55 protein-coding genes (2 of these 55 cut by a window edge) are annotated in these 56,255 nt (G+C 64.5%); 36 read left to right on the top strand and 19 right to left on the bottom strand.

Annotated elements, in window-relative coordinates; genetic code table 11:
• Positions 1 to 157: the start of a ribonuclease PH gene (gene rph / locus GGR23_RS04800; protein ID WP_183364984.1), read on the bottom strand. Its footprint begins 560 nt before the window's first position; only the first 157 of its 717 coding nucleotides appear in the window; its start codon is at positions 155 to 157; its stop codon lies beyond the left edge, outside the window.
• Positions 158 to 328: 171 nt separating this feature from the next.
• On the opposite strand from rph, the gene hrcA reads away from it, so the two are divergent.
• Both hrcA and grpE read left to right on the top strand, forming a co-directional pair.
• The gene (hrcA, locus tag GGR23_RS04805; RefSeq protein ID WP_183364985.1) at positions 329 to 1,417 is read left to right on the top strand and encodes a heat-inducible transcriptional repressor HrcA; all 1,089 of its coding nucleotides are present in this window, start codon (positions 329 to 331) and stop codon (positions 1,415 to 1,417) included.
• Positions 1,418 to 1,608: 191 nt separating this feature from the next.
• The gene (gene grpE, locus GGR23_RS04810) at positions 1,609 to 2,235 is read left to right on the top strand and encodes a nucleotide exchange factor GrpE (RefSeq protein ID WP_183364986.1); all 627 of its coding nucleotides are present in this window, start codon (positions 1,609 to 1,611) and stop codon (positions 2,233 to 2,235) included.
• A 192-nt stretch (positions 2,236 to 2,427) separates the two neighbouring features.
• On the opposite strand, the gene GGR23_RS04815 is transcribed toward grpE, so the two are convergent.
• The 8 genes from GGR23_RS04815 to lptC form a co-directional block, all read right to left on the bottom strand.
• The gene (locus GGR23_RS04815; protein ID WP_183364987.1) at positions 2,428 to 2,940 is read right to left on the bottom strand and encodes a YdeI/OmpD-associated family protein; all 513 of its coding nucleotides are present in this window, start codon (positions 2,938 to 2,940) and stop codon (positions 2,428 to 2,430) included.
• Positions 2,941 to 3,046: 106 nt separating this feature from the next.
• Complete coding sequence (locus GGR23_RS04820; RefSeq protein ID WP_183364988.1) at positions 3,047 to 3,556, bottom strand: SRPBCC domain-containing protein; 510 nt, start codon at positions 3,554 to 3,556, stop codon at positions 3,047 to 3,049.
• A 267-nt stretch (positions 3,557 to 3,823) separates the two neighbouring features.
• Complete coding sequence (gene ptsN / locus GGR23_RS04825) at positions 3,824 to 4,288, bottom strand: PTS IIA-like nitrogen regulatory protein PtsN (RefSeq protein WP_183364989.1); 465 nt, start codon at positions 4,286 to 4,288, stop codon at positions 3,824 to 3,826.
• 77 nt (positions 4,289 to 4,365) lie between these two features.
• Positions 4,366 to 4,938, bottom strand: a complete 573-nt coding sequence (gene hpf / locus GGR23_RS04830) for a ribosome hibernation-promoting factor, HPF/YfiA family (RefSeq protein ID WP_183364990.1) — start codon at positions 4,936 to 4,938, stop codon at positions 4,366 to 4,368.
• A gap of 226 nt (positions 4,939 to 5,164) precedes the next feature.
• A complete protein-coding gene (gene rpoN, locus GGR23_RS04835) occupies positions 5,165 to 6,709 on the bottom strand; it encodes an RNA polymerase factor sigma-54 (RefSeq protein WP_183364991.1) in 1,545 nt (514 codons plus the stop codon).
• 180 nt (positions 6,710 to 6,889) lie between these two features.
• Positions 6,890 to 7,684 carry an LPS export ABC transporter ATP-binding protein gene (lptB, locus tag GGR23_RS04840; RefSeq protein WP_183364992.1) on the bottom strand — a complete coding sequence of 265 codons (795 nt, stop codon included), beginning with the start codon at positions 7,682 to 7,684 and terminating at the stop codon, positions 6,890 to 6,892.
• Positions 7,685 to 7,699: 15 nt separating this feature from the next.
• Complete coding sequence (locus GGR23_RS04845) at positions 7,700 to 8,254, bottom strand: LptA/OstA family protein (protein ID WP_183364993.1); 555 nt, start codon at positions 8,252 to 8,254, stop codon at positions 7,700 to 7,702.
• Positions 8,255 to 8,264: 10 nt separating this feature from the next.
• On the bottom strand, positions 8,265 to 8,858 hold the full coding sequence (gene lptC, locus GGR23_RS04850) for an LPS export ABC transporter periplasmic protein LptC (protein ID WP_183365749.1): 594 nt from the start codon (positions 8,856 to 8,858) through the stop codon (positions 8,265 to 8,267).
• A gap of 276 nt (positions 8,859 to 9,134) precedes the next feature.
• On the opposite strand from lptC, the gene sppA reads away from it, so the two are divergent.
• The 8 genes from sppA (at position 9,135) to olsB (ending at position 16,793) form a co-directional block, all read left to right on the top strand.
• Positions 9,135 to 10,082, top strand: coding sequence for a signal peptide peptidase SppA (gene sppA / locus GGR23_RS04855; RefSeq protein WP_183364994.1), 948 nt, complete (start codon positions 9,135 to 9,137; stop codon positions 10,080 to 10,082).
• A gap of 35 nt (positions 10,083 to 10,117) precedes the next feature.
• Complete coding sequence (locus GGR23_RS04860; protein ID WP_183364995.1) at positions 10,118 to 10,423, top strand: integration host factor subunit beta; 306 nt, start codon at positions 10,118 to 10,120, stop codon at positions 10,421 to 10,423.
• 130 nt (positions 10,424 to 10,553) lie between these two features.
• Entirely contained in the window at positions 10,554 to 10,877 is a 324-nt protein-coding gene (locus tag GGR23_RS04865; RefSeq protein ID WP_183364996.1) for a lipopolysaccharide assembly protein LapA domain-containing protein, read from the top strand.
• Positions 10,878 to 10,977: 100 nt separating this feature from the next.
• Positions 10,978 to 12,111, top strand: coding sequence for a class I SAM-dependent methyltransferase (locus tag GGR23_RS04870; protein ID WP_183364997.1), 1,134 nt, complete (start codon positions 10,978 to 10,980; stop codon positions 12,109 to 12,111).
• Positions 12,108 to 12,977, top strand: coding sequence for a TrmH family RNA methyltransferase (locus GGR23_RS04875; protein ID WP_183364998.1), 870 nt, complete (start codon positions 12,108 to 12,110; stop codon positions 12,975 to 12,977). The genes GGR23_RS04870 and GGR23_RS04875 overlap by 4 nt, the downstream gene beginning before the upstream one ends.
• The gene (gene lspA / locus GGR23_RS04880; protein WP_183364999.1) at positions 12,974 to 13,465 is read left to right on the top strand and encodes a signal peptidase II; all 492 of its coding nucleotides are present in this window, start codon (positions 12,974 to 12,976) and stop codon (positions 13,463 to 13,465) included. Before GGR23_RS04875 ends, lspA begins: the two co-directional genes overlap by 4 nt.
• Before the next feature lie 55 nt (positions 13,466 to 13,520).
• Complete coding sequence (locus GGR23_RS04885) at positions 13,521 to 15,821, top strand: hybrid sensor histidine kinase/response regulator (RefSeq protein WP_183365000.1); 2,301 nt, start codon at positions 13,521 to 13,523, stop codon at positions 15,819 to 15,821.
• A 90-nt stretch (positions 15,822 to 15,911) separates the two neighbouring features.
• Positions 15,912 to 16,793: a l-ornithine N(alpha)-acyltransferase gene (gene olsB, locus GGR23_RS04890; RefSeq protein WP_246364971.1), complete on the top strand. Its 882-nt coding sequence runs from the start codon at positions 15,912 to 15,914 to the stop codon at positions 16,791 to 16,793.
• Positions 16,794 to 16,806: 13 nt separating this feature from the next.
• Here the strand turns inward: olsB and GGR23_RS04895 are convergent, their stop codons facing one another.
• Positions 16,807 to 16,986: a hypothetical protein gene (locus GGR23_RS04895; RefSeq protein ID WP_183365001.1), complete on the bottom strand. Its 180-nt coding sequence runs from the start codon at positions 16,984 to 16,986 to the stop codon at positions 16,807 to 16,809.
• Between the two features lie 94 nt (positions 16,987 to 17,080).
• On the opposite strand from GGR23_RS04895, the gene GGR23_RS04900 reads away from it, so the two are divergent.
• On the top strand, positions 17,081 to 18,016 hold the full coding sequence (locus GGR23_RS04900) for a LysR substrate-binding domain-containing protein (RefSeq protein WP_183365002.1): 936 nt from the start codon (positions 17,081 to 17,083) through the stop codon (positions 18,014 to 18,016).
• On the opposite strand, the gene GGR23_RS04905 is transcribed toward GGR23_RS04900, so the two are convergent.
• Entirely contained in the window at positions 17,998 to 20,283 is a 2,286-nt protein-coding gene (locus tag GGR23_RS04905; protein ID WP_183365003.1) for an NADP-dependent malic enzyme, read from the bottom strand. The two genes, GGR23_RS04900 and GGR23_RS04905, sit on opposite strands and share 19 nt — an antisense overlap.
• 194 nt (positions 20,284 to 20,477) lie before the next feature.
• Between GGR23_RS04905 and mutS the strand changes: the two genes are divergently transcribed.
• The 19 genes from mutS (at position 20,478) to trmB (ending at position 41,735) form a co-directional block, all read left to right on the top strand.
• Entirely contained in the window at positions 20,478 to 23,219 is a 2,742-nt protein-coding gene (gene mutS, locus GGR23_RS04910) for a DNA mismatch repair protein MutS (protein WP_343066624.1), read from the top strand.
• 87 nt (positions 23,220 to 23,306) lie between these two features.
• The gene (locus GGR23_RS04915) at positions 23,307 to 26,156 is read left to right on the top strand and encodes a [protein-PII] uridylyltransferase (RefSeq protein ID WP_183365004.1); all 2,850 of its coding nucleotides are present in this window, start codon (positions 23,307 to 23,309) and stop codon (positions 26,154 to 26,156) included.
• On the top strand, positions 26,153 to 27,730 hold the full coding sequence (gene murJ / locus GGR23_RS04920; protein ID WP_183365005.1) for a murein biosynthesis integral membrane protein MurJ: 1,578 nt from the start codon (positions 26,153 to 26,155) through the stop codon (positions 27,728 to 27,730). The genes GGR23_RS04915 and murJ overlap by 4 nt, the downstream gene beginning before the upstream one ends.
• Complete coding sequence (locus GGR23_RS04925; protein ID WP_183365007.1) at positions 27,730 to 28,122, top strand: VOC family protein; 393 nt, start codon at positions 27,730 to 27,732, stop codon at positions 28,120 to 28,122. Before murJ ends, GGR23_RS04925 begins: the two co-directional genes overlap by 1 nt.
• Positions 28,123 to 28,193: 71 nt before the next feature.
• On the top strand, positions 28,194 to 29,258 hold the full coding sequence (gene trpS / locus GGR23_RS04930; protein ID WP_183365009.1) for a tryptophan--tRNA ligase: 1,065 nt from the start codon (positions 28,194 to 28,196) through the stop codon (positions 29,256 to 29,258).
• Between the two features lie 60 nt (positions 29,259 to 29,318).
• Entirely contained in the window at positions 29,319 to 29,810 is a 492-nt protein-coding gene (locus GGR23_RS04935) for a universal stress protein (protein ID WP_183365011.1), read from the top strand.
• 120 nt (positions 29,811 to 29,930) lie between these two features.
• Positions 29,931 to 30,497, top strand: a complete 567-nt coding sequence (locus GGR23_RS04940; protein WP_183365013.1) for a NifU family protein — start codon at positions 29,931 to 29,933, stop codon at positions 30,495 to 30,497.
• 33 nt (positions 30,498 to 30,530) lie between these two features.
• Positions 30,531 to 31,187, top strand: coding sequence for a tRNA (adenosine(37)-N6)-threonylcarbamoyltransferase complex dimerization subunit type 1 TsaB (tsaB, locus tag GGR23_RS04945; protein ID WP_183365015.1), 657 nt, complete (start codon positions 30,531 to 30,533; stop codon positions 31,185 to 31,187).
• Positions 31,188 to 31,192: 5 nt separating this feature from the next.
• Complete coding sequence (locus tag GGR23_RS04950) at positions 31,193 to 31,687, top strand: GNAT family N-acetyltransferase (protein WP_183365017.1); 495 nt, start codon at positions 31,193 to 31,195, stop codon at positions 31,685 to 31,687.
• A 45-nt stretch (positions 31,688 to 31,732) separates the two neighbouring features.
• Positions 31,733 to 32,161: a Fur family transcriptional regulator gene (locus GGR23_RS04955; protein ID WP_183365018.1), complete on the top strand. Its 429-nt coding sequence runs from the start codon at positions 31,733 to 31,735 to the stop codon at positions 32,159 to 32,161.
• A 28-nt stretch (positions 32,162 to 32,189) separates the two neighbouring features.
• Positions 32,190 to 32,987: a lyso-ornithine lipid O-acyltransferase gene (olsA, locus tag GGR23_RS04960; protein WP_183365752.1), complete on the top strand. Its 798-nt coding sequence runs from the start codon at positions 32,190 to 32,192 to the stop codon at positions 32,985 to 32,987.
• Between the two features lie 64 nt (positions 32,988 to 33,051).
• Positions 33,052 to 34,443: a tRNA (N6-isopentenyl adenosine(37)-C2)-methylthiotransferase MiaB gene (gene miaB / locus GGR23_RS04965; protein WP_183365019.1), complete on the top strand. Its 1,392-nt coding sequence runs from the start codon at positions 33,052 to 33,054 to the stop codon at positions 34,441 to 34,443.
• 120 nt (positions 34,444 to 34,563) lie between these two features.
• Positions 34,564 to 35,619: a PhoH family protein gene (locus GGR23_RS04970; protein WP_183365020.1), complete on the top strand. Its 1,056-nt coding sequence runs from the start codon at positions 34,564 to 34,566 to the stop codon at positions 35,617 to 35,619.
• Complete coding sequence (gene ybeY, locus GGR23_RS04975; protein WP_183365021.1) at positions 35,619 to 36,146, top strand: rRNA maturation RNase YbeY; 528 nt, start codon at positions 35,619 to 35,621, stop codon at positions 36,144 to 36,146. The genes GGR23_RS04970 and ybeY overlap by 1 nt, the downstream gene beginning before the upstream one ends.
• Before the next feature lie 12 nt (positions 36,147 to 36,158).
• Positions 36,159 to 37,301: a hemolysin family protein gene (locus tag GGR23_RS04980; RefSeq protein WP_183365022.1), complete on the top strand. Its 1,143-nt coding sequence runs from the start codon at positions 36,159 to 36,161 to the stop codon at positions 37,299 to 37,301.
• 138 nt (positions 37,302 to 37,439) lie between these two features.
• Positions 37,440 to 39,032, top strand: coding sequence for an apolipoprotein N-acyltransferase (lnt, locus tag GGR23_RS04985; RefSeq protein WP_183365023.1), 1,593 nt, complete (start codon positions 37,440 to 37,442; stop codon positions 39,030 to 39,032).
• Positions 39,033 to 39,178: 146 nt separating this feature from the next.
• Entirely contained in the window at positions 39,179 to 39,598 is a 420-nt protein-coding gene (locus GGR23_RS04990; protein ID WP_183365024.1) for a helix-turn-helix domain-containing protein, read from the top strand.
• A 179-nt stretch (positions 39,599 to 39,777) separates the two neighbouring features.
• The gene (metK, locus tag GGR23_RS04995; RefSeq protein ID WP_183365025.1) at positions 39,778 to 41,022 is read left to right on the top strand and encodes a methionine adenosyltransferase; all 1,245 of its coding nucleotides are present in this window, start codon (positions 39,778 to 39,780) and stop codon (positions 41,020 to 41,022) included.
• A gap of 11 nt (positions 41,023 to 41,033) precedes the next feature.
• Positions 41,034 to 41,735 carry a tRNA (guanosine(46)-N7)-methyltransferase TrmB gene (trmB, locus tag GGR23_RS05000; protein ID WP_183365026.1) on the top strand — a complete coding sequence of 234 codons (702 nt, stop codon included), beginning with the start codon at positions 41,034 to 41,036 and terminating at the stop codon, positions 41,733 to 41,735.
• A gap of 16 nt (positions 41,736 to 41,751) precedes the next feature.
• Here trmB and GGR23_RS05005 read toward each other — a convergent pair whose 3' ends face one another.
• Together GGR23_RS05005 and GGR23_RS05010 are read right to left on the bottom strand one after the other, a co-directional pair.
• Entirely contained in the window at positions 41,752 to 42,006 is a 255-nt protein-coding gene (locus GGR23_RS05005; protein WP_183365027.1) for a BQ00720 family protein, read from the bottom strand.
• Between the two features lie 45 nt (positions 42,007 to 42,051).
• Positions 42,052 to 42,483, bottom strand: a complete 432-nt coding sequence (locus GGR23_RS05010) for an Hsp20 family protein (protein ID WP_183365028.1) — start codon at positions 42,481 to 42,483, stop codon at positions 42,052 to 42,054.
• Between the two features lie 246 nt (positions 42,484 to 42,729).
• Between GGR23_RS05010 and GGR23_RS05015 the strand changes: the two genes are divergently transcribed.
• Positions 42,730 to 43,674 (top strand): nucleoside hydrolase, encoded by a 945-nt coding sequence (locus GGR23_RS05015; RefSeq protein WP_183365029.1) that lies wholly within the window; start codon positions 42,730 to 42,732, stop codon positions 43,672 to 43,674.
• A 73-nt stretch (positions 43,675 to 43,747) separates the two neighbouring features.
• Here the strand turns inward: GGR23_RS05015 and GGR23_RS05020 are convergent, their stop codons facing one another.
• The 3 genes from GGR23_RS05020 to GGR23_RS05030 all read right to left on the bottom strand — a co-directional run bounded on the left by GGR23_RS05020 (position 43,748) and on the right by GGR23_RS05030 (position 48,526).
• The gene (locus tag GGR23_RS05020; RefSeq protein WP_183365030.1) at positions 43,748 to 46,108 is read right to left on the bottom strand and encodes a methyl-accepting chemotaxis protein; all 2,361 of its coding nucleotides are present in this window, start codon (positions 46,106 to 46,108) and stop codon (positions 43,748 to 43,750) included.
• Between the two features lie 287 nt (positions 46,109 to 46,395).
• On the bottom strand, positions 46,396 to 47,295 hold the full coding sequence (locus GGR23_RS05025) for a ribokinase (RefSeq protein ID WP_183365031.1): 900 nt from the start codon (positions 47,293 to 47,295) through the stop codon (positions 46,396 to 46,398).
• 46 nt (positions 47,296 to 47,341) lie between these two features.
• On the bottom strand, positions 47,342 to 48,526 hold the full coding sequence (locus GGR23_RS05030; RefSeq protein WP_183365032.1) for a DNA recombination protein RmuC: 1,185 nt from the start codon (positions 48,524 to 48,526) through the stop codon (positions 47,342 to 47,344).
• Between the two features lie 243 nt (positions 48,527 to 48,769).
• Between GGR23_RS05030 and GGR23_RS05035 the strand changes: the two genes are divergently transcribed.
• From GGR23_RS05035 to truA, 4 genes are all read left to right on the top strand, one after another.
• Positions 48,770 to 50,299 carry a globin-coupled sensor protein gene (locus GGR23_RS05035; RefSeq protein WP_183365033.1) on the top strand — a complete coding sequence of 510 codons (1,530 nt, stop codon included), beginning with the start codon at positions 48,770 to 48,772 and terminating at the stop codon, positions 50,297 to 50,299.
• Between the two features lie 92 nt (positions 50,300 to 50,391).
• Entirely contained in the window at positions 50,392 to 50,904 is a 513-nt protein-coding gene (gene def / locus GGR23_RS05040) for a peptide deformylase (protein WP_183365034.1), read from the top strand.
• 37 nt (positions 50,905 to 50,941) lie between these two features.
• A complete protein-coding gene (gene fmt / locus GGR23_RS05045) occupies positions 50,942 to 51,880 on the top strand; it encodes a methionyl-tRNA formyltransferase (protein ID WP_183365035.1) in 939 nt (312 codons plus the stop codon).
• Entirely contained in the window at positions 51,880 to 52,644 is a 765-nt protein-coding gene (gene truA / locus GGR23_RS05050; protein ID WP_183365036.1) for a tRNA pseudouridine(38-40) synthase TruA, read from the top strand. Before fmt ends, truA begins: the two co-directional genes overlap by 1 nt.
• Here truA and GGR23_RS05055 read toward each other — a convergent pair.
• The 3 genes from GGR23_RS05055 to dapD form a co-directional block, all read right to left on the bottom strand.
• Positions 52,641 to 53,237, bottom strand: coding sequence for a hypothetical protein (locus tag GGR23_RS05055; RefSeq protein WP_183365037.1), 597 nt, complete (start codon positions 53,235 to 53,237; stop codon positions 52,641 to 52,643). The genes truA and GGR23_RS05055 overlap by 4 nt on opposite strands.
• The gene (gene dapE / locus GGR23_RS05060) at positions 53,224 to 54,417 is read right to left on the bottom strand and encodes a succinyl-diaminopimelate desuccinylase (RefSeq protein WP_183365038.1); all 1,194 of its coding nucleotides are present in this window, start codon (positions 54,415 to 54,417) and stop codon (positions 53,224 to 53,226) included. Before dapE ends, GGR23_RS05055 begins: the two co-directional genes overlap by 14 nt.
• Before the next feature lie 212 nt (positions 54,418 to 54,629).
• Positions 54,630 to 55,490 carry a 2,3,4,5-tetrahydropyridine-2,6-dicarboxylate N-succinyltransferase gene (gene dapD / locus GGR23_RS05065; RefSeq protein ID WP_183365039.1) on the bottom strand — a complete coding sequence of 287 codons (861 nt, stop codon included), beginning with the start codon at positions 55,488 to 55,490 and terminating at the stop codon, positions 54,630 to 54,632.
• Between the two features lie 139 nt (positions 55,491 to 55,629).
• Here dapD and GGR23_RS05070 point away from each other — a divergent pair, with 139 nt between their 5' ends.
• A protein-coding gene (locus tag GGR23_RS05070; protein ID WP_183365040.1) for an LOG family protein crosses the window boundary here: on the top strand, positions 55,630 to 56,255 show its 5' portion. The gene runs 244 nt beyond the window's last position; only the first 626 of its 870 coding nucleotides appear in the window; its start codon is at positions 55,630 to 55,632; the stop codon falls past the right edge of the window.

Here is a 56,255-nt window from a genome sequence, read left to right on the forward strand (position 1 = left end):
TGCGCAGCCACGGCGGCGTCTTGTCCTCGAGGCTCGCGGTGCAAAGGACATGCGTATCGCCGAACTTCACGAGGCACGACCCCTCCGCATGCTTGGAGAAGTTGCGCTCGAAGCTGACGGCGCGCATGGCGTCGGTTTTTCTGCCGGATGGCCGCATGGAATACTCCTGAAAATCTGGTTCCCGCGTCTTAAGGCTCCCCCTCGCATTTTGCAAAAGGAAATCATGGCAGGCGGGACGGCGGCCTGATTTCCAAGGCTTTTTCCTTTTGCCAAGCGCACTACCTTCATTATATTCAGGGGTACTGGTTGGAACTTTGCTGGAAGGGCCATGGGGCTGGCGACGCGCAAGGACATAGAGGCGGCAACGCAGCTGGACGAACGGTCGAGGGAAATCTTCCGCCGGATCGTGGAAGGCTATCTGGAAACGGGCGAACCGCTCGGCTCGCGCAGCCTCTCCCGCCTGCTGCCGATGTCGCTCTCTCCCGCCTCCGTGCGCAACGTGATGAGCGATCTCGAAGAGCTCGGCCTCATCTATTCCCCGCATGTGAGCGCCGGACGCCTGCCGACCCAGACGGGGCTGCGCTTCTTCGTCGATGCCTTCATGCAGGTGAGCGATCTCTCCGGCGAGGAGCGCGCCAACATCGACCGGCAGATCCGTTCTCCCGACCGGGACCAGCCCGTCGAGACCATGATGTCGGAGGCAAGCCGCATCCTGTCCGGCATCTCCGGCGGCGCGGGCCTCGTCATCACCTCGAAGAGCGACACGGTGCTGAAGCATGTGGAGTTCATCCGGCTGGAGCCGACCAAGGCGCTGGCCGTGCTGGTGGGCGAACATGACCAGGTGGAAAACCGCATCATCGAGCTGCCGGCCGGCACCACCTCCTCGCAGCTCATCGAGGCCGCGAACTTCATCAATGCCCATATGACGGGGCAGACGCTGCCGGCCCTGCGCCAGCAGCTGGAAAAGCTGAGGATCGCCGTGCGCCACGAACTGGACGCGCTTTCGCAAAGCCTGGTGGAGCGGGGACTTGCGGTGTGGTCCGGCGGCTTCGAGGACGACAAGCCCGCCCAGCTCATCGTCCGGGGACGGGCGAACCTGCTGGAAGGGGTGGCCGGCGCGGAGGACATCGACCGCCTGCGCATGCTTTTCGACGACCTCGAGAAGAAGGACAGCCTGATCGAGATCCTCAATCTTGCCGAAAGCGGCTCGGGCGTTCGCATCTTCATCGGCTCGGAAAACAAGCTTTTCTCGCTCTCCGGCTCGTCGCTGATCGTCGCGCCCTATCGCGACACGGAAGACCGGATCGTCGGCGCGGTCGGCGTGATCGGGCCGACGCGGCTCAACTATTCCCGGATCGTGCCCATGGTGGATTACACGGCGCAGGTTCTGGCAAAGCTGTCCCGCAAGACGATCTGAAACGGCGGGGCCCTGGCACCCGCGCTGCGCCGGGCATCGGACGAAATCGGGCTGGAAAGCCTTGATTTTTGGACAGGGAACCTCGATATCGGCGCTGACAGGGTCTGCCATCGGGAGATGACGGACCTATCCCCTTGGCGGCCGGCCCTTCGCCCGCGCCGCCCCAGCCTGAAGAGTAACCGGAGAACGGCATGACCGAAGAGACGAACAAGAACGGACCGGATGCAGCGGCCGCCGCGGCAGAAGCGCAAGCCACGGATACCGCTCAGTCGACCGAGGCACCCGCAACCGAGGCCTCCTCTGATCCCATCGAGACGCTGAAGGCCGAGAACGCCGAGCTGAAGGACCGCTTCCTGCGCCTTGCAGCGGAAATGGACAACCTGCGCCGCCGCACCGAGCGCGACGTGAAGGACGCGAAGTCCTATTCCGTCGCCGGTTTCGCCCGCGACATGCTGGCGGTTTCGGACAACCTGCGCCGTGCGCTGGAGGCCATCCCGGCAGAAGCCCGCGCCGCCGCCGACCAGGGCCTTTCCGCCCTGATCGAAGGCGTGGAGATGACCGAGCGCTCCATGCTGTCCGCGCTGGAACGTCACGGCGTGAAGAAGATCGAGGCCGAAGGCGAGAAGTTCGACCCGAACTTCCACCAGGCCATGTTCGAGGTGCCGAACCCGAACGTGCCGAACAATACGGTGGTGCAGGTGGTTCAGGCCGGCTTCACCATCGGCGAGCGGGTGCTCCGCCCCGCCATGGTGGGCGTTGCCAAGGGCGGTCCGAAGGAGGCCCCCGCCAATGCCGAGGCCAGCAGCCAGCAGGGCTGAGCGGCCTCCGCCGGCACGATCAGAAAGTTCCCGCATCGCGTGGCCGCAAGGCTGCGGGATGTTTCTTTTGCGGCAGATGCGGGCGAGAGTGGATGGCCGGAGCAAGCGAGGTTCGCCTGTCCGGCCGAGACAACCGGTGGCAGGGACGGGGGCCGTGCCCAGCGCCCCTTCAGACGCGGAAACCGCTCGCCGTCACCGCTTGCTCCGCAGGAAGTCGCGAAGGGAAGAGCCCTCGCGAAGCGCCTGCAATGCCTCGTCCACCCGCCGCCTTTCCGTGGCGGGCGTTCTTGCCGATGCCACATGGGCCGCGTACATCCGCTTCTTGCCGGGTGTCAGCTCGCTCCAGAGTGCCAGGACGACCGGCTCCGCGCCGAGAGCCCTCTCGAAAGCCTCCGGCACATCGACATGATCCTGATCGTCCACCCTGAAGCGCATCTCGACATCTTCTCCGAGATCGAAACCGGTCGCCGCCTTGATCGCCGGTGATACGATGAAGTACCGGCGGCCGTCGCCCACCGGCATCCAGGCTCCCCGAACCGGAACGCCTGCAATCTCTCCTTCGACCCGCAGTCTGGGATAATCGCCGAAGGGCAGTTCTGCCTCCAGGGCCGGAGGCAAGAAGAGCACCTTGTAGCGGATGACCCGCGCCCGGCCCACGTCGAGGCGGGAGATGGGACCCGTGAACTCATGGGTGAAGTAGCTCATCGGAGATCGTGCCGCCCGGTTGCCGCGTTCGAGGGTGTGTCACACCGAGCGGAACTGCCCAAACCATGCCCCTTATGGCCGCGATGCGGCTCCCTGGAGAAAGTCCTCATGTTCGCTTGAGTTCCGAGAGAAGTTCATCCAGCTGTTCCAGCTGTACCGGCAAGGCAGCGGCAGAGCCGGCGATGGCCTCCTCGAGCGCTTCGGCAGAGGCATGGGTCTCATGATAGGAAAGGGCTGTCTTTCCACCCGGCAGCGCGTCGAAGGTGACGGTCGTGACTGCGCCATCCTCGCCCTCGTCATTGGTCCAGACCATGCGCGCGCCATCCCTGACCTCGATGTAAGTGCCGTAGAAGACAGCCTTGTCCGAATCGCCTGCCTGGAATGCCAGACGGTAGGTGCCACCGGTGCGCGCGTCGATGTCGCAATCGACGAGGGAAACGCCCGTCATGCTCCGCGGCATCCACCACCGGCGAAAGAGCCCGGCGTCACTCCATGCTCTGAAAACCGTGCCGGGCTCGGCATCGAAAGTCCGGGTCACCCGAAGCGAGCGGTCGCCTGTCCGTTCGACCGGCGCTAGACCGGCCGACATGCCTTCATCCTTGGCCTCTTCCCCCATGGGGTTCCCCTTCTCACGTTGCGCCCGATCACAAGCGCGAACGGACGTCGTTGTGCCGGTCAGCCGTCCCGGGGGGTGTCGGGCGCCATCGGCCATCGGGCACTCAATGCCGGATGTCTCGACGCTCGGCATGCCGCAGGAGACCTCTTGCGGACCGTGGGTGCCGCAAGTGCTTCCGGTTCAGGGCATTCTGTACGGAAAGACGGAGAAAGAACAGCCCCGATCATCCCGCGCGGGACGCAGCGCGACAGGACGGGAAGGGGACCCTCACGCCGGATTGACGGTCGGCTCCTGGGTCAGGCAGGCATAAAGGGCGGAGGCGGATTCGGTGGAGCGCAGTTTCGTCACCAGGTCCTGATCGCGGAAGAGGCGTGCGATGCGCGACAGCGCCTTGAGGTGATCGGCGCCGGCACCCTCGGGCGCGAGCAGCAGGAAGACGAGGTCGACGGGCTGATCGTCCAGCGCCTCGAAGTCGACGGGCGTTTCCAGCCGGGCAAACACGCCGGCGATGGAGTGGATCTGCTTGAGCTTGCCATGCGGGATGGCGATGCCGTTGCCCACGCCCGTGGAACCCAGGCGCTCGCGCTGGAGGATGACGTCGAAGATCTCCCGCTCGGGAATGCCGGTCAGCTTGGCGGCCTTCGCCGCCAGTTCCTGCAGCACCTGTTTCTTGGAGTTGACCCGGAGGGCAGGGATGATCGCACCGTCTTGCAGCAAATCTGCCAACGTCATTCTTTTGGTCCTTCGTGCCGCCCGGCAGGGTTCAGGCGAGGGGGCGGGCCTGTGCACGCCCCCTGCCGAAAACCGCATCAGCCCTTGATGTTCGAGGCATCAATCCAGCCGATATTGCCGTCCTGGCGACGGTATACGATGTTGAGGTGCTCGCTGCCCGGCTTGCGGAACATCAGCACCGGCTCGTCCGTCATGTCGAGCGCCATCACGGCGGACGCGACAGACATGGTCTTCAGCTTCTTCGTGCTTTCCGCGACGATCGCGGGCGCGAAGTTATCCGGGATTTCCTCGTCCTCGTCGACGCCGGTATCCATCACGGTATAGGCGACTTCCACCTGACCGTTGCCGGTGCCCAGATGGTGGTCCTTCAGCTTGCGCTTGTAACGGCGAAGCCGCTTCTCGATGCGGTCGAACGCCATGTCGAAGGCCAGCTGCGGATCGTTTGCCTCGCCTGCGGCATGCAGGTTGGCACCCGAATCCAGATGCAGGCGGCAATCGGCGGCGAAACGGGAACCCGACTTGTCGACGATCACCTGGCCGGAGTAGCCGCCATCGAAATACTTGTTGATGGCATCGGCAATCTGGCTCTCGATACGGACACGGAAGGCATCGCCAATATCCATATGCTTGCCGGCTATACGAACGCTCATGGAACTCCCCTTCTACCTGGTGATTTGCAAGGGTCAGTCTACGCCAACCCTGAAGACCATCCAAGCATTTCGCGCGACGATGTCAATTTTGGGTAATGGTCCCCCTGTCGCCCGCGGTCCGTGTATCGATGTGAACGTCGTAACCCGATGGGCGGGGCTTCTACTCTTCACAGGGAGTGATTGTCAATCCTTTGTTAACGGGTGCACACCGGCTCCCGCCCGGTCGTCAGGCCGTTGCGCCGGCCCTCGCCTTCGCCTGCTTCTCGCGCCGGCGCTGGACGGAGGAGGGGATGTTCATCGCTTCCCGGTACTTCGCGACCGTGCGGCGGGCGAGCTGGATTCCCGCCTTTCCGAGGGCCTCCACGATGTCGTCGTCGGAAAGCACCGCCGCCGGGCTTTCCTCGGCAATCAGCGAACGGATGCGGTTTCGCACGGCCTCCGCCGAATGGGCATCGCCGCCTTCCACCGCCGCAATCGAGACCGTGAAGAAGTATTTCAGCTCGAACACGCCCCGTGGCGTTTCCATGTACTTGTTCGAGGTCACGCGGCTGACAGTCGATTCATGCACGCCGATGGCATCCGCCACCGCCTTCAGCGTCAGCGGGCGCAGGTGGTCGATTCCCTTGAGGAGGAAGGCGTCCTGCTGGCGCACGATCTCTTCCGCCACCTTCAGGATGGTCCGGGCGCGCTGGTCCAGGCTGCGCACCAGCCAGTTGGCCGATTGCAGGCAGTTGCCGAGGAAGTTCTGGTCCTCGTCGGGCCGAAGCCGCCCGGCGGTCACGCGGCGATGATAGGTCTGGTTGATCAGAACCCTGGGCTGGGTCGCCGGGTTGAGGTCCACGAGCCAGCTCGCATGCGGGCCCGGCCGCACGATCACGTCCGCGACGACGCTTTCGGCCGCGCCGCCGCCAAAGCCGCTGCCGGGCTTGGGGTTCAGCCGGCGGATATCCGCCAGCATGGCCAGCAGGTCCTCCTCCGTGGCCTTGCACAGGCGCTTCAGGCTCTGGAAATCCCTCTTGGCGAGCAGGTCGAGATGGTCGAGCAGGGTTTCCATCATCGGGTCGAGCCGGTCGAGCTGCCTGAGCTGGATCGCGAGGCACTCCTTCAGCGAGCGCGCGAAGACGCCCGGCGGTTCGAGCGTCTGCAGCCCGGCAAGAATGCGGGCGCGGTCCGCTGCGGAAAGCCCCAGCCGTGCGCCGAGCTCTTCCACGGCCGCCCCGTCCACGTAACCGCTGTCTTCCAGCAGCCCGGCCATGGCCTCCGCTGCAAGCCGGTCTCGCGCATTGTCGAACAGGAAGGGGATCTGGGCCTGAATGTGGTCGAGAAGCGACGGCGGCCCGCCGCCGAGATCGTCGGGCTCGAAGCCCTCGCCGCCGGCGCCGGTCGAGGTCCAGCCCTCGCCGAGCGGGGCTGTCGCGGCATCCGGCCCGGAGCCTTCGCCGCCCGCATAGCTGTCGTCGAAATTGGCATCCATTTCCCGGCTGAGGCCAGCGGCGGCGCCGGTGTTCTCGCTCTCGTACCATTCGGAGGACAGGTCGCCCGCTTCGTTGAGGACGGTGCGCTCGGAGGCATCCTCCCGGGCCTCGGGGGCGTCGTCCTCGCCATCGTCGCCGGAGGCGAGTTCGAGCAACGGGTTCTTCTCCACCTCCAGCCCGATGAACTGCAACAGCTCCGCATGCGGCATCTGCAGCAACTGGATCGACTGCATGAGCTGCGGTGTCATGACCAGCGACTGGCTCTGGCGCTGGAAAAGGCTGGCAGAGAGAGCCATGATGGGCGCCGTCACTCCTTGCCGCAAGGCGTGGCATCGCCCTTCCGGCCTACGAAAAACCTGAACTGGCCCGAAAATTGCTTGTTTTTCTCTTCCGGTCAATCCGTCCCGGAAGAAATGGTAAAAAAGCGAAACCTTCTTGAGCCGGAGGGCGTCGGCCGGACGGGGTCGCGCCTGGCTTCAGAGGCTGAAATTGTCACCGAGATAGAGGCGGCGCACATCCGGATTGTTGATGATCTCGTCCGCCCGGCCGTGGGTCAGCACCTCACCCGCATGGATGATGTAGGCTCGGTCGATGAGGCCGAGGGTCTCGCGCACATTGTGATCGGTGATGAGCACGCCGATGCCGCGCGCGGTCAGGTGGCGCACGAGGTTCTGGATGTCGGCGACCGAAATCGGGTCGACGCCCGCGAAGGGCTCGTCGAGCAGCATGAAGGCCGGATCGCTGGCAAGCGCCCGGGCAATTTCGAGGCGCCGGCGTTCGCCGCCCGACAGCGCGACCGCGGGCGACTTGCGCAGCCGCTCGATGTGGAACTCCTCGAGGAGTTCGGACAGCTTGCGCTCCCGCTCCTTGCGGTTCGAGACATGCACCTCGAGCACCGCATTGATGTTCTGCTCCACCGTGAGGCCGCGGAAAATCGAGGCTTCCTGCGGAAGATAGCCGACGCCGAGGCGTGCGCGGCGGTACATCGGCATCTTCGTGACGTCGCGACCGTTGAGATGGATCGTGCCCTGATCCACCGGCACCAGGCCGGTGATCATGTAGAAGCAGGTGGTCTTGCCCGCACCGTTCGGGCCGAGCAGGCCGACAGCCTCGCCCCGGCGCACCACGAGCGAGGCGCCGTTCACCACGCGCCGGGCGCGGTAGGTCTTCGTCAGGCCGCGCGCGATCAGCGTGCCGTCGTAACGGGCAAGATCGGCGGGCGTCGCAGGCTGGGCCTGTGTCTGCGGGTTACCGGACGGGGATGCGTTCACGAGGACAAGATACCCTTACTGCTTCGGCTTCTGGCTCTTGGGGTCGAGCTGGATACGGACACGGCCGCCGCAGGCTTCCAGATGGGCCTCCCCGGTATTGGCATGCACCGTCAGCTTGCAGCCCACGAACACGTTCTGCTGGTCGCTCAGCACCACCTGCTTGCCTTCCAGAATGAACACCTGGCTCGCCATCTCGAAGGAACCGGTGTCGCCGGTGGCCTGCTGCGTGCCGGAATTCAGGAGCACGCCGCCCGCAAGATCGATCTTCTCGATGTCGGTATTGCCGGCCGTCATCGACTTGCCGCCGCTCTTGTAATGGACGACCATATGGCCCGCCTTCAGCGAGGTCGTGCCCTGGATGACGCTGACATTGCCCTTGAAGATGGCGGTCTTCTCCTGCTCCTTGATCTCGAGCTGATCGCTCTCGATCTGGATCGGCTGGTCATTGGAGAGCTTCAGACCCTCCATCTGGCTGCTCGTCGACTGCGCCATGGCCGTAAGCGGCATCATCAGGCAGGAGGCCACCAGCAGTGCAGACAGGGATCGGGCGCGCGGCATTTTAACCAGCATGGGTGAACCTTTAATTTTGCAACTTGTGCACGGCAGCGGCTTCGATGGAAACCTTGACCTTGCCCTTGAACAGAATGGTTCGCCCCTTATCCGTCATCTTCATGCTTTCGGCAAGAATCGAAGCGGATTTTGTCGTGATGGCCACGGGCTTGGCGGTTTCCATCCGCCCGGCCTTGACGTCGAGCTGCGCCGCCTGAAACTCGGCCTGGATGCCCGAGCTGAGATTGATCGAGAAGGGTGCCGTCATCGCCAGGTCGTCCTTGGCCCTGTTGTAAAGGGCTTCGATGGCGGTCACGCTGGCCAGCACGTCCTTCGTCACGGGCACGGACGCCTTGATCGTCTGCAGCGTGATGAGATCCGGGTTCTTTATGTCCTGAAGGGCGCGCTCCGCCAGCATGGTGTAGCTGATGCCCTCGCTGTTGCGGCCGGATACGGCGGGCTTCTCCATCACGATCTTGCCGTCCTCGATCTTCACCCCGCCCACCGAGATGTCCTCGGGCAGATAGGTGCGGACGACGGAAACGGCGATGAAGGCGAGCGAGATCAGCAGCGCTGCCAGAGGCAGCAGCACCTTCAGGCGCTTCACGCGGCGCGAATGGGCCATCGCGTTGGCATAGCTTTGTGCAAAGGGCGTTTTGCGGTCTGCCCCCTGGACAGGCGTCAAGACATTCACAGACACTTCCTTAGGTTGTTCCTCCCCCGGAAAGGAGAGGCCGGCATCGCCGTTCTTCCGGCTGCGTGCCGTTCATGACGCCCCAATATGGAAAAATTAAAGCAACAGGTCGTCGAATGACTATGCTACCAGAACGATGCGCTCTAAGAAACGGCTGACCGCAAAATTGATGGGTCGCGTTTGCGAGGCCAACGGAGTTTCGAATTCATGGACGCTATGATGCTTGCCGACCGGCGCAGACTGAGGCGCAAGGTGACGTTCTGGAGAGTGGTGGCGGTGCTGCTGGTGGCAGCGATCGGCTTTTCCCTCTTCCGGTTCGCGGGATCGGAGATGGACTACGCCCGTCCCCATATCGCCCGGATCACGATCGAAGGCATCATCCAGGACGATACCGAGCTTCTCGAGCGGCTGAAGACGATCGAGGAATCGGATGCGGCCAAGGGTCTCGTGGTCTCGATCTCCTCTCCCGGGGGCACGACCTATGGCGGGGAGCGCCTGTTCAAGGCGATCCGCGCCGTGGCGGCGAAGAAACCCGTCGTCTCCGACGTGCGCACGCTTGCCGCTTCCGCCGGCTACATGGTGGCGACTGCCGGCGACGTCATCGTTGCCGGCGAAACCTCGATCACCGGCTCCATCGGCGTGATCTTCGAATATCCGCAGGCAAAGCCGCTTCTGGACAAGATCGGCGTCTCGCTGGAGGAGATCAAGTCCTCGCCGCTGAAGGCCGAGCCCTCGCCCTTCCATACTCCGCCGGAGGAGGCCAAGACCATGATCCGGTCGATGGTTGCCGACAGCTATGACTGGTTCGTCAACCTGGTTGCCGAGCGGCGCAAGCTGCCGAAGGAAGAGGCGCTGCGCCTGGCGGACGGCCGTATACTTACCGGGCGGCAGGCGCTCAAGGAGAAGCTGGTCGACAAGCTCGGCGGCGATCGCGAGATCCTCGATTACTTCAAGAGCCGCGGGGTTTCCGGCGACCTCGAGATCGAGGAATGGAAGGCAACCTCGGACAGCGGGCTGTTCGGAATGCAGGGTCTTGCCCGCGCCGTGCTCGGCGCGCTTGGCGTGGATGCCGCCGCCATGCCTGCCGATCTGGCCGGTTTCCTGCGGGGCAAGTTGTTCCTTGACGGTCTGGTCTCCGTTTGGCAGGTTGACTGAGAAATGACCACAACCTGTTTCCTTGGGGGGAAAACGTGATCAAATCGGAACTGGTGCAGATCGTTGCAGCCCGTAACCCGCATCTCTATCACCGCGACGTGGAAAACATCGTCAATGCGGTGCTGGATGAAATCACCGACGCGCTGGCGGCCGGTAACCGGGTGGAGCTGCGCGGTTTCGGCGCCTTCTCGGTCAAGAACCGTCCGTCCCGGTCGGGCCGCAACCCCCGCACCGGCGACAGCGTCTTCGTCGAGGAAAAGTGGGTTCCCTTCTTCAAGACCGGCAAGGAGCTGCGCGAGCGGCTCAATCCCGGCCAGCCGGATCTCGGCGATTCCGACTGACCCGGTCGCTCGCGGGATACGAAACGGGCCGGCAAAGGCTTGAGGCTCCCGCGGCCGGCATTATATCAAGGGCGGCATCGGGGTGCGCGCGGCGCTTGCCCCTTCCGACGCCCCTTCGAGGAGAATTGCGATGGTCCGCAAGGCTTTGAACGTCCTGATCCTGCTTCCCCTTGCAATCGTCCTCATCGTGCTGTCCGTGGCAAATCGCCAGACGGTCGCCATGGCCCTCAACCCCTTCCGCCCGGAAGACACGGTCCTGCGCTTCGAGGCGCCGTTCTTCGTCTTCCTGTTCGCTGCGCTCATCCTCGGCATGATCGTCGGCTCGCTGGCAACCTGGTTTGCCCAGGGCAAGTACCGCAAGCGGGCCCGGCTGCTGCGGGAAGAAAGCCTGAAATGGCAGCAGACGGCGTCCGCATCGAGGACCCAGCCCGCGCCGCGCCAGATCGGCGCCTGAAGCCGCATCCCCTCCGGCGCGTCTGCGGCCGGGGGCTTTGCCAAGGCCTTCCCGCAATGCTATGCCGCCCGGCAGTACAGCTGAAAGAGAAGACCCGCCCGTGAAGAACAAGGAACGCAGGCCCGGTGCCACGCGGAAAGCGCCCGCCTCCGGCAACAATCGCAGCTCCTCCCGGCCCGCCGCCGGGCAGCGCCGTTTCGAGGACGCGCCCGCCCGGGCGGAATCCGCGAAGGGCAGGGAGCGTCCTGCCGCCGAGGCCCCCCGCGCCGCCGCACAGGCCGAAGCGCAGCCCGCCCGTGCGCTGATCGAGCGCAGCGGCGAGCGGCCGGCGGAGCGGGTGCCCGTCATCCTCGAAACCCCCGGCGCCGGCGATTTTCATCTCATCGACAGCGGCAACCAGCTGAAGCTCGAGCAATACGGCCCCTACCGCATCGTGCGGCCGGAGGGACAGGCGCTCTGGAAACCCTCTCTTCCCGCCCATGTCTGGGAAAAGGTGGATGCCGTCTTCACCGGCGACATCGACGAGGAAGGGGCCGGGCGTTGGCGCTTCCCCCGGGAGGCCCTCGGGGAAACCTGGCCGCTGCAATTGCTGGACGTGGATTTCCACGGGCGCTTCACGTCCTTCCGCCATGTCGGCGTGTTCCCGGAACAGATCGTCCACTGGACCTGGATGAAGAACGAGATCGAGGCCGCGAAGCGTCCGCTCAAGGTGCTCAATCTCTTCGGCTATACCGGCGTCGCCTCGCTCGTTGCCGCCCGCGCCGGTGCGGAGGTCACCCATGTGGATGCATCCAAGAAGGCGATCGGCTGGGGCCGCGAGAACCAGTCGCTGAGCCGGCTCGACCGCGCGCCGATCCGCTGGATCTGCGAGGACGCGATGAAGTTCATCCAGCGCGAGGAGCGCCGCGGGAACCGCTACGACATCATCCTGACCGACCCGCCCAAATTCGGGCGGGGACCGAACGGGGAGGTCTGGCAGCTCTTCGATCACCTGCCGCTGATGCTCGACATCTGCCGCGAGCTTCTCAGCCGGGATGCACGCGGCCTCGTCCTGACGGCCTATTCCATCCGGGCCAGTTTCTATTCCATCCACGAGCTGATGCGCGAAACCATGCGCGGCCGCGGCGGCGTGGTGGAATCGGGCGAACTGGTCATCCGCGAGAGCGGCCTTTCCGGCAAGGAAACCGGCCGCGCGCTTTCCACCTCCCTCTTCAGCCGCTGGGTACCGAAATGAGCGACAACAGGCGTCACGATCAGGAAGCGGGTCCGCGCCGCGTGGGGCAGGTGAAGGAAGTCACCAGCCTTTCCAATCCCATCATCAAGGACATCAAGGCGCTTTCGCTCAAGAAGCACCGCGACGAAACCCGCACCTTCCTGGCGGAAGGCCTCAAGCTCGTCATCGACGCGCAGGAACTGGGCTGGAAGATCCGCACACTCATCTATTCCAAGGCCGGCCGTGGCAAGCCGGCGGTGGAGCAGGCCGCCGCCCGCACCGTCGCCTCGGGCGGGCTGGTGCTCGAGGTCAGCGAAAAGGTGATGGGCTCCATCACCCGCCGCGAAAACCCGCAGATGGTCTCCGCCGTCTTCGAGCAGCGCTGGGCGCCGCTTGCGAGCCTGAAGCCGAAGGACGGCGAAACCTATGTCGCGCTCGACCGGGTGCGCGATCCCGGCAATCTCGGCACCATCATCCGCACGGCGGATGCGGCAGGCGCATCCGGCGTGATCCTCGTCGGCGATACCACCGATCCCTTTTCTCTCGAAACGGTGCGGGCCACCATGGGCTCCCTGTTCGCCGTGCCGCTTGCGCGGGCAAGCGTCGCGGAATTCCTGGAGTGGAAGAAGAGGTCCGGTGCAAGGGTGGTCGCAACCCATCTCGCCGGAGCCGTCGACTACCGCATGATCGACTACCGGGCCAAGCCGACCGTCCTGCTGATGGGCAACGAACAGTCCGGCCTTCCCGATGAGCTCGCCGCGCAGGCGGATGCGCTGGCGCGCATTCCGCAGCAGGGAAGGGCGGATTCGCTGAACCTCGCCGTGGCAACCGCCGTCATGCTCTTCGAGGCGCGGCGCCATCTCCTCACGCTGGATCAGCGCGGATGAGCGAACGCACGTCACCCTTTGCCCGGCCGCTGCCGATCCTTGTTCTGGTGGCTGCCGCCATCCTTCTCGATCAGGCGTCGAAAATCGCCGTCGAACAGCTGCTGCCGCAAGAGGTGGGCGTACCCGTCCTACCCTTCCTGGCCTTCTACCGGACCTATAATCTCGGCGTCGCCTTCTCCATGCTGTCGGATGCGGACGGGTGGTTCATCGTCGGGATGCGGCTTGCCATCGTCGGCTTCGTGCTCTGGCTCTGGCGACGCACGCCGCCCGACCGGCTCTTTGCCCATCCGGGCTATGCGTTGATCATTGCCGGAGCGGCCGGCAACCTGATCGACCGGTTCCTCTACGGTCACGTTGTGGATTTCATCCTGTTTCACACGCCGGCCTGGTCCTTCGCGGTCTTCAATCTCGCAGACAGCTTCATAACCATCGGCGCCGGTCTGGTGATCCTGGACGAGCTCGTGGGCAAGAAAAGCACCGATCGTTAAAATGCGAGCCATTTCCTGAAGCGAAGAAGAACGGCTCCCGGCCTAGTCTCGGGGCATGAGCGATCTTCAACAGCTGAGAAAGCGACTGTCCGCAGCCTTCGAGGTGCCCGATCATAGGAGCAAGGCCCCTCACGACACCCTGCGCGATCCGTTCAGCCTCCTGCACGATGCCGAGGAGCCCGAGCCGCAGATACGGGAAAGCGAAGCGGAAGCCGATCCCGCATCGCTTTCGCTGTGGATGGCGGGGGCCGGGCTTCTGCTTGCTGCCGGCGTGCTGTCCTTCGGTACGCTCGAGACCCATGTGGCCTTCGCGCTCGCATTTTTCGCCATGGCGCTTCTTTTTGCGGTCTACCACATTGCCGAACGCCTTCGTCGCAGCCGTCACGTGCATGCGGTCAAGCAGATCGCCGAGGCAGCCGCCGACCGGGAATGGGCTGCGGAGGAGCGCAAGGCGCTCGTCTCCTCCATCCACGAGAGCTTCGGCGATCTTGCCGTCGTGCGCGACCTCAAGGGCACCATCCGCGTCGCGAACCGGATCTTCTCGGAGGTGACCGGGGAGATGGAGCCTGCCGGGTCTCGTTGCGAGGAGCTGGGCTTCCGGTTCGAGCCGGGCTCGCGGCCGGGGCGTCTCGTTGCCCGGATCGCCACCCCTGCCGGTGAGCGGATCTTCGCCTGGGGCGACACGATCATCCGGCATCCCGACACGGGCGAGCTGCTGACCGAAAGCGTGGCGCGCGACATCACCGAGGAAACCCGATCGACCGCGGACGCCGATGCGGCGCGGCGCAAGGCCGAGCAGGTGAGCGCGGCGAAATCCCGTCTCCTTGCCACCGTCGCCCACGATATCCGCACCCCGCTGACCGGCCTTCTCGGCATGGCAGACCTTCTGGAGCGGTCGAAACTCGGTCCGGACCAGCGCAATTATGTGGCCGGCCTGCGGCAGTCGGGTCAGGTTCTGGCCTATCTCGTCGAGGATCTCCTCGACTTCGCCACCATGGAGGCGGGGCGTTTCGAGCTGCGCCCCGTTCCGGAATCGCCCCGCAACCTGATCGAAGGCATCGTCGAGATGCTCGCCCCCCGCGCCCATTTCAAGGGGCTGGAGATCGCCTCCTTCGTCGCGCCCGACGTGCCGGAATATCTGGAGCTCGATCCGGGTCGCCTGCGCCAGGTGCTTTTCAACGTCGTCGGCAATGCGGTGAAGTTTACCCGCCGCGGTGGCGTCAGCGTCTCGGCCGAGATCGAGCGCGATGATCTGGTCATTCGCGTGGGCGATACCGGGCCGGGCATGACGGCGGCGGAGAAGGCCCGCATCTTCGAGGAGTTCATCCAGGTCGGCCCGTCGCGCTCGCGCAGCGCCGGCAAGGGCCTCGGCCTTTCCATTTCCGCCCGCATCGTCGATGCCTTCGGCGGCTCCATGACGGTGGACAGCGAGAAGGGGGTCGGCAGTACCTTCACGATCCGCATTCCCGTCACATCGGATATCCGGCCCGAAACGCGCCAGAGCCGCAGCGGGCTGGTTCGCAATTCCGTGGCCCTCGTCCTCGTGCCCGACGGACCGGCCGGTGCGGCCATCGACCGGACGATCCGGGCGCTGGGTGGCGAATGCAGGCTTTGCCGCAGCGGCATCGACGTGCTGGAGGCGCTGGACAAGGGCGAGATCAATGGCCGCCGGATCACCGACATCATCGTCGATCACCGGCTCGAGGACGACTTCATCGGACCCTGTTCCGAAAGGGCGGAAAAGCTGCGCCTGCGCCGCATCTTCCTCGTCAATCCCGAGCAGCGCCAGGCGCGCATCGCCGGGCCCTACGATGCCTGGCTGATCCGCCCGATCCGCGAGCAGTCGCTGATCGACGTGCTGGGCGGCCGCCTTCGCGGTCTGGAGAAGCGCGGCGCCACCAACGACAACCGTCCGGCCCGCCTGCCGGCGCCGACCCCCGCCGGAAACAGCCGTGGCCGCATTTTCCTCGGCGAGGACGACCCGGTCAATGCCCTGATGATCCGCACCGCGCTGGAGCGGGCCGGCTTCAGCGTGCATCACGCGGGCGATTTCGACGCCCTGATGGACATGCTTTCGGGCAGCGACGGATGGCGTCCGGATGCCGTGCTGACAGACCTCGGCATGCCGGGCGTGGCGGACCGCGACGTGGTGGCGGAGCTGCGCGCGCAGCTCGATGCCACCGGCCACCAGCATGTTCCGGTCATCGTGCTTTCGGGCGAGAGCGCCGAGGAGATCCGGCAGAATGCGCTGCGGCGCGGCGCGGACCGCTTCCTCACCAAGCCCGTCCCGCCGCTCGATCTCGTCAACGAAATCAACGCCGCGCTGGAAGGATGCCGCAAGCGCCGCGAGGGCTGAGGGGCGGATTCCGCTACCCCGATCTTCGTCACTATCCTGTCGCAGTGCCATGTTTTAAAATCTCCCATCGACAGACGGGGGAGAATCGCCATGACCATGGAACAGGCGCCGAATGGCCAGTTTGAAGAGGTCGAGGTTTCCGCGCACCTGCCCGCATTCCAGGCAGACGACCAGCCGGTGCTCGGCCGGATCGGATCGCTGGAGACGCGCCTCGCCCGCAACGGCTTCGAGATCGATGCGGCACAGCGGGTGCGCTATCAGGTTTTCGTGGAGGAGATGAAGGCGACGCTCTCGCCGGACTCCATGCGGCGCAAGCGCGATACCGATGCCTGGGACGCCATCTGCGACCATCTCCTGGTTCTCGACCGCTCGATCGAGGGCGACACCGAAGACCAGATCGTCGGCACCTATCGCATTCTGCGCCAGGATGTGGCGATGAAGCGGGGCGGCTTCTATTCGGCCTCCGAGTTCGAGATCGATGCGCTCGTGGCCCGTCATCCCGACAAGCGGTTCATGGAGCTCGGCCGCTCCTGCGTGCTGCCCGCCTATCGCACCAAGCGCACCGTGGAGCTTCTCTGGCAGGGCAACTGGGCCTATGCGCTCCGGCATGGCATGCACACCATGTTCGGCTGCGCCTCCTTCCCCGGAACGTCTCCCGACGACCATGCGCTGGCGCTGGGCTTCCTGCATCATTCCGTGCTGGCCCGCGACGAGTGGGCGGTGAGCGCCCGGCCAGAGCTTTTCCAGCCGATGGACCGCAAGCCCTTCGATCCCGCCGACACCCGCAAGGCGCTCGCCACGATGCCGCCGCTCATCAAGGGCTATCTGCGCCTCGGCGCCATGGTGGGCAACGGCGCCGTTGTCGATCAGGCCTTCAACACCACCGATGTGCTGATCGTCCTGCCGATCTCCAGCATTTCGGACCGCTACATCAGCCACTACGGTGCCGATGCGGGGCGCTTTTCGGCCTGACGCAGGCTTCCGGTCAGCAGGTGCAGCCGCAGCGGGCGTGATCCGCCTGCCGGGGCATCGGCAGGTCCGCAATTTCCCGCAGCGAAAGCGCCCGGAGCTCCGGATGCTGAAGGGGATCGCCTTCAGCCCGGCCTGCCCAAGGGCAATCCCGTTCCTGGAGCCAGACGAGAATCCGTTTCATCAGCGCGATCATGGCCGTTCTCCCGATCATCGATCCGATGAAGTATTTCTTCACGCCATGTTCGAAATCAATTGAGTGTTTCGGCCGATGGGTTTAGCTTTTCTGAATGCGAAACCTCAATCTCGTCCATCTGAACGGCCTGCGCGCGGTGGAAGCGGCTGCTCGTCTGGGAACGCTCCAGGCGGTCGCCGAGGAATTCGGCGTGTCGCCGGGCGCGGTCAGCCAGCAGATAACCAAGGCCGAGGCGCAGCTGGGCATGGTGCTCTTCGACCGTCAGCCGCGCGGGCTGGTGCCGACCGAACAGGCAGCCCCCGTGCTCTTTCGCCTGGCGGATGCCTTCCGGTCCCTTTCCGAGGCCGTCCGTCTGGCCGGGCAGCGCGATCCCTCTATCCTCACCATTTCGGTTGCGCCCGTCTTCGCCGCGCGATGGCTGGTCCACCGTCTCGACCGCTTCACCGCCACCCATCCCGAGCTGCATCTGAGGATCGATGCCACGACGCGCCTGATCGACCTCGGGGCATCGGACGTGGACCTCGGCATCCGTGTCGGTCGGGGTGAGTGGCCGCATGTGAAAAGCGAGCTCCTGCTTCAACAGGAGATCTTTCCCGTGGCTTCGCCGGCGCTTGCCGAACGCTTGCACCATCCGGCCGATCTCGCGGCCATTCCCCTGGTGATCGACGATCGTTCGATGTTTTCCTGGGATCTCTGGCTCCGCGCGGCCGGGGTGCCGGACCTTGCCTGTCGCATCGGCCATCGCCTCAACGAGGCGTCGCTTTGCCTCGATGCCGTCATGGCCGGTCAGGGCGTGATGCTTGCCTGGCAGACGCTGGCGGGCGACGCCATCCGGCAGGGTCGGCTGGTGGCGCCCTTCGGCCTGCGCGTCAGGACCGGTTTCGGCCACTATCTCGTCACCGCTCCGGGCCAGCGCCAGCGGCCGGCGGTCGCCGCCTTCGTCCGCTGGCTGAAGGACGAGCTTGCGGACAGCATGGCCAGCCTGGACCGGCACATGCCGCCCGCTGGGCCTCAGCCGCCGGCATTGTAGGCTGCAATCGCCGCCATGTTGACGATGTCGCTGTCCTTGGCGCCCATCTGGGTGATCTGGACGGACTTGTCGAGACCGACCAGCAGGGGGCCGACGACGGTGGAGCCGCCGAGTTCCTGCAGCATCTTGGTCGAAATAGACGCGGAGTGGATCGCCGGCATGACGAGCACGTTCGCCGTTCCGGACAGGCGGCAGAAGGGATACTGTTCCATCCGCTCGTGGTTGAGCGCCACATCCGCCCCCATCTCTCCGTCATATTCGAAATCCACGTGCCGGCGGTCGAGGATCTTGACCGCCTCGCGCACCCGCTCGGAACGTTCGCCGGTGGGATGACCGAAGGTGGAGTAGGCCAGCATGGCGACGCGCGGCTCGTAGCCCATGCGGCGAGCGGTGCGGGCGGCCTCCTCGGCGATATCCGCCAGTTCCTCGGCGGTCGGCATGTCGTGCACCGCCGTATCGGCCACGAAGACCGTGCGGCCGCGGGCAAGGGCCAGCGACACGCCGATCACCCGGCGGCCCGGCTTCGGGTCGATGCAGCGGCGGATGTCCTCGAAGGCGGTCGAGTAGTTGCGCGTCGTGCCTGTTACCATCGCATCCGCATCGCCGAGCGCCACCATGCAGGCGGCGAAGTGGTTGCGGTCCGTCTTCACCAGGCGCTGGCAGTCCCGGTAGAGATAGCCCTTCCGCTGGAGGCGCGAGTAGAGGAAATCCGTATAGGCGTCGACCCGATCCGAAATGCGGGCATTGACCACCTCGATCCCCGGACGGTTGAGGTCGATGCCGTGCTTCTCCGCGGTCGCATGCATCGGCTCGTCTCGCCCGAGAAGAATGGCGGTGCCGAGGCCCTGGTTGGCATAGGAGATCGCGGCGCGCATGACCTGCTCTTCCTCCGCCTCGGCGAAGACGACGCGCTTCGGATTGGCGCGCACCCGTTCGTAGAGCCGCTGAAGCGTGGAGGCGATCGGGTCCCGTCTTGCGGACAGCTCGCGCGCATAGGCGTCGAGGTCGGCAATGTCGCGGCGTGCGACACCCGTTTCCATGGCGGCCCGCGCAACGGCGACCGGTATCGCGGAGATCAGCCGGGGATCGAACGGCACGGGGATGATGTAGCGCGGCCCGAAGCGGGGCCTGTTGCCCTGATAGGCCGCGGCCACATCGTCCGGCACGTCCTCGCGGGCGAGCTCCGCGAGCGCCCGCACGGCGGCAATCTTCATGGCGTCGTTGATGGTCGAGGCCCGCACGTCGAGCGCCCCGCGGAAGATGTAGGGAAAGCCCAGGACGTTGTTGACCTGGTTCGGGTAGTCCGAGCGGCCCGTGGCCATGATCGCGTCGCTGCGGATCTCGGCCACCGCCTCCGGCGTGATTTCCGGATCGGGATTGGCCATGGCGAAGATGATCGGCTTCGGCGCCATGGAGCGGATCATGTCGTCGGTGAAGGCGCCCTTCTGGGAAAGGCCGAAAACCACGTCCGCGCCCTTCATGGCTTCGGCAAGCGTCCGGTTGTCGGTCTTTACCGCATGGGCGGATTTCCACTGGTTCATGCCCTCGGTGCGGCCCTGCCAGATCACGCCCTTCGTATCGCAGAGGGTGATGTTCTCAGGCGCGAAGCCCATCGCCTTGATCAGCTCGATGCAGGCAATCGCCGCCGCACCCGCGCCGTTGCAGACGAGCTTCGTGGTCTTGAAGTCGCGACCGGTCAGTTCGAGCGCGTTGATGAGGCCCGCCGCCGCAATGATCGCGGTGCCGTGCTGGTCGTCGTGGAAGACCGGTATGTCCATGATCTCCCGGAGCTTCTGCTCGATGATGAAGCAGTCCGGCGCCTTGATGTCCTCCAGGTTGATGCCGCCGAAGGAAGGGCCGAGGAAGCGAACGCAATTGATGAATTCGTCCACATCCTCGGTCGCGACCTCGAGATCGATGGAATCGACGTCGGCGAAGCGCTTGAAGAGCACGGCCTTGCCCTCCATGACCGGCTTCGAGGCCAGCGCGCCGAGATTGCCGAGGCCGAGGATGGCGGTCCCGTTCGAGATGACGGCGACCATGTTGCCGCGTGCGGTGTAATCATAGGCGGTTGCGGGATCGGCGGCGATGGCCTTTACCGGAACGGCCACGCCCGGCGAATAGGCAAGCGAGAGATCGCGCTGCGTCGCCATGGGCTTGGTCGGATTGATCTCCAGCTTGCCGGGTCGTCCCCGCGCATGGAAGTCCAGCGCCTCCTGCTCCGTCACGCTCGCCTTGATGCGGCCGGTCTTGTCGTTCACCTGCAATCCTCCCGGTACTGCTGCGCCGGTCTTCGCCCCTCGCGCGCCGGCTTGTCGTTTGAATGGCCCGTTCCCGGGGTCCGATGGCCGCTTCGCCTGTGGGCAGTCGCCCTCGTGGCGGCCTTTCGGGTTGTGCCGGGGGCCGGGGGAGGGCTACTGTTGCACGACTTTTCGATCCTGCAAATATAAAAGCCGTGACAATCAGCCTCTCGCCCACAGCCGAAGCCCTGACCAAAGACGTGCTCGTCTCGGACGCCAGCCGCCAGTCGGCGACGCCGATGATGGAGCAGTACATCGAGATCAAGGCCAGCAATCCGGATTCGCTCCTGTTTTACCGCATGGGCGATTTCTACGAGCTGTTCTTCGACGATGCGGTGGAGGCGTCCCGCGCGCTTGGCATCACGCTGACGAAACGCGGCCAGCATATGGGCCACGACATTCCCATGTGCGGCGTGCCGGTTCATGCCGCCGACGATTACCTGCAGAAGCTGATCGGTCTCGATTACCGCGTGGCGGTCTGCGAACAGGTGGAAGATCCGGCGGAAGCCAAGAAGCGCGGCTCCAAGTCCGTCGTCCGGCGCGACGTGGTGCGCCTCGTCACGCCCGGCACCATCACCGAGGAAAAGCTGCTTTCGCCGGGCGAGGCGAATTACCTGATGGCGCTTGCCCGCATCAAGGGCGGGTCCGAGCCGCAGCTTGCGCTCGCCTGGATCGACATTTCGACCGGCATCTTCCGTCTCGCCGAAACCGAGGCAAGCCGCCTGCTCGCCGATGTCATGCGCATCGAGCCGCGCGAACTCATCCTGCCCGACACGCTCTTTGCCGACCCGGAGCTGAAGCCCGCGCTCGACGTGCTCGGCCGGATCGTCATGCCCCAGCCGGCCGTGCTGTTCGACAGCGCCACGGCGGAGCGGCGCATCGCGCAGTATTACGGGGTCACCACGCTCGATGGCTTCGGCACCTATTCGCGCGCGGAACTCGCGGCCGCCTCCGCCGCCGTTGCCTATGTGGAAAAGACCCAGATCGCCGAGCGTCCGCCTCTCGGACGCCCCGAGCGGGAAAGCAGTGCCTCCACGCTCTTCATCGATCCCGCGACGCGGGCCAATCTGGAGCTGACCAAGACGCTTTCGGGCGACCGCAACGGGTCGCTCCTGAAGGCCCTCGACCGCACCGTGACCGGCGGCGGCGCACGGCTTCTCGCAGAACGGCTGATGTCGCCGCTGACCGACCCGCAGGCAATCCACGACCGGCTGGATTCGCTGGAGGCCCTTCTCGCCGAACCCTCGCTCCGCCAGGCGCTGAAGGAAGGGCTTAAGCAGATGCCGGACATGCCGAGGGCCTTGTCCCGTCTCGCGCTCGACCGCGGCGGCCCGCGCGATCTCGGCGCCATCCGGCAGGGGCTCGAAACCGCAGCCCTCATTGCCGGCCTGCTGGAGAACCGGCATCTGCCGCGCGAGCTCGGTGAGGCCCTCGGGGACCTGAAGGCCCTGCCGTCCACGCTCGCGCTCCAGCTTGGCCACTGGCTGGGCGAGGACCTGCCTCTCCTGAAGCGGGACGGCGGATTCGTGCGCGAGGGAGCAAGCAGCGAGCTGGACGAACTCAGGGCCCTGCGCGACCAGTCGCGCCGGGTGATCGCCGGCCTGCAGCTGCAATATGCCGAGGAAACCGGCATCAAGTCGCTGAAGATCAAGCACAACAACGTGCTCGGCTATTTCATCGAGGTAACGGCCGGCAATGCCGGCACCATGACCGACAGCGACGAGGCGAAAAGCCGCTTCATCCATCGCCAGACCATGGCCAATGCCATGCGCTTCACCACGCCGGAACTTGCCGATCTGGAAAGCCGGATCGCCAATGCGGCCGGGCAGGCGCTGGAGCTGGAACTCGAGGCCTTCGAGGCCATGCGCGCCGATGTGGTCGATGCGGCGGAAGCCCTCAAGCGGGGCGCGCGGGCGCTTGCCGTTCTCGACGTGGCGCAGGGGCTTGCCCATCTCGCCGAGGAGCAGAATTACTGCCGTCCGACGGTCGATGCGTCTGTGACCTTCGCCATATCGGGCGGGCGCCATCCGGTCGTGGAGCAGGCGCTCCGCCGCCAGGCGGGAACCGCCTTCGTTGCGAACAGCTGCGATCTCTCGCCGCCATCGGGGGCGAAACTCGGGGCCATCTGGCTGCTGACAGGTCCCAACATGGGGGGTAAATCCACCTTCCTGCGCCAGAATGCGCTGATCGCCATCATGGCCCAGATGGGCTCCTATGTGCCGGCGGAAAGCGCCCATATCGGCGTCGTCGACCGGCTGTTTTCCCGTGTCGGCGCATCGGACGATCTCGCCCGCGGCCGGTCCACCTTCATGGTGGAAATGGTGGAAACGGCGGCGATCCTCAATCAGGCGACGGACCGTTCGCTGGTGATCCTCGATGAAATCGGCCGCGGTACGGCAACCTTCGACGGTCTCTCGATCGCCTGGGCGGCCGTCGAGCACCTTCACGAGGTAAACTGCTGCCGCGGGCTCTTTGCCACCCATTTCCACGAGCTGACGGTGCTCTCGGAGAAGCTTCCCCGGCTGTCCAATGCCACGATGCGGGTGAAGGAATGGGATGGCGACGTGATCTTCTTGCACGAGGTGGGGCCCGGAGCGGCAGACCGCTCCTATGGCATCCAGGTCGCCCGGCTGGCCGGCCTGCCGTCCTCCGTGGTCGAGCGCGCGCGGGACGTTCTGGCCAAGCTCGAGGATGCGGACCGCAAGAACCCGGCAAGCCAGCTGATCGACGATCTGCCGCTCTTTCAGGTTGCCATTCGCCGCGAGGAGGCAAGGCGCGCGGGACCGTCGAAGGTCGAGGCGGAGCTTGCCGCCCTCAATCCCGATGACATGACGCCGCGGGAGGCGCTTGAGGCGCTGTATGCGCTGAAGAAGAAGCTCGGCTCTTCCGGCCCCTCTTCCTGAGACGAAAGGGCTCTGGCGCGGTGCGGGCCGAGGGGCTAAACAGGGTGCCGTCCTTTGAACCGATTTGGCCGGGAGCACCCCGCGACGATGAGCGCAGCCCTTAACGACATCCGTTCCACCGATCCGGAGAGGCTCATCGACGGCGAGGCGCTGCGCAAGGCCCTTTCGCTGATCGCAAGCACCCAGGCCGAGAGTGCGGCAGGCATGCGCACCGCCGTGCTGCAGCTTCTCAAGAAGGTGAAGGCCGAAGGGCTTGCCGAGGCACGTGCCCGGCTCGATGCGGACCGGCTGGGGATCGTCTGCGCCAGGCGCATTTCCCGGATGATGGACGACATGATCGCGGCCCTGCACGATTTTGCCGTCAACCACGTTTTCGGGGCGGCGAATGCCGCAGCCGATGCCCGCATTGCGGTGATGGCCGTCGGCGGCTACGGGCGCGGCACGCTGGCGCCCGGCTCTGACATCGACCTTCTCTTCCTGCTGCCGCAGAAGCCCGCGGCCTGGAACGCCCCGGTCATCGAATACATCCTGCTGCTTCTCTGGGATCTCGGCTTCAAGGTGGGGCACGCCACCCGCACCGTCGAGCAATGCCTGGTGAGCGCCAAGGGCGACATGACGATCCGCACCGCGCTGCTGGAGGCGCGTCTCGTCAGCGGTTCGGAACCGCTGGCGGAATCGCTTGCCAACCGTTTCGACTGGGAGGTGGTGCTGAACACCGGCGCGGAATTCGTGGCTGCCAAGCTCGAAGAACGCGACGAGCGCCATCGCAAGTCGGGCGATACCCGCTATCTGGTCGAACCGAACGTGAAGGAAGGCAAGGGCGGGCTTCGCGACCTCCACACGCTCTTCTGGATCTCGAAATATTACTACCGCGTCAAGGAGCCGGGCGACCTCGTCAAGCTCGGCGTGCTCTCCCGCCACGAATGGCAGCTCTTCCAGAAGGCCGAGGATTTCCTCTGGGCCGTGCGCTGCTTCCTGCATTTCCTGACAGGCAAGGCGGAGGAGCGGCTCTCCTTCGACGTGCAGCGCGATATCGCCCAGAGCCTCGGCTACCAGTCGCGTCCCGGCCTTTCGGATGTCGAGCGCTTCATGAAGCACTACTTCCTCGTCGCCAAGGACGTGGGCGATCTCACCCGCATCTTCTGCGCCGCCCTCGAGGACCAGCAGGCCAAGGAAGCGCCGGGGATCACCGGCATGTTCCGCCGCTTCTCCAACCGCAAGCGGAAGATCGCCGGCACCCTCGATTTCGTCGTCGACCGGGGCCGCATCGCGCTTGCCCATCCCGACGTCTTCAAGCGGGATCCGGTCAACATCATCCGCTTCTTCCACATGGCGGACATCAACAAGCTGGAGTTTCACCCGGATGCGCTGAAGCGCGTCACCCGGTCGCTTTCGCTGATCAACCAGGATCTCCGGGAAAACGAGGAGGCGAACCGGCTTTTCCTCTCGATCGTCACCTCCAAGCGTGACCCGGCCCTCATTCTCCGGCGCATGAACGAGGCGGGCGTGCTCGGGCGGTTCATTCCCGATTTCGGCAAGATCGTCTCGATGATGCAGTTCAACATGTATCACCACTATACGGTGGACGAGCATCTGATCCGCTCGCTCGATGTTCTCGCGGAAATCGACCAGGGCAGGGCAGGCGAGGTCCATCCGCTGGCCGCCACTGTCATGCCGGGCATCGCCGACCGCGAGGCCCTCTATGTGGCGGTGCTGCTTCACGACATCGCCAAGGGGCGGCAGGAGGATCACTCGATCGCCGGCGCCAAGGTCGCGCGCAAGCTCTGCCCCCGTCTCGGTCTTTCGCCGCGCCAGACCGATCTCGTCGCCTGGCTGATCGAGGAACATCTGCTGATGTCGATGGTCGCCCAGACCCGCGACCTCAACGACCGCAAGACGATCACCGATTTTGCCGAACGGGTACAGTCGCTCGAGCGGCTCAAGCTGCTGCTGATCCTCACCGTCTGCGACATCCGCGCCGTGGGTCCGGGCGTCTGGAACGGCTGGAAGGGGCAGCTGCTGCGCACGCTCTATTACGAAACCGAGCTGCTGCTCTCCGGCGGCTTCTCGGAGGTTTCGCGCAAGGAGCGCGCCGAGCAGGCGGAGCATGCACTGGCCGACGCCCTTTCCGAGTGGTCGCAGAAGGACCGCCGGCATTACTCCCGGCTGCACTACCAGCCCTATCTTCTGTCGGTGCCGCTCGAGGACCAGGTGCGCCACGCCCAGTTCATCCGCCAGGCGGACAAGGCCGGCCAGGCGCTCGCCACCATGGTGCGCACCCACTCCTTCCACGCGATCACCGAAATCACCGTGCTCTCGCCCGACCACCCGCGCCTGCTCGCCGTCATCACGGGCGCCTGCGCGGCGGCGGGCGCGAATATCGCGGATGCGGAAATCTTCACGACGACGGACGGCCGGGCGCTCGATACGATCCACATCAACCGCGCCTTCGAGAAGGACGAGGACGAGCTTCGCCGTGCCGGCACCATCGGAAAGATGATCGAGGACGTGCTCTCGGGCAAGAAGCGCCTGCCGGAGGTGATCGCGACACGAACCAAAGGCAAGAAGAAGAGCCGCGCCTTCGTCATCCCGCCGGGCGTCACCATTTCCAATTCGCTCTCCAACAAGTTCACCGTCATCGAGATCGAGTGCCTGGACCGGACCGGCCTTCTGTCGGAGATCACGGGCGCGCTTGCCGACCTCTCGCTCGACATCGCCTCCGCCCGCATCACCACCTTCGGCGAGAAGGTCATCGATACCTTCTACGTCACCGATCTCGTCGGGCAGAAGATCACCAACGAGAACCGCAGTTCCGCCATCATTCAGCGCTTGAAAGCGGTCATGAGCGAGGGGGAAACGGAGAAGGATGCGGGAGGGGCCCGCGTCCCGGAAAGCCCGCGCCAGGAAATCCAGAAGAAGGCGCGGAGCGAAGCATGAGCCTGGTCAAGAAGTTTGCGACGGTCGGCGGGGCAACGCTGGGCAGCCGCCTTTTCGGTTTTGCCCGCGAGACGCTGATGGCGGCAGCACTCGGCACCGGCCCCATGGCGGACGTGTTCTATGCCGCCTTCCGCTTCCCGAACCTCTTCCGCCGTCTCTTTGCCGAGGGTGCGTTCAACGCCGCCTTCGTGCCGCTTTTCTCCAAGGAGATCGAGGCAAACGGCATCGATGGCGCCAAGCGCTTCTCGGAAGAAGTCTTCGGCGTGCTGTTCACCGTGCTCTTGCTGCTGACCATCGCCATGGAACTGGCGATGCCGCTCATCGTGCAGTTCATCATCGCTCCCGGCTTTTCCGACGATGCCGACAAATACTGGACGACGGTAAAGCTTGCGGCGATCATGTTCCCCTATCTCATGTGCATGTCTCTGACAGCCATGCTGTCGGGCATGCTCAACTCGCTGCATCACTTCTTTGCCGCGGCGGTCGCGCCGATCTTTCTGAACGCCGTGATGATTGCCGCCCTCGGCTATGCCCTGTGGACCGGCGCAGAACCGCGCGATACCGCCTGGTATCTCTCCTATGGCGTGCTGATCGCCGGCCTGTTGCAGATGGCGGTCGTCTATGCGGGCGTGCGTCATGCGGGCATTGCCCTCACCTTCAAGCGCCCGCGCATCACGCCCAACGTCAAGCGCCTCCTGTGGCTCGCCGTTCCCGCAGCCGTGACAGGCGGCATTACCCAGATCAACCAGATCATCGGCCAGGCCATTGCCTCGGGCAAGGAAGGGGCGATTGCCGCGCTCCAGTATGCAGACCGGATCTACCAGCTGCCGCTCGGCGTTGTCGGCATTGCGGTGGGCGTCGTTCTCCTTCCCGAGCTCGCCCGCGCGCTCAAGGCAGGCCACATGAAGGAGGCCGGGAATACCCAGAACCGGTCGATCGAGTTCGTGCTGTTCCTGACCCTGCCGGCGGCGGCGGCGCTGTGGGTGCTTTCCGACGAAATCATCCGCGTGCTTTACGAGCGCGGCGCCTTCTCGGAGCAGAACACCGCGGTCGTCGCCTCGATCCTGGCAATCTACGGGGTGGGTCTGCCGGGTTTCGTGCTCATCAAGGCACTGCAGCCCGGCTTCTACGCCCGCGAGGATACGAAGACCCCGATGCGCTTCACCATCGTTTCGGTCGTCGTGAACTGCACCCTTGCCGTCACCCTCTTTCCGCTGATCGCCGAGCGTGGCATCGCCACGGCGGAAGTCGCCTCCGGCTGGATCAACACGCTGCTCCTCGGCTCGACCCTCATCTGGCGCAAGCATCTGGTGCCGGAAGTGGCGCTGATCCGGCGCGCGGTCATGATGGTGGTTGCCGCGCTGGTGATGGCGGGCGTGCTTGTCTACGCCAAGACCTATCTGGGCGCCTGGTTGCAGCCGCATACGCCGCTCCTGTATCAGGCAGGCGCGCTCGGCGTTCTGATCGCGCTCGCCATGGTCGTCTATTTCGTTCTCGTCTTCCTGATCGGCGGGGCGAACCTCTCGATGATCCGCCGAAACCTGAAGCGCGGCGCTTCGAAGGATGCCGCCTGATGCGCCTGTCCCTCTTTCTGGTCACGCTGGTGGTGGACGATTACGACCGGGCAAAGCGGTTCTATTGCGATGCGCTCGGCTTTGAATGCCTGCGGGACGAGATTCTGGACGCTGGAAAGCGCTGGGTGGTGGTGAAGCCGCCGGGCGGAACGGGTGCCGCGCTGCTGCTCGCCAAGGCCGATGGCGAGGAACAGCAGGCCGCGATCGGCAACCAGACGGGCGGGCGCGTCGGGTTCTTTCTCGAAACCGACGATTTCGACCGGGACCACAGGCGGATGCAGGAGGCCGGGGTGGAATTCCGGGAGGCACCCCGCACGGAGATCTACGGCAAGGTGGCGGTTTTTGCCGATCCCTTCGGCAACACCTGGGATCTGATCGAGCACGCCGCGTGAAATCCCTTGATTGGCAAGGGGTGGCATTGCATAAGCGCTCAAATTGACCGACTTCCTATCCGGGGATTGCCATGAACCAGTTCCAGCCGCTCGTGTTTTCCGGTGTGCAGCCGACGGGCAACCTGCATCTCGGAAACTATCTCGGCGCCATCAGAAAGTTCGTGGCGCTGCAGGAAAACAACGACTGCATCTATTGCGTCGTCGATCTCCATGCCATCACCGCCCAGCTGGTGCATGAGGACCTGAAGGGTCAGATCCGCTCGATCGCCGCCGCCTTCATTGCATCAGGCATCGATCCGGTGAAGCACATCGTCTTCAACCAGTCGGCCGTGCCGCAGCATGCGGAACTGGCCTGGGTGTTCAACTGCGTCGCCCGCATCGGCTGGATGAACCGGATGACCCAGTTCAAGGACAAGGCCGGCAAGGATCGCGAGAATGCCTCGCTCGGCCTGCTCGCCTATCCGAGCCTGATGGCGGCCGATATCCTCGTCTACCGCGCCACCCATGTGCCTGTCGGCGACGACCAGAAGCAGCATCTGGAGCTGGCCCGCGACATCGCCCAGAAGTTCAACATCGACTATCAGGACAAGATCCGCGCCACCGGCCAGGGCGTCGACATGGTGGTCGGCGAGGAGCCGATCCATGGCTATTTCCCGCTGGTCGAGCCGCTGATCGACGGGCCGGCGCCGCGGGTCATGAGCCTGCGCGACGGCACGAAGAAGATGTCGAAGTCCGATCCCTCCGATCTCTCGCGCATCAACCTGATGGACGATCAGGACACCATCCTGAAGAAGATCCGCAAGGCCAAGACCGATCCCGATGCGCTGCCGTCCGAGACCGAAGGTCTTGCCGGCCGTCCCGAGGCGGACAATCTCGTCGGCATCTTCGCCGCGCTCTCGGACAAGTCCAAGGCCGATGTGCTGAAGGAGTTCGGCGGTCGCCAGTTTTCCGAGTTCAAGCCGGCGCTGGCCGATCTTGCCGTGGAGGTGCTTGCGCCCATCAACGGCGAGATGCGCCGCCTGATGGACGACACCAGCCATATCGACGCGATCCTGCGCGATGGCGGCGAGCGTGCCGGTGCGCGCGCGGAAAAAGTGATGAATGACGTGCGCGACATTATCGGTTTCCTGCGTTAAGAGTGTCCGGGACGACAAGCTCGTCCCTGTACTTTCAAGCGAGGAGGCGAAAGGCGCGGCATGGTTTCAAAACGTCTGTCCAGGCTCGAAGGGCATCGCCGCAAGTTTCTGGCCGTCATCGATGGAACGCCCGAATGCCAGCGCGCGGTCTATTATGCGGGCCGCCGCGCCAAGAATTCCAACGGCGGGCTCGTTCTGCTCTACGTCATACCGGACGGCGATTTCTCCCAGTGGATCGGCGTCGAGGCCATCATGCGGGCCGAGGCGCGCGAGGAAGCGGAAGCGGTTCTTGCCCGCACCGCCCAGACCGTCCGCGAGATGATCGGGCTCGAGCCGGAAGTGGCGATTCGCGAAGGCAGCGTGACCGAGCAGATCCACGCCCTCATCGAGGAGGACCGGGACATAGCCATCCTGGTGCTGGCCGCCGGATCGGCAAAGGACGGTCCCGGCCCCCTGATCGCATCGATTGCAGGGCGCAGCGCCGCCTTCCCGATCCCCGTCACGGTGCTGCCGGACAATCTCAGCAACGAGGATATCGACGCGCTCTGCTGAACGGGGCGCTGTCGGAACCTGACTTTCCTTCACCGGTTTATGACTTGTAAGCGGTGATGAAAGCGCCTATCTCTTTTGAAGAATTCTAAAGTCACGTCGCACTCCCCGGAGGAGAAGCCCATGTTCATCCAGACCGAAGCCACCCCCAATCCCGCCACGCTGAAGTTCCTGCCGGGCAAGGTCGTCCTGGGTCAGGGGACGGCGGATTTCCGCAGCGCCGACGATGCCGAGGCCTCGCCGCTTGCCTCCGCGCTGTTTTCGGTTCCCGGCGTCACCGGCGTTTTCTTCGGCTACGACTTCATCACGGTGACCAAGAACGATGCCGAATGGCAGCATCTGAAGCCGGCCATCCTCGGCACCATCATGGAGCACTTCATGTCCGGCGCTCCTGTCATGGGCGGTGCGGGTACCCGCCAGGGTGACGCTGCCGACGAGGGCGAGTTCTTCGAACCCGGCGACGAATCGATCGTCGCGACCATCAAGGAGCTCCTGGAAACCCGTGTCCGCCCGGCCGTTGCCCAGGATGGTGGCGACATCACCTTCAAGGGTTTCCGCGGCGGCAAGGTCTTCCTCAACATGAAGGGCGCCTGTGCCGGTTGCCCGTCCTCGACCGCGACCCTGAAGCACGGCGTGCAGAACCTGCTGCGCCACTTCATTCCGGAAGTTCAGGAAGTCGAAGCCGTCTGATTGTTTTGAAGGCCGGGGGGCACGCGCTGAGCCATGATCGTTCTGGCACTGGATACGGCCGGGGTGGATTGTTCCGCAGCCCTTTATGACGGCGCGAAGAACCGCATCCTTGCCGAGCGCACGGAGCGGCTGGGCAAGGGGCACGCCGAACGCCTGACCGACATGGTGCAGGAGGTGCTTTCCGAAGCGGGCCTTGCCCTCGATGCCGTCGAACGGATCGGCGTGACCGTCGGCCCCGGGTCCTTTACCGGCATCCGCACCGGCGTCGCCGCGGCAAGGGGCTTTGCCCTGGCCCTTGGCGTGCCGGCTGTCGGCATCACCACTCTCGAGGTTCTCGCCGCCGACTGGGCCTCGCGCCATCCCGGAAAGCCTGTGGTGGCCGCCATCGACGCCAAGCGCGGCGAGGTCTATGCCCAGGCCTTTGCCGGCGACGGCAGCCCGGTCGATGCGCCGGTCGCGCTGGACGTGGAAGCGTTTCGCCAGCTTGCCGCACGCCATGGCGGAGCCGTTGCCGGTTCTGCCGCTTCCCTTCTCGCCGCGGCCGGTCCCGAGGCCGAGCCCGATCGCTTTCCCCCGTCCGTGCTGGCGCGGCTGGCGCATGCAGCCCCCGTTGCCCACAAGCCGAAACCCCTTTATCTCCGCGCGCCCGATGCCAAGCCACAGGCCGGGTTCGCCCTTTCCCGGACCTGATCGCCGTGCTCGACAACTATCTCACTCGCAAGCATGAATTCGAGATAATGCCGATGCGGGCGGATGATTGCCCGGCCGTGTCGCGCCTTCATGGCGAGCGCTTTTCGCAGCGCTGGGGGGACGGGGAGTTTCACAGCCTTCTGTCCCAGCCGAGCGTCTTCGGCTTCGTGGCCCGCCAGACGACGGGTCTCTTCAAGACGCCGCTCGCCGGCTTCGTGCTCTCGCGGGAGGCGGCGGGCGAAGCGGAGATCCTCACCATCGCGGTCAGCCACAAGCTGCAGCGCTCCGGCCTCGGATGGCGGCTCATGCAGGCGGTGATGCGCGAGGCGGGCAGCCGGGGTGGCTCCACCCTCTTTCTGGAGGTCGACGACGGCAACCACGCCGCGCTTGGCCTCTACCGGAAGCTGGGCTTCGAGAAGGTCGGTGAACGGCCGGCCTACTACACGGCTGCGGACGGCCGCCGTTCGACGGCGCTTGTCATGCGCCGCGTTCTTGGCTAGGTCCTTATCGGAAGCGATGTCGTTGACCGGGGTATGGCTTGAGCGATGGGCAATCTGTCCAAGACATTGGAGGAGCTTTGCGCGGCGCGTGGCATGCGGATGACCGGCCAGCGACGCGTGATCGCGCGCATCCTCGACGAGTCCGAGGATCACCCGGATGTGGACGAGCTCTATCGCCGCGCGTCGAGCGTCGATCCGCGCATTTCCATCTCCACCGTCTACCGCACGGTCAAGCTGCTCGAGGATACGGGTGTCATCGCCCGCCACGCCTTCCGTGATGGCCGCTCCCGCTATGAAACCGTGCCTGCCGAGCATCACGATCATCTGATCGATCTCAAGTCGGGCCGTGTCATCGAATTCCGTTCCCCCGAAATCGAGGCGCTTCAGGAGCGCATCGCCCGGGAGCACGGCTTCCGCCTCGTGGATCATCGCCTCGAACTTTATGGCGTTCCGCTCAAAAAAGACGAGCGCTGAAATGCTGGCAAACGAACGCGGACCGGGGATCGTCAGCCGCGTGCGGATCGTCGGTGTCTTCATCGGCATCAGCCTGGTGACGCTGGTGCTGCTGCCGCCGCATCTGCTCTGCCTGGCGCTCAACATCCCGCTCTGGCGCCGCATCCCGCGCCTCTGGCATCGTGCCGCCTGTGCCCTTCTCGGAATCCGCGTGCGCATCCACGGGCGTGTCGAGAAAAGCCGGCCGCTGATGATCGCCTCCAACCACATCTCGTGGAAGGATATTCTGGTGCTCGGCTCGATCATGGATGTCGTCTTCATCGCCAAGGCGGAAGTGCGCGACTGGCCGGTCTTCGGCACTTTGGCCAGGCTTCAGCGGTCGATCTTCGTCAAGCGCGAGGAAACCCGCAAGGTCGGCAAGCAGGCCAACGAGATCGCCGCCCGTCTCGCCGGCGGCGAGGTCGTGGTGCTCTTTCCGGAGGGCACGACGTCTGATGGCAACCGGCTGATGGACATCAAGTCGTCTCTCTTCGGGGCGGCCGCCTCCGCGGTGCCCTACAGCCCGAACGGCCATGTGTATGTCCAGCCCGTCACCATTGCCTATACCGGCGTTCACGGCATGCCCATGGGCCGGTTCCACCGGCCGATCGCCGCCTGGCCCGGAGACATCGAGCTTGTGCCCCATCTCGGCGGCATCCTGAAGACGGGCGCCATCGAGGTGGACGTGAGCTTCGGAGAAACCGTCACCTTCGACGCCGAGAGCAACCGCAAGCGCCAGAGCGCGCTGATCCAGGATCGCATCCGCAAGATGCTGGAAGACAGCCTTCGCGGCCGGCTGCCGCACTGAAACGCCCGCAATTCGCGCATTTAGCGATTTTCAAAGGCCGCAAAAGTCACTACATAGCCCTGCCATGAGCAACGATATCGCCCTTCCAGCCGAAACCGACGCAACGACCACCGGCGCCCAGCGCAAGGTCTTCGTGAAGACCTATGGCTGCCAGATGAACGTCTATGACAGCGACCGGATGACGGATGCCCTGTCGCGGGACGGCTATGTCGCGACCGACGACATGCAGGAGGCGGATCTCGTTCTCATCAACACGTGTCATATCCGCGAGAAGGCAGCCGAAAAGGTCTATTCCCAGCTTGGCCGCCTGCGGGAGATGAAGAAGGCGCGGGCAGCCAGGGGGCGGGAGCTGATGATCGGCGTCACCGGATGCGTCGCCCAGGCGGAGGGCGAGGAAATCCTTCGCCGGGCGCCGGCGGTCGATGTGGTCATCGGCCCGCAGACCTATCACCGCCTTCCCGAAGCGCTGAAGCGCGCCAAGGCCGGCGAGCGCGTCGTCGACACCGAATATGCCCTGGAAGACAAGTTCTCCCACCTGCCGCAGGCCGAAAAGGCAAAGACCCGCAGCCGCGGCGTGACCGCCTTCCTGACGGTGCAGGAAGGCTGCGACAAGTTCTGCACCTTCTGCGTGGTTCCCTATACCCGTGGCTCCGAGGTCTCGCGCCCGCTGGCGCAGGTCATGGAGGAGGCGCGCAACCTCGTATCCGCCGGCGTGCGCGAGCTGACCCTGCTCGGCCAGAACGTCAATGCCTGGCACGGCAAGGATGCGGATGGCCGCGAGCTGACGCTCGGTGACCTGCTGAACCGCCTTTCGGAAATCCCCGGCCTGCTGCGGCTGCGCTACACGACCAGCCACCCGCGTGACATGGACGAGCGGCTGATCGACGCCCATCGGAACCTGCGGATGCTCATGCCCTATCTGCATCTGCCCGTGCAGTCGGGATCCGACCGGATCCTCAAGGCCATGAACCGGCGCCATACGGCGAAGGATTATGTGGCGCTGATCGAAAGAATTCGCAGCGCGCGGCCCGATATTGCCCTCTCCGGCGATTTCATCGTCGGTTTCCCCGGCGAGACCGAGGAAGACTTCGCCGAGACGATGCGTCTCATCGAGACGGTCGGCTATGCCCAGGCCTTTTCCTTCAAGTATTCCATCCGGCCCGGCACGCCGGGTGCCGAGCTCGGCGGGCAGGTGGACGAGGCGGTGAAGACCGAGCGGCTCGAGAAGCTGCAGGCCCTGCTTTTCAGCCAGCAGCAGCAGTTCAACGAGAGCCGCGTCGGCCTGGAATTCGACATCCTTCTGGAGAAGCCGGGCCGCCTCGACGGCCAGCTCATCGGCCGTTCGCCCTGGCTTCAGTCGGTCAATGTGGCCGGTCATCCGGATGAAATCGGCTCGCTGGTCAGGGTCAGGATCACCGATACGGGGGTGAACAGCCTCTTCGGGGAGCGGGTCTAGGGCCGGCCGGTTGCGCCCGAAGATTGCGCGAAGCCTGTTGAGGGATTTTTCTCTCCCTTCACAAATCGGTCGTTCCGCACTAGCTTGTGTCATGGACACCAAGCACAGGAGCCCGATCGCTTGAACGGCCACGAACTGGTTACATCCTCGCCGCGCCAGTCCCGCACCTCCGAGACCGACGTCAATCACTTCGTCCTTACGTTCGAGAACAACCGGCTTGCAAGCGAGCTCTTCGGTCAGTTCGATCAGAATCTGAAGCTTCTCGAGAAGCACCTTCGCATCGATGCCACGGCCCGCGGAAATTCCGTGTCGATCACGGGCGAGCTCATGGCAACGAACCAGGCGCGGCGCGCGTTGGATTTCCTCTACGAGCGACTGCAGCGCGGCGGCTCCGTCGAAGCCTCCGACGTGGAGGGTGCAATCCGCATGGCGGTTGCCTCCGACGACCAGCTGACGCTGCCGACGATGGAGCGAAAGGCAAAACTGTCCATGGCGCAGATCTCCACGCGCAAGAAGACGATAGCAGCCCGCACGCCGACGCAGGACGCCTACATGCGGGCGCTGGAGCGCAGCGAGCTGGTCTTCGGTGTCGGTCCGGCCGGTACGGGCAAGACCTATCTGGCGGTCGCGCATGCGGCGCAGCTGCTCGAGCGCGGTGCCGTTGACCGCATCATCCTGTCGCGCCCCGCTGTCGAGGCGGGAGAGCGGCTCGGCTTCCTTCCGGGGGACATGAAGGAGAAGGTCGATCCCTACCTGCGGCCTCTCTATGATGCCCTCTACGACATGATGCCGGGCGACAAGGTCGAACGGGCGATTACCGCAGGCGTGATCGAGATCGCGCCGCTTGCCTTCATGCGCGGACGCACCCTTGCCAATGCGGCCGTCATTCTCGACGAGGCGCAAAACACCACGTCCATGCAGATGAAGATGTTCCTGACCCGTCTCGGCGAAAACTCGCGGATGATCATCACCGGCGATCCAAGTCAGGTCGACCTCCCGCGCGGTGTCAAATCCGGTCTGGTGGAGGCCCTGCAGATCCTGCCGGGCATCGAGGGGATTTCCATCGTGCGCTTCAAGGATGTCGATGTCGTGCGCCATCCGCTTGTGGCCCGCATCGTGCGGGCCTATGACGCCGATACCGCGATCGTGGACGAGAGCGAGCAGATCGACCGCTGATGGCACGCCCGGAGAAGAATGGCCCGCGTCTCGACATCCAGGCGAGCGTGGAGGAAGGCAACTGGCAGGACGAGGCGGCGCTCGAAGCCTTCTCGACCCGTATCCTCGAACATGCCGCAGGCTACCTGGCGACCCGGGAAGGCCAGCCCTTCGGACCTGCGCCCATCGAAGTCTCGCTTGTCTTCACGGACGACGCCTCGATCCGCGAGATAAACAGCGAATGGCGCGCGCAGGACAAGCCGACGAACGTGCTGTCCTTCCCCGCCTTTCCGCTGGAGCCCGGCGGCAAGCCCGGGCCGATGCTCGGGGACATCGTGCTCGCCCGCGAGACGATCGAGCGGGAAGCGGCGGACCTCGGAAAGCCGGTCGAGGAACATTTGACCCATCTGCTGGTTCATGGTTTCCTGCATCTCTTCGGCTATGATCACATGGATGCCGAGGAGGCCGAGGAAATGGAAGGCCTCGAGACTCGCATTTTGGCAGAACTTGGGATATCTGATCCTTACGCCGGGCAGGAACCGGTCTGACATATTGGTACGATGAACGATTTGACACCCAATCCGGCCCCCGCGGCCAAAGAATCGGCGAACACGGACGATCCTTCGAGTACGCCCAGGGCCGAGGCAGGCGCAAAATCCTCCTTCTGGTCCCGCGCAGCCCGCATCTGGCGGCCCGTCCCCGGCTCCAGGATCCGGCAGGATCTTGCCGATGCCCTCCTGACCGGCGAAACCTTCGGCAATGCCTTCTCCCCGGAAGAACGGGCCATGCTGCACAACATCCTGCGCTTCCGCGAGGTGCGGGTAGAGGATGTGATGGTTCCGCGCGCCGACATCGAGGCCGTCGACATCAACACGACCATCGGCGAGCTGATGGTCATTTTCGAGGAGTCCGGCCGCTCGCGCATGCCCGTCTACAGCGAGACGCTGGACGATCCCCGCGGCATGGTCCACATCCGCGACCTGCTGTCCTACGTGACGAAACAGGCCCGCAACAAGCGGCGCAACGGCTCTTCCAAAACCCAGGCCGCCGGCCAGAACGGCGAAAGAAGCGAAACGAAATCCGCCCCGAAGCCCGCCATGGATCTCGGCCGCGTGGATCTCAACAAGACCATCGGCGAGGCCGGCATCCTGCGCAAGGTGCTCTTCGTGCCGCCGTCGATGCTCGCCTCCGACCTTCTGGAGCGCATGCAGGCGAACCGCACGCAGATGGCGCTCGTGATCGACGAATATGGCGGGACCGACGGCCTTGCCTCGCACGAGGACATTGTCGAGATGGTCGTCGGCGACATCGAGGACGAGCATGACGACGAGGAAGCCATGTTCACGCAGACATCCGAGGATGTCTTCGTGGCCGATGCGCGCGTCGAGCTGGAGGAGCTTGCGGAAGCCATCGGGCCCGATTTCGAGGTGGCCGACCGGCTCGACGACATCGACACCCTGGGTGGCCTGATCTTCTCCGCGCTCGGCCGCATTCCGGTGCGCGGGGAGGTGGTGCAGGCACTGCCGGGCTTCGAATGCCACATCCTCGATGCGGATCCCCGGCGCATCAAGCGTGTGCGCATCACCCGCCGCAAGGCCGCCGTTCGCCGCCGTGCCGTCCGGGGCGAGGGCGAGGGGGCGGCCAACGAGAACGGTGCGCCCGCCGGCACGGGCGAGCCATCCGCCGAAGGCGCCGAGCATTAGGCGGAGCAACGCCAGCCTCGGGGCAGACAGCGCAAGCCGCATCTGCCTCAGGCGGGCCCCCTCCATGACTAGGGACAAATCCCCCGGTTTTTGAAACACTGTTCCCCGATTGATTCGCGGATGCAGGCGGGGGATGGCGTGGAAAGACTGGCGAGCTGGGTGATGCTTCAATGGGGCTGGAAGCGTGCGCTGATCGGCCTTCTCGCCGGTGCCGCCGGAAATCTGGCAATGGCGCCGGTCAGTGTTCCCCTTGCCCTCTTCTTCTCCTTCACGCTGCTGGTCTGGCTGATGGATGGGCTGGCAGGCGCGCCCGGAACGGGTATCTTCGCAAAGCTTCGGGCCGCCTTCTTCCTCGGCTGGCTGTTCGGGCTCGGCTATTTCGTCGGCGGGCTCTGGTGGATCGGCAATGCGCTGATGGTGGAGGCCGACGAATTTGCCTGGGCGCTGCCTTTCGCCATCCTCGGACTGCCGGCCTTCCTTGCCCTTTACTATGGGCTTGCCGCTGCACTTGCGCGGCTCTTCTGGTCCGACGGCGCGGGGCGGATCGCCTCCCTTGCCGCCTCCTTTGCCTTTGCGGAGTGGCTGAGGGGCTGGCTGGCAACCGGCTTTCCCTGGAATGCGATCGGCTATGGCGCCATGCCGATGCCGCTTCTCATGCAGTCGGCCCATTTTGCCGGCATCTTCGGCGTCACCGCCGCTGCCGTCTTCGTCTTCGCGGCGCCGTCCCTGTTCGGAACCCGCAAGGGTGCGGTTCCCGGCGTCGGGCTTGCACTGCTTCTGATTGCGGCGCATGCCGGCTATGGACTGTACCGGATGAACCTGCCCCCGGATCCGCAGGCCTCCTCCTCGCCGGTGATCCGCCTCGTTCAGCCCGTGATCGACCAGGCCAAGAAGATGGACGACCGGGAGAAGTCGGCCGTCTTCGAGGAGCACCTGAAGCTCACCGCCGAACCGGTCAGGGGTAACGAGGCGAAGCCGGACATCGTCGTTTGGCCCGAGACCTCGATTCCCTTCATCCTGACCGACAACAGGGATGCCCTGACGCGGATCGCCGATGTGCTGGATGACGACCAGATCCTCATCGCGGGTGCCGTTCGGGAGGAGGAAGGCGCGGCAGGCTCGGTGCCGCGCTATTACAACTCGATGCTCGTCATAGACGGGCGCGGCAACATCATCGGCGCCGCCGACAAGGTGCATCTGGTGCCATTCGGCGAATACGTGCCCTTCGAGGAGTTCCTGCTCGGAATGGGTGTAAAGGCGGTTGCGGAAATGCCCGGCGGCTTTTCGGCGGCGCCGGCGCCGCAGCTTCTGGCGTTGCCGGGCGGCCTGAAGCTCTATCCGCTCATCTGCTATGAGGCCATCTTCCCCGACGAGATCGGCGCATCGGTCGATGGCGCTACAGCGCTGATCAACCTCACGAATGATGGATGGTTCGGCAATTCGCCGGGCCCCTATCAGCACTTCCACCAGGCCCGGATTCGCGCCGTGGAAACCGGCCTGCCCATGATTCGAGATGCGAATAACGGTATATCCGCACTTATTAACAATCGCGGAGAAATTATTTCTGGACTTGCTTTGAATGCCAAGGGGGTCATTCAGGCGACCTTGGGTAGTTCGGTTCAAAAAAACTGGTCCCATGAAGACAGAAATCTTCACTTCTGGTTGATTGAACTTTCTCTGACATTATGGGCAGCTTTCTCACGCGCTGGTTTTAAAAGCAGAACGAATTGACCGAAAACCCCCAAAATTGCATAGTGTCGCGCTTGGGGGCAATGGCCATCAGCTGCGGCTGAAGGCGCTGTGTTGAGTGAACTCGGCGTGAGGGTCGTTGGCGGTACCCGCAGGGGACTTTTCGAACCGATAATTAGGACCGCGAAATGATTGAGAACAAGAAGAAACCGAATCCGATCGACATTCATGTCGGCAGCCGGATCCGGTTGCGCCGGACGATGCTGGGAATGAGTCAGGAAAAGCTGGGCGAAAGTCTTGGCATTACCTTCCAGCAGATCCAGAAATACGAGAAGGGCACCAATCGGGTCGGTGCCAGCCGTCTGCAGAATATTTCGAACATACTGAACGTGCCGGTGTCGTTCTTCTTCGAAGATGCGCCGGGTGAGGCCCATTCCGCCGCCGGCGGCATGAGTGAATCCTCCAGTTCGAACTATGTCGTCGACTTCCTTTCCTCTTCCGAGGGGCTGCAACTCAACCGCGCATTCGTGAAAATCACGGATCCGAAGGTTCGCCGCCGTCTCGTCGATCTCGTCAAGGCGCTGGCCGCCGAAGCGGACATGGAGTGAAACCTCTGGCAGGTGAATGAGAGAGGCGGCCTCCGGGCCGCTTTTTTTATGCCGCAAGGGCGGCGCAAGTGCGCTGTGATAACGGGCACATAAAGATATATGTATATCCTTCTGTGCTTGTCATTTCGGCCCGATCTGACTAACACAGTCATCGTCTTTTTCTTTGAGGGGAATCCCGCATGCGCAGCAACTACCTCTTCACCAGCGAATCCGTCGCCGAAGGCCATCCGGACAAGGTCTGCGACCGCATCTCTGACGAAATCGTCGATCTCGTCTATCGCGAAGCAGCCAAGACCGGTGTCGATCCCTGGAGCGTCCGCATCGCATGTGAAACCCTGGCGACGACGAACCGTGTGGTGATCGCGGGCGAGGTACGCCTGCCGCCGAGCCTGCTCAAGAAGGACAAGAACGGTCACGACGTGATCAACCCGTCGAAGTTCAAGGCCGCCGCCCGGCGCGCGATCCGCGACATCGGCTACGAGCAGGACGGTTTCCACTGGAAGACGGCGAAGATCGACGTGCTCCTGCACTCCCAGTCGGCGGACATCGCCCAGGGCGTGGACAATGCAGCCGACCGCCAGGGCGACGAGGGTGCCGGCGACCAGGGCATCATGTTCGGCTATGCCTGCCGCGAGACGCCCGACCTGATGCCGGCCCCGCTCTATTATTCCCACCGGATCCTGCAGCTGCTGGCTGCGGCCCGGAAGAAGGGCGAAGGCGATGCCGGCAAGCTCGGCCCCGATGCCAAGAGCCAGGTGACCGTGCGCTACGTCGATGGAAAGCCCTCCGATGTGGTTTCGATCGTGCTCTCCACCCAGCATCTCGACGAAAGCTGGGATTCCGCCAAGGTTCGTTCCGTGGTCGAGCCCTATATCCGCGAAGCCCTTGGCGACCTGAAGATTGCCGACGACTGCAAGTGGTACATCAACCCCACGGGCAAGTTCGTGATCGGCGGACCGGATGGCGACGCGGGCCTGACCGGCCGGAAGATCATCGTCGATACCTATGGCGGTGCCGCGCCCCATGGTGGCGGCGCCTTCTCCGGCAAGGACACCACCAAGGTGGATCGCTCCGCAGCCTATGCCGCGCGCTATCTCGCGAAGAACGTGGTTGCCGCCGGTCTCGCCGACCGCTGCACCATCCAGCTTTCCTATGCCATCGGCGTCGCCCAGCCGCTGTCGGTCTATGTCGATCTGCATGGCACCGGCAAAGTATCCGACGAGCAGGTGGAACACGCGATCCGCAAGGTCATGGATCTCTCGCCGTCGGGTATCCGCCGGCATCTCGACCTCAACCGCCCCATCTATGCCAAGACGGCGGCCTATGGCCATTTCGGACGCAAGGCGGGCCGTGACGGATCCTTCTCCTGGGAGAAGCTGGATCTGGTCAAGGCCCTCAAGGATGCCGTCAAGGCTGCGGCATAAGGGCCGGTCTGATGAGTGAGAGCGAACGCCGCCAGCGCGCCACGGAAGCCTTCTTCGGCCGGCGCAAGGGAAAGCCCTTGCGCGAGGCGCAGGCGGAAGCCATGGCAACGGCCCTGCCGGAGCTGAAGATCCATCTGAAGGCGGCTGCGCCCGCCGATCTGGCAACGCTCTTTCCGGTGCCGGTAACCCGTATCCGCCTGGAAATCGGCTTCGGTGGGGGAGAACATCTCGCCCACCGCGCCGGAGAACAGCCGGAAACCGGCTTCATCGGCGTCGAGCCTTTCGTCAATTCCATGGCGAAGATGCTGGCCAAGGTAGAGGAGCGGGGGCTGAAGAACCTCCGTCTTTACGACGATGACGCCACGCAGCTCCTCGACTGGCTGCCCGAGGCGAGCATCGACCAGATCGATCTGCTCTATCCCGACCCGTGGCCGAAGAAGAAGCACTGGAAGCGGCGTTTCGTCTCGCAGGTCAACCTGTCACGCTTTCACCGCGTGCTGAAGCCGGGCGGGCATTTCTGCTTTGCCTCGGACATCGATACCTATGTGAACTGGACGCTGATCCATTGCCGGGATCATGGCGGCTTTGCCTGGACGGCGCGCAATGCCAGCGACTGGCTGCAGCCTTTCCCCACCTGGCCGGGTACGCGATACGAGGCCAAGGCGCGGCGCGAGGGGCGTTCTTCCGCCTATCTCACATTCCGGCGCGTCTGAACGCGCCGGCCTTTCGTCAGTGCAGGCTGACCGTCTTCAGGTCATCCTCGGCAGCCTTGAAAAAGGTGCTCGAGCGATTGTCCGTGAGCAGGATGGGCGTGCCATCCGCACCGAACAGGGCCCACAGATCGAGCGACGGATCGATCTCCGGTGCTTCCGGGAAGCAACGGGAAACCTCTTCCGAGCGCATCTTCCTGATATAGCCGACTTCACCCGCCCCGAGATGGGCGAGCTCGGACTGAGTCAGGCGTGCGTGGACATCTTTCAACATTCCGGTCCCTCCTGAATAAGGGTTTCGGCAATTCTCGCCGTTGGTTCAGTTTGAAACCGAAATGTTAATTTTCCTCACCATGCGCTCGGGTTCCGGGCGAATGAGATCGACCGAAAGCAGGCCGTTGCGAAGGCTTGCGCCCAGCACCTGCATGCCGTCCGCCAGCACGAACATCCGCTGGAACTGCCGGGCGGCGATCCCGCGGTAGAGATAGTCCCGCTCCGCCTGTTCCTGCTGCCGTCCGCGGATGACCAGCTGGTTCTCTTCCGTCGTCACCTCGAGCTCGTCTTCGGAAAAGCCGGCCACCGCCAGCGTGATCCTCAGCCGCTCGGGAATGTTGCGGTCGCGGTCGCCGCAGAGGCGTTCGATATTGTAGGGGGGATAGCCATCGCTCGCCTTGGCAATGCGTTCGAGCGTTTTTTCCATGGCATCGAAGCCCAGCAGCAGCGGGCTGGCAAAGGGGGGCATGCGGCTCATCGTCTTCAAGTCCTTGCGTTCAAGCGACCCATCCGGACCCCTCTGCGCGGGCATCCGGCCGAACTCAATATGGGGAGAGCCGCGGATGCTTGCAAGCCGCTTCCCGGCCAGCGCAGCGCACAGCTGCCGGGGCCGGTTCCGGAAATTTTACTGATTGGTAAATGGTGCTTCTTGACAACGCCACCGGCCCGGCGTCAGGTGCTGGCCCGACCAGCAAAGACCGCTTGAGAAAACGAGTGTGAGAGCATGACCGAGAAACGAAAGATCATCATCGATACCGATCCTGGCCAGGACGATGCGGCCGCCATTTTCCTCGCCTTCGGCAGTCCTGATGAACTGGAACTTCTCGGCATCACCACCGTCGCCGGCAATGTTCCGCTCAGCTACACCGCGCGCAACGCGCTCATCCTGTGCGAGCTGTGCAATCGCCGTGACGTGAAGGTCTTCGCCGGCGCCGACCGCCCGCTGAAGCGCCCGCTGGTGACGGCCGAACATGTCCATGGCAAGACCGGCCTCGATGGTCCGGAGCTTTCGGAGCCGACGCTCGCGCTGCAGCCGCAGCATGCGGTGGATTTCATCATCGAGACACTGCGCAACGAGCCGTCCTGCACCGTGACGCTCTGCACGCTCGGTCCGCTCACCAACATTGCAACCGCCCTGACCCGCGCGCCCGATATCGCTCCGAAGATCCGGGAACTGGTGATGATGGGTGGCGGCTTCTCGGAAGGCGGCAACATCACGCCTGCCGCCGAGTTCAACATCTATGTGGATCCGGAAGCGGCAAAGATCGTCTTCGAGGCCGGAATTCCGATGGTGATGATGCCGCTGGATGTCACCCATCAGCTTCTCACCCGCAAGGACCGCGTCAACAGGATGCGGGCCATCGGCACCCCGCCGGCGATCGCCATGGTGGAGATGCTGGAGTTCTTCGAGCGGTTCGACGTGGAGAAATACGGTTCGGACGGCGGGCCGCTGCATGATCCGACCGTTGTGGCTTACCTTCTCAAGCCCGAGCTCTTCAATGGACGGCTTTGCAATGTCGAGATCGAGACGGAGTCTGAACTGACGGCAGGCATGACGGTGGTCGACTGGTGGCACGTGACGGACCGGAAGCGTAACGTGAAGGTGATGCGTTCGGTGGATGCCGATGGCTTCTTCGACCTGCTGATCGAGCGCTTCGCCCGCATCTGAACGGGCCCTGTCCCGGGAAAACGAAAGCCCCGCAACGCGGTTGCGGGGCTTTTGTCGTGTGAGGGGCTGGCGATCAGAACTCTTCCCAGTCGGCCGCAGGCGCGAGCGCATTGGCGCCACCCGTGCGGGGCAGGGAGGGTGCGGCACGGCGCGGCGGCGGCGCGGCCGGTGCGGAGGCCTGCGGCTGGCGCGGCGCAGGGGCCGGGCGCTGGGCCGCAACCGGCTGGGCGTTCGGCACGGGCGCGGCCTGACGCGGTGCCCCTGAGACGGTGAAACGGCTCACCACCTGTTTCAGCGTGTTGGCCTCGTCGTTCAGGACCAGGCTCGCCGCCGTGGTTTCCTCGACCATGGCCGCATTCTGCTGGGTGACCTGATCCATCTGGTTCACGGCCGCGTTGATCTCCTTCAGGCCGACGGCCTGCTCGCTTGCGGAGGAGGAGATCTGGCGGATGAGGCTGTTGATCTGCATCACCTGATCCGAAATCCGGCCGAGCGCCGTCCCCGCCTGGGCTACCAGATCGACGCCCTCCTTCACCTGCTCGCCGGAAGCATTGATGAGGCCCTTGATCTCCTTCGCGGCACTGGCGGAGCGCTGGGCAAGCTCGCGCACTTCCTGCGCCACGACCGCAAAGCCCTTGCCGGCTTCGCCTGCACGCGCTGCTTCGACCCCGGCATTGAGTGCCAGAAGGTTGGTCTGGAAGGCGATCTCGTCGATGACGCCGATGATGCGCGATACCTGAAGGGAGGACTCTTCGATGCCGCGCATCGAGTCGATCGCCTTCTGGACGATTTCACCGGAACGCTCCGCATCGGAGCAGGCAGTGTTGACGGTGGTTGCAGCCACGCGGGCGTTGTCGGCGCTCGAATTCACCTGCTCGGTGATTTCGTTGAGGGCCGCCGCGGTTTCTTCCAGGCTTGCCGCCTGCTGCTCCGTGCGGTGCGAGAGATCGTTGGTGCTGCGGCTGATCTCGTTCGTTCCGCTGTTGATGTTGTGAACGGTGCCGTGCAGCGTCAGGATGGTTTCCTCGAGGCTGACCAGCGCGCTGTTGAAGTCCTGCTTCAGGGCCGCATAGTTGCCCGGGAAGTTGTCTTCGATGCGATAGGCGAGATTGCCGCGGGAAAGTTCCGCGAGCGCCCTGCCGAGCGACTGCACCACATGACGCTGCAGGTTGGCCGATTCCGTGCGTTCGCTGTCATTGCGCGAGCGCTCTTCCTCGGCGGCGGCGCGCTGGGTCGCGCTGTCCAGCTCCAGCTGCCTTGCGTCGGCAAGGGCGTGGCGGAAGCTTTCGAGCGCTGTCGCGACCGATCCGATCTCGTCGGTGCGGTCCTGGCCGGAGACCGGGCGGTCGTAATGGCCCGCAGACAGGGTGCCGACATCGGCCACGAGCGCGTCGAGCGGCTTCTTCACGAAGGCCCGCACCGCAAAATAGAGGGCAGCCATCACCGCAAGCAGCATGATCAGGCCGCCGGCCGCCATCAGCCAGGTCTGGGAATCGACGGCGGCGGAAATTGCGCTGACGGGCACATCGACGATCACCACCCAGCGGGCGTTCAGATCGGGCAGGTCGAAGGGATAGAGAACGCGATAGATGCTGCGGCCTTCGTTATCGGTCAGGTCGCTCAGGACCGACGGCGTGCCCGTTTTCAGGGCTGCATCCACGGATGCCTTGCCTTCACCCTCGAACGGCTTCACCAGCTGCTTTTCGGTCGGGGGGACGATCCACTTGCTGCTCTGGGACAGCAGAAGGACGCGGCCGGTTTCCAGGGGGCGCAGCGCCTGCAGGCGCTTGGCAATCGAGGAAAGCGAGATGTCGATCCCGGAAACGCCGATGAGCTTTCCGTTGGACTGCACCGGATAGGCGATGGAGGTGATGACCTCCTTCACCTCCTGCGTGGTGTAGGGATCCGTCATGGCGCCCTTGAGCGATTTCGCCGCAAGTGCATGCCAGGCGTCGTTATAGGCTTCCTCGAAGGTGGAGAGCTTGATGCTGCCGTCCCTGGATTTGGTCCAGTAGGGCGTGAAGACGCCATTCTTGTTGCCGCCGAGCGCGAGCTGGCCCTTTGCCGCCTCCTGCTGCCCGTCGAGCGCATTCGGCTCTTCCTGCATCCAGCTGCCGAAAGCGAAGTCGTATTCCTCGACATTGGCCTTCAGGATGTCGATCAGCCCCTTGCGGTCGATCAGCTTTCCCTGATGCGAACGGCCGATGACGCCGGACATCGAATGCGCCGCCCCGGCAAGCTGCGAGACATCGGCCGCGATGCCGTTGGCAATGGCCTTGGCCTCGGCCTGCGCCTGGTCCAGCGTCATGGTTTCCACCCGGGAGCGGGTTTCGGCGATCATCACGGCATTTGTCGTCAGAAGAACCGCGGCAATGGCCACGCCGCTGACGGCAATGAGTTTGATCGCAATGGTCTTGAAACGGGATTTGAGCATGGTGCCTCTGCTGTTTCGCAGTTCGTCCTCCACAAACTGCAAAGCGGGGTCCGCTCTTTCATGGAGCTTTCGAACGCTGGCGGCCAGAACCGCACCCATCGCGCCATCCGTCCCCTGAGGTAACATGATCGTTATTAATCAACCATAAATGTTACAAATGAACACAAGCCACACGCGGGCCGGCTCCTCCCGAAAAATCGGGAGGGTTCGAGAGGCCGATAAAGGCGTGCAATGGCGACCCCGGGGCGAGTGAAAAGCGGCCCGGCGTGAACGCCGGCAGGCGGGCCTCAGACGGCCCTGTCGACGTCTTCTGCCATGGGGATGGATGGCTGTGCGCCATGCTTCAGGCAGGCGAGGGAACCCGCGACGGCTGCGCGCCGCAGTGCCTTCTCGAAAGGCATGCCGCTTTCGAGGGAGGCGGCAAAGTAGCCGCAGAAGGTGTCTCCGGCCCCGACGGTGTCGACGGGTTCGATCTTCAGGCCGTTCGCCTTGTGGAGCTTCCCGTCGCGGATGGCGATCACGCCTTCGGCGCCGAGCGTGACGATGATGGTCTGCCCGTTTTCCGCATGAAGACGCTTCAGGGCGGCAATCCGGTCATCGGGCGACAGCCTGTCCTGCCCTGCCAGGCGTTCGAACTCGGTCTCGTTGGCAATCACGATATGCGCCTTGCGGCCGAGCTCTGCCGCCCGGTCCGTCAGCGGCGCGATGTTGATCACCGTGACCACGCCCTTGGCATGGGCTGCGTCGAGCGCAGCGTCCACCGCTTCCGGGGGAACTTCCAGCTGGACGAGCAGGTAATCGCCGCGCTTCATGGAGGACACCGCCGCCCGCGCGTCCTCGGCAGAGACGGTGCCATTGGCACCGGGAACGACCGCGATCATGTTCTCGCCGTCGCCCCCGACGAGAATGACCGCCGTGCCGGTGGGATGCGGGGAGGTCTTGACACCCTGCATGTCCACGGCAGCCACGTGCATCATGGCCGTTGCCTGCGCCGCGAAGGGATCATCGCCGACGGCCCCCACCATCCGCACCTTGGCCCCGGCACGCTGGGCGGCCAGCGCCTGGTTCGCGCCCTTGCCGCCCGCGGCGGTGGAAAAGCTGTTGCCGGATACGGTTTCGCCGGGCTTCGGCAGCCGGGCGGTGGTGGCGACGAGGTCCATGTTGATGGAGCCGAGGACTGTGATCATCGTATCATTCCGGAATGGTTGTTCGGCCTGACACTGCCCGACCGTTTCACTCCTCGTCAACCACTCTGAGCCGCAATTTGCCCGTCACGCTTTCCGCAAAGCGCTGGCCCGCGCGGTTATCCCCGTCATTCGCCGCCTCCCCACCCGGTGCGGAGAGTTCGAGCCCCGCGATGCGCTCGCCTCTCCGGCTGATCTTCGAGGTGGAGGTGAGGATGGCCTCCACATCCTTCTGGCTCTGGGCAAAGTGGCTCTGGAGCTTGAGCACGCGGTCATCGAGCCGGCCGAGATCCTGCATGAGGGCCGCGACCTCCGCCTGGATCAGATGGGCCTGCTCGCGCATGCGCTGATCCTTCAGAAGCGCCTGCATGAGCTGCACCGACAGCATCAGCAGGGAGGGAGAAACGATCATGATGCGCAGTTTCTGCGCGCGCTGGATCACCGCCTCGAAACTCTCGTGAAGATCGGCGAAGATCGATTCCGACGGCACGAAGAGAAAGGCCGTTTCCTGCGTTTCGCCGGGGATCAGGTATTTCTCCGCAATGGCCCGGATATGCACGTCCATGTCCCGGCGGAAAGCCTGTGCGGCCGCATGCCGGCGCTCCGCATCGGGTGCCTGCCGATAGGCGTTCCAGCCCTCCAGCGGAAATTTTGCATCGACGACCAGGCCGGGCGCGCCATTCGGCATGGCAATCAGGCAATCGGGCCGGTTGCCGTTGGACAGCGTCGCCTGGAAGGAATAGGCCCCAATCGGCATTCCGTCGGCGATGATCGCCTCCATGCGCCCCTGGCCGAAGGCACCGCGCGTCTGCTTGTTGGAGAGGATGGCCTGCAGCCCGGCCATGTCCCGAGCCAGGGTCTGGATATTGGCCTGCGCCGCGTCGATGACCGCAAGCCGCTCCTGCAGGTGCTTGAGGTTGACATGCGTCGCCTCGGCCTGGGCCTGCAGGGTGGAACCGATCCGGCCCGTCATGCCGTCGATTCGCTCGCCGACGATGCGGTTGAGCTCCGACTGCCGATGGCCAAGGATTTCAGCCATAGACTGTACTCTTCCTTGAAGTTCCGCCTGCGCGCGAAGAATCGCAGCCATGGCCTGCTCCTGTTCCGCGGGCTGTCGAGGGCGGCGAAAGATGATCGCGAGAAGGAGGATCAACAGGGCAAGTAACAAAACGGCCCCGAGCAGAAGTGCTGGGTTGGTACCGGTCAGGCCGGTCTGAGAAAAAAATTCGCGCATCGTGCGATGTCCGCCCTGCCATTCTGCCGGATGCGGATCAAACCATGAACAAGCCTTGAATTGCAAGCCCTTCAAGGCACGTTTTTGCGCCGTCGGTGCGGCCCGTTCGGACCCTAACGGGTCAACTATCAAACCTTTGCTGAAAAGTTGCAGTATGAACTTAAATCAATTTTTACCAGAAGGTTTTGATAATTATATGCAAATACTTTCATGTTGCGAGACTATCCCGCAATGCAGCAGGAGATGACCATGAGCGAAACTGATGCGCGGCGCGATCTCGAAACCCGTCTCGGATTCATAGGCCTCGATGACAATGCCCGCGGAATCCTCCGGGAGCTGAGCCCCGTGATCCGCGAGGCCATGGATGCCGGCCTGGACGCCTTCTATGCCAAGGTCGCCTCGGTCCCGGAGACCGCTGCCTTCTTCCGCAATGATGCCCACATGAAGAGCGCCAAGTCGCGCCAGATGGAGCATTGGGGCGTGGTTTCCAGTGGCGAGTACAACACCCGTTATGTGCAGGGCGTTCAGAAGATCGGCGCGACCCATGCGCGCATCGGTCTCGAGCCCCGCTGGTATATCGGCGGCTACGGCCTGCTGCTGGAGCAGATGATCCACGCCGTCGTTGCCAAGCGCTGGCCCTCCCGCTTCGGCCGCGGAAAATCCGGCCGGCTTGCCACGGAAATCTCGGCGATCGTCAAGGCCGCCATCCTGGACATGGACTATTCGATCTCGGTCTATCTCGAGATCCTCGAGGCGCAGCGCAAGGAGGCCGAACACGCCCGCAAGACCGTCGAGGACCAGCAGAACGAGGCGCTTGCCGCTCTGACATCGGTTCTGGAGGCCCTCTCCAAGGGCGATCTGGAGCGCCGCATGCCCGACGACCTGCCGGAGAGCTTCCAGAGCATGGTTCACGATTACAACGGTGCTGCGGAAAACCTGCGCGAGGCCCTGTCGACCGTCCGTCACGCGGCGGAGAAGATCCTCGGCAGCACCTCCTCGATCGCGGAGGCAACCGACGATCTCGCCCGCCGGACCGAACAGCAGGCGGCAGGTCTGGAGGAAAGCACGGCGGCGTTGCAGGAACTGACGAACAACGTGACTGCCACGGCGAGCGGTGCGAAGAAGGCCTCCGATGTCGTCGGGCAGGCACTCTCGGAAGCACAGGTATCCGGTGCCGTGGTGACCAAGGCGGTCGGCGCCATGGGCGCGATCGAGAAATCCTCGGACGAAATTTCCAAGATCATCGGCGTCATCGATGAAATCGCCTTCCAGACCAACCTTCTCGCGCTGAACGCGGGTGTCGAGGCCGCCCGCGCCGGCGAGGCCGGGCGCGGTTTCGCGGTGGTGGCCCAGGAGGTGCGGGAACTGGCGCAGCGCTGCGCGAGTGCCGCACGGGAAATCAAGTCGCTCATCTCGCAGAGTTCGGATCAGGTGCAGACCGGTGTCAGCCTGGTCAATGAGGCGGGCGGTGCACTGGACAAGATCATCCAGCGCATCGTGGAGATCAACAGCATCGTTTCGGGCATCGCATCGGCGGCGGAGAGCCAGTCCGGCGGACTGCGCGAAGTCAGCGCCGCGATCATCAACATGGACCAGATCACCCAGCAGAATGCCGGGATGGTGGAGCACAGCTCGCACCAGACGACGACGCTGCGCCAGGAAGTCGAGCGGCTGGTATCCGCCCTGCGCGGGTTCCGCACCCGCAGCGAGAACCGCCTCAAGGGCGGTGCCTTCAGCGGCGCTGCCGCCGAGGAGCTGCGCCGCTCCGCCTGAGCGCCATCCGGAAGCACCGCAGGCGAAGAAAAAACCGCCTGCGGCATCCCGCGATAATTCCCTCCGGCGGAAAGATCGGTTATGGGAGTGCCATGACGATCAAGCCCCTTATCATCCTTCCCGATCCCCTCCTGCGCCAGGTGTCCGCTCCGGTCGAGCGCATCGATGCCGAAAGCCTGCGCCTTGCCGACGACATGCTGGAAACCATGTATGACGCTCCAGGCATCGGCCTTGCCGCGATCCAGATCGGCGTTCCGCGCCGGCTTGTGGTCATCGATGTGTCGAAGGACGGCGAGGAGAAGAAGCCGCTGGTCTTCTTCAATCCGGAGATCGTCGCCTCTGCCGAGGAGCGCAGCGCCTACGAGGAGGGCTGCCTGTCCATTCCCGACTACTATGCCGAAGTCGAACGGCCGGCGGCCGTCACGGTGAAGTTCGTCGACCGCGATGGCAAGCAGCAGGAAATGCAGGCAGACGGACTGCTCGCCACCTGCCTCCAGCACGAGATCGATCACCTCAACGGCACGCTGTTCATCGATCATATCTCGCGCCTGAAGCGGGACATGGTCATTCGCAGGTTCACCAAGGCCGCCAAGGGCCGCATCTGAGCGCCCTGGAAAGCCTCCGCAAGGGGAAGAGCCTTTCATGGCATTGCGCATCGTCTTCATGGGAACGCCCGATTTCGCCGTCGCGACGCTGAAGGCGCTGCACGCTGCCGGCCACGAGATCGTTGCCGTCTATTCCCAGCCGCCCCGGCCGGCGGGCCGGCGCGGTCTGGAGCTGGTGAAGTCGCCGGTGCATCAGGCCGCCGAGGCGCTTTCCCTGCCGGTCTTCACGCCGCTGAATTTCAGGAACGAGGAGGACCGCGCCCGCTTCGCCAGCCATGAAGCCGACGTGGCTGTGGTGGTCGCCTACGGGCTGCTCCTGCCGCAGGCCATTCTCGATGCACCGAAGTTCGGGTGCTACAACGGCCATGCCTCGCTTCTGCCGCGCTGGCGCGGTGCCGCACCCATCCAGCGGGCGATCATGGCCGGAGACACCGAGACCGGGGTCATGGTCATGAAGATGGACAAGGGGCTGGACACCGGGCCCGTTGCCCTGACGGTCCGGGTGCCAATCGGTGCCGACATGACCGCCGGCGAACTGCACGATGCGCTGATGCAGGCGGGCGCCGCGCTGATGGCGGACGCCATGGACCGCCTCGAAGCCGGCGACCTCCCTCTCGTGCCGCAGCCCGAAGACGGCGTGCTCTATGCCGCCAAGATCGACAAGGCCGAAGCCCGCATCGACTTTGCCCAGCCGGCAAGGGACGTGCACAATCGCATTCGCGGCCTTTCCCCGTTCCCCGGTGCATGGTTCGAGCTTCCGGCAGTAGACCGGGCCGAGCGCGTGAAGGTGCTGAAGTCCGAGCTGCGGGAAACGGGTGCCGGTGCGCCCGGAACCCTGCTCGACGACGAGGGCACCATTGCCTGCGGCACCGGGGCCATCCGCCTGAAGCGCCTTCAGAAGGCAGGCGGCAAGCCGCTCGACATCGCGGAATTCCTGCGCGGCACACCACTTCCCAAGGGCACGAGGCTTTTCTGATGCCCCGCTACCGCCTCCTCGTGGAATATGACGGGACGCCCTATGTCGGCTGGCAGCGACAGGAGAACGGCCAGTCCGTCCAGGGCGCACTCGAACAGGCGGTTCTGTCGCTGACGGGGGAGACGGTCTCGATCCGCGGCGCCGGACGCACGGATTCCGGCGTGCATGCGATGGGACAGGTCGCCCATGTCGATCTCGGCCGGGACTGGCCGGATCACAAGCTGCGCAATGCACTCAATGCGCATCTCACCATGGCCGGCGAGCGGGTTGCGGTCCTCGATGCACGCCAGGTGCCCGACAGTTTCGACGCCCGCTTTTCCGCCATCCGCCGCCACTATCTCTATCGCATCATCTCGCGTCCCGCGCCGCTCGCCATAGAGGCGGGGCGGGCGTGGTGGGTGCCGAAGGCGCTCGACGCTGAGGCCATGCATGCGGCCGCGCAACGGCTTGTCGGTCACCACGATTTCACGAGCTTCCGGTCCGCCCACTGCCAAGCCACGAGCCCCGTGCGCACGCTCGACCGGCTGGATGTGAGCCGCGCGGGCGATCTCATCGAGATCCGCGCCACCGCGCAGAGCTTCCTGCACAACCAGATCCGCTCCTTTGCCGGAACCCTCAAGCTTGCCGGCGAGGGAAAATGGACGCCCGACGACGTGCAGGCCGTCCTGGAAGCGCGCGATCGCAAGGCCTGCGGTCCGGTTGCGCCGCCGGAAGGGCTCTATTTCCTGCAGGTCGATTACAGGGATGCCGAGGCCGCCGGCTAAGGCACGGCGACGCCAAGGAAGCCGTTGATCCAGTCCGAGAGAAACAGCACCGGCACGATCTGCATCAGCACCAGCGCCACGATGAGGGGCGTGTTGCCGCCGCACAGCATGCGGTAGATGCGCTCCAGCGATATCAGGAACATCGAGACCAGGATCAGCCAGAGAAAGGCGATCAGTCCGGGAAGGCCCGGAACGAGAAGGATCAGCAGGATCAGGAAGCCGTTGGCATAGGCAAAGGGGATCGACAGCCAGTTGGTGGCAGCCACCACACCGTTGAACCGGTCACCGAAGCCGGCAATGGCGAGCAGCACCCCGGCCAGCAGCACCGGGACGATCCAGCCGAAGAACTCGGAGAGCGCCAGCCGGAAGAAGAACAGGCCGCCCGCTTCCGTTCCCGGCGGCATGGCGGCGATGAAGGCCATGCGCGTGGATATCCAGGACAGCAGGATCGGGGGCAGGCACCACAGGATGGCCCAGAAGGAACGCAGGCTTCCGCGCGGGCTGGTATCCAGCCGCGTCACCCCGGCCGGATTGCCCAGGATCATCAGCCAGAGGCCTTGAAGATAGAACTTGACCTCCTCAAACCCCGGCATTGCCGAACCACTGCTCCAGGAAGGTGAAATAGATGCGGGTCAGTTCCTCCAGCTCCTGCACCGGAACACGCTCGTCGACCATGTGCATGGTCTGCCCGACAAGGCCGAATTCGACGACCGGGCAATAATCCTTGATGAAGCGCGCGTCGGAGGTGCCGCCTGTCGTCGACAGCTTGGGCTCCCGGCCCGTTACCGTCTGGATGGCTCCCGACAGCGCGGCGATGAGGCCGTTGTTGCGGGTGAGGAAAACGTGGCTTGGCCGTTCCGACCAGGCGATGTCGTAGCGCACCGGATTGCGGCCCGGACGGAGAGAGCCCTCGGCGGCGGCCGCATCCAGCCGGCGGATGATCTCCGCCTGCAACGTCTCGGCGCTCCAGGTGTCGTTGAAGCGGATGTTGAAGCTGGCGGTCGCCCTGGCCGGAATGACATTGGTGGCCGCGTTGCCGACGTCGATGGTCGTGACCTCGAGGTTCGAAGGCTGGAACTCGTCCGTGCCGTGGTCGAAGGGCGGGTCCATGAGCGCGGCTGTGAGCTGCAGGATGCCCCGGACCGGATTGTCGGCCAGGTGCGGATAGGCCGCATGTCCCTGCACGCCATGCACGGTGATCCTGCCGGACAGCGAGCCGCGCCGGCCGATCTTGATCATGTCGCCCAGCCGTTCCGGATTGGTGGGTTCTCCGACGAGGCATGCATCCCAGCGCTCGCCCCGCGCTGCAGCCCATTCGAGCAGCTTGATGGTGCCGTTTACCGCCGGCCCCTCCTCGTCACCGGTGATGAGGTAGGAAACCGAGCCGGGGAATTCGCCGTGCTTTTCGATGTAGCGGGCTGTGGCCGCCACGAAACAGGCAATGCCGCCCTTCATGTCCACTGCGCCGCGACCGTAGAGAATGCCGTCCGCGATCTCCCCGGAGAAGGGCGGATGCGTCCAGGCCTTCTCGTCCCCAACAGGCACGACATCCGTGTGGCCGGCAAACATCAGGTGCGGGCCGGCGGTGCCGATCCGCGCATAGAGGTTCTCGATGTCGGGGGTTCCCTCTTCCGTTGCCGTCATGCGCTCCACCTTGAAGCCCAGAGGCGCAAGCATGACGGAGAGCGCCGTCAAGGCGCCGCCTTCCGCAGGCGTCACGGAGGGGCAGCGCACGAGCGCCTGAAGGTTGGCTACGGGGTCTTTGGAAATCATGTCGGGCGCGGTCCACGGGTTCTGGCGCTCCGGCCGGAGATGCCGGGGCTTGCTCTGGAGGGGCGCTGCCCGCCTCGCATTGCGGCGAGAGCACCCAATGCCCGCGAAAATGCAACGGCGGGCGGCTTTCCACAAGCCCCCGCCGTCCACACTTCATTGAATTTCATTGATGAATCGCCGCACCCCGGAAGCCGTGCGGCGTTTCGGGCCGATCAGTCGCGCAGAAGCTCGTTGATCCCGGTCTTGGAACGGGTCTTTTCGTCCACGCGCTTGACGATCACGGCGCAGTAGAGGTTCGGCGCCGGCTGGCCGTTGGCCATGAGCGCGTTGCCCGACGGCATCGAGCCCGCAACGACGACGGAGTAGGGCGGCACTTCGCCATACATCACTTCGCCGGTGGCGCGGTCGACGATCTTGGTGGACTTGCCGATGAAGACGCCCATGCCCAGCACCGAGCCCTCGCGCACGATGCAGCCTTCGACCACCTCCGAGCGGGCGCCGATGAAGCAGTTGTCCTCGATGATGGTCGGTCCGGCCTGCATCGGCTCCAGCACGCCACCGATGCCGACGCCGCCGGACAGGTGGACGTTCTTGCCGATCTGGGCGCAGGAACCGACGGTCGCCCAGGTGTCGACCATGGTGTTTTCGCCGACATAGGCGCCGAGGTTGACGAAGGACGGCATCAGCACCGCGCCGGGGGCGATGTAGGCGGAGCGGCGCACGACGCAGTTCGGTACCGCACGGAAGCCGGCCTGCTCGAATTCGCTCGCATTCCAGCCGTCGAACTTGGACGGCACCTTGTCCCACCAGCTGGAATTGCCGGGACCGCCCTTGATGATCTCCATCGGCGTCAGGCGGAAGGACAGGAGCACCGCCTTCTTCAGCCACTGGTTGACGGTCCATGCGCCGTCAGAGCCGCGGTTCGCAACGCGAACCAGGCCGGAATCGAGGAGGTTCAACGCCGTTTCCACGGCATCTCGAACTTCGCCCTTGGTAGCGGCGTTAATGGTGTCGCGGTTCTCGAAAGCGGCGTCGATGACCTTTTCCAGGGATGCGAGATCGGGAGCGCTCATGGGAATTCCTTAAACTTCGGGCTCTATCGTGAAGGGGTTCCAGGCAAGGTCCGTCGCCGGACTTTTCGTGCAAATGCTCTAAGGTACAGGCCTGTTCGCGTCAACGCGTATCGCCGACAGGTCCGACAGGGAATCCGACATGGCAAAACTGAAATCAGGGAAGTTGCGGCGCAAGGACGGGGTGTGGGATCCGCTGAAGGACAGCTCCGCCGACAAGCGCGGCGCGGCCGGCGTGCCGCGCACGCCGCAGTCGGAATCGCCCTCCTATCGCCTGGCCTATGCGGATGAGGATTTCCTGTGCCGCGAGGAGCTGAGGCCGATCCGCCTCCAGCTCGAACTTCTCAAGCCCGAGATGATCCTGACCGAGCGCGGCGTGAAATCGACGGTCGTCATGTTCGGCGGCGCCCGCATTCCGGAGCCGGGAAAGGAGCCATGGGCTGCCCGAAACGACGTCCAGCGTGCCAACCTCACCCGTGCTGCGGTCTATTACAACGAGGCGCGGGAATTTGCGCGGCTGTGCTCCATCCACGCCGCGCGCTCCGGCTTTCAGGAATATGTTGTCGTGACCGGCGGCGGTCCCGGCGTCATGGAAGCGGGCAACCGGGGTGCGGCCGATGTCGGCGCCCCCTCGATCGGCCTCAACATCGTGCTCCCGCACGAGCAGGCGCCGAATGCCTACGTGACTCCGGAATTCAGCTTCAACTTCCACTATTTTGCGATCCGCAAGATGCATTTCATGATGCGGGCAAAGGCCGTCACGGTTTT

It is taken from the genome of Gellertiella hungarica (assembly GCF_014197145.1).
Lineage (GTDB): Bacteria > Pseudomonadota > Alphaproteobacteria > Rhizobiales > Rhizobiaceae > Gellertiella > Gellertiella hungarica.

Bases quoted from the DNA above. Each gene is read 5' to 3' on its own strand.
- ybeY (WP_183365021.1), top strand. From the start codon at position 35,619: ATGGCACGCCCGGAGAAGAATGGCCCGCGTCTCGACATCCAGGCGAGC.
- GGR23_RS04820 (WP_183364988.1), bottom strand. From the start codon at position 3,556: ATGGGGGAAGAGGCCAAGGATGAAGGCATGTCGGCCGGTCTAGCGCCG.
- def (WP_183365034.1), top strand. From the start codon at position 50,392: ATGACGATCAAGCCCCTTATCATCCTTCCCGATCCCCTCCTGCGCCAG.
- lspA (WP_183364999.1), top strand. From the start codon at position 12,974: ATGAGCGAACGCACGTCACCCTTTGCCCGGCCGCTGCCGATCCTTGTT.
- GGR23_RS04895 (WP_183365001.1), bottom strand. From the start codon at position 16,986: ATGATCGCGCTGATGAAACGGATTCTCGTCTGGCTCCAGGAACGGGAT.
- GGR23_RS04885 (WP_183365000.1), top strand. From the start codon at position 13,521: ATGAGCGATCTTCAACAGCTGAGAAAGCGACTGTCCGCAGCCTTCGAG.
- grpE (WP_183364986.1), top strand. From the start codon at position 1,609: ATGACCGAAGAGACGAACAAGAACGGACCGGATGCAGCGGCCGCCGCG.
- GGR23_RS04815 (WP_183364987.1), bottom strand. From the start codon at position 2,940: ATGAGCTACTTCACCCATGAGTTCACGGGTCCCATCTCCCGCCTCGAC.
- murJ (WP_183365005.1), top strand. From the start codon at position 26,153: ATGAGCCTGGTCAAGAAGTTTGCGACGGTCGGCGGGGCAACGCTGGGC.
- hrcA (WP_183364985.1), top strand. From the start codon at position 329: ATGGGGCTGGCGACGCGCAAGGACATAGAGGCGGCAACGCAGCTGGAC.
- miaB (WP_183365019.1), top strand. From the start codon at position 33,052: ATGAGCAACGATATCGCCCTTCCAGCCGAAACCGACGCAACGACCACC.
- GGR23_RS05020 (WP_183365030.1), bottom strand. From the start codon at position 46,108: ATGCTCAAATCCCGTTTCAAGACCATTGCGATCAAACTCATTGCCGTC.
- GGR23_RS04875 (WP_183364998.1), top strand. From the start codon at position 12,108: ATGAGCGACAACAGGCGTCACGATCAGGAAGCGGGTCCGCGCCGCGTG.
- GGR23_RS04955 (WP_183365018.1), top strand. From the start codon at position 31,733: ATGGGCAATCTGTCCAAGACATTGGAGGAGCTTTGCGCGGCGCGTGGC.
- GGR23_RS05030 (WP_183365032.1), bottom strand. From the start codon at position 48,526: ATGCGCGAATTTTTTTCTCAGACCGGCCTGACCGGTACCAACCCAGCA.
- GGR23_RS05025 (WP_183365031.1), bottom strand. From the start codon at position 47,295: ATGATCACAGTCCTCGGCTCCATCAACATGGACCTCGTCGCCACCACC.
- GGR23_RS05015 (WP_183365029.1), top strand. From the start codon at position 42,730: ATGACCGAGAAACGAAAGATCATCATCGATACCGATCCTGGCCAGGAC.
- GGR23_RS04990 (WP_183365024.1), top strand. From the start codon at position 39,179: ATGATTGAGAACAAGAAGAAACCGAATCCGATCGACATTCATGTCGGC.
- trmB (WP_183365026.1), top strand. From the start codon at position 41,034: ATGAGTGAGAGCGAACGCCGCCAGCGCGCCACGGAAGCCTTCTTCGGC.
- GGR23_RS04935 (WP_183365011.1), top strand. From the start codon at position 29,319: ATGGTTTCAAAACGTCTGTCCAGGCTCGAAGGGCATCGCCGCAAGTTT.
- GGR23_RS04940 (WP_183365013.1), top strand. From the start codon at position 29,931: ATGTTCATCCAGACCGAAGCCACCCCCAATCCCGCCACGCTGAAGTTC.
- GGR23_RS04980 (WP_183365022.1), top strand. From the start codon at position 36,159: ATGAACGATTTGACACCCAATCCGGCCCCCGCGGCCAAAGAATCGGCG.
- truA (WP_183365036.1), top strand. From the start codon at position 51,880: ATGCCCCGCTACCGCCTCCTCGTGGAATATGACGGGACGCCCTATGTC.
- tsaB (WP_183365015.1), top strand. From the start codon at position 30,531: ATGATCGTTCTGGCACTGGATACGGCCGGGGTGGATTGTTCCGCAGCC.
- metK (WP_183365025.1), top strand. From the start codon at position 39,778: ATGCGCAGCAACTACCTCTTCACCAGCGAATCCGTCGCCGAAGGCCAT.
- rpoN (WP_183364991.1), bottom strand. From the start codon at position 6,709: ATGGCTCTCTCTGCCAGCCTTTTCCAGCGCCAGAGCCAGTCGCTGGTC.
- ptsN (WP_183364989.1), bottom strand. From the start codon at position 4,288: ATGACGTTGGCAGATTTGCTGCAAGACGGTGCGATCATCCCTGCCCTC.
- lptC (WP_183365749.1), bottom strand. From the start codon at position 8,858: ATGGCCCATTCGCGCCGCGTGAAGCGCCTGAAGGTGCTGCTGCCTCTG.
- GGR23_RS04915 (WP_183365004.1), top strand. From the start codon at position 23,307: ATGAGCGCAGCCCTTAACGACATCCGTTCCACCGATCCGGAGAGGCTC.
- dapD (WP_183365039.1), bottom strand. From the start codon at position 55,490: ATGAGCGCTCCCGATCTCGCATCCCTGGAAAAGGTCATCGACGCCGCT.
- GGR23_RS05005 (WP_183365027.1), bottom strand. From the start codon at position 42,006: ATGTTGAAAGATGTCCACGCACGCCTGACTCAGTCCGAGCTCGCCCAT.
- GGR23_RS04900 (WP_183365002.1), top strand. From the start codon at position 17,081: ATGCGAAACCTCAATCTCGTCCATCTGAACGGCCTGCGCGCGGTGGAA.
- GGR23_RS05055 (WP_183365037.1), bottom strand. From the start codon at position 53,237: ATGCCGGGGTTTGAGGAGGTCAAGTTCTATCTTCAAGGCCTCTGGCTG.
- GGR23_RS04865 (WP_183364996.1), top strand. From the start codon at position 10,554: ATGGTCCGCAAGGCTTTGAACGTCCTGATCCTGCTTCCCCTTGCAATC.
- GGR23_RS04925 (WP_183365007.1), top strand. From the start codon at position 27,730: ATGCGCCTGTCCCTCTTTCTGGTCACGCTGGTGGTGGACGATTACGAC.
- trpS (WP_183365009.1), top strand. From the start codon at position 28,194: ATGAACCAGTTCCAGCCGCTCGTGTTTTCCGGTGTGCAGCCGACGGGC.
- dapE (WP_183365038.1), bottom strand. From the start codon at position 54,417: ATGATTTCCAAAGACCCCGTAGCCAACCTTCAGGCGCTCGTGCGCTGC.
- sppA (WP_183364994.1), top strand. From the start codon at position 9,135: ATGGACGCTATGATGCTTGCCGACCGGCGCAGACTGAGGCGCAAGGTG.
- GGR23_RS05035 (WP_183365033.1), top strand. From the start codon at position 48,770: ATGACCATGAGCGAAACTGATGCGCGGCGCGATCTCGAAACCCGTCTC.
- GGR23_RS05010 (WP_183365028.1), bottom strand. From the start codon at position 42,483: ATGAGCCGCATGCCCCCCTTTGCCAGCCCGCTGCTGCTGGGCTTCGAT.
- fmt (WP_183365035.1), top strand. From the start codon at position 50,942: ATGGCATTGCGCATCGTCTTCATGGGAACGCCCGATTTCGCCGTCGCG.
- GGR23_RS04845 (WP_183364993.1), bottom strand. From the start codon at position 8,254: ATGCTGGTTAAAATGCCGCGCGCCCGATCCCTGTCTGCACTGCTGGTG.
- hpf (WP_183364990.1), bottom strand. From the start codon at position 4,938: ATGAGCGTTCGTATAGCCGGCAAGCATATGGATATTGGCGATGCCTTC.
- olsB (WP_246364971.1), top strand. From the start codon at position 15,912: ATGACCATGGAACAGGCGCCGAATGGCCAGTTTGAAGAGGTCGAGGTT.